Genomic DNA, 56,234 nt, shown 5'->3' with positions numbered 1-56,234 from the left:
CTCCAAAGGCTTTTTTCCTTCTGTCAATGTATCAGCCCTGCATAATCCCAGGGGGTTGGGGGTAAACCCCCGCAACGAATCCGCTCCTCAGGGCAAGGACATCTTACGGTCGGTTTGCTCAACGGAGGACACCTCCGCACGCAACTGACCTCCCGCACGACACTGGCTCCCCAATTTGGGGGACTTCCGAGCCAGTTCTACTTCAAAGTCCCCCACAGGTGGGGATGCAAGGGGGCGAAAAAGCTTGGAGCGACCCCAGTCTAGACTTGTGTGTACACCATGGCTCAATTTTGGGAGAAACTAAGAAGAGGCTAGAGTCGATCAGATTAATTACTTGACAGTAACTTTAGCACCTGCTTCTTCAAGCTGCTTCTTCGCGTCTTCAGCCGCATCTTTGGCAATAGCTTCTTTCACTGGCTTGGGTGTAGATTCTACCAAGTCTTTGGCTTCTTTTAGACCTAAACCAGTTAATGTACGTACGACTTTAAGAACTGCAATCTTCTTATCCGCAGGTACTTCATCCAGAATGACGTCAAACTCGGTCTGTTCTTCGACTTCCTCCGCAGGTGCAGCCGCAGCAGCACCAGGCGCAGCCATCATCATCATTCCACCAGCAGGCGCAGCAGCGCTGACACCAAAAGCTTCTTCAATTTGCTTGACTAACTCAGCAGCTTCTAGCAGAGTTAAAGATTTGAGTTGTTCTAAAATTTGATCGGTTGCAGCAGACATTGATTAACTCCTGTAATGTTTAGTTGTTTCCACAAAACGCAATAAGCTCTAGCTATGCAGCATCGCTTTGCGCACCATCATTTTGGTCTTTTTCTGAGACTGCTTGGATACTGCGACCCAGCGCAGCAGGAACTTCGTTGATTCCCACAGCAATCTTGGTTGCTAGCGCATTAATTGCTCCAGCAATTTGAGCAATAAGCTGTTCTTTTGATGGCAGGTCTGCAAGTGCTTTGATATCAGGCTCTTTCAGTACCCGACCTTCCATAACACCGCCACGCAGTTGCGTTTTTTTGCTGGCTTTTTGGAAGTCTTGATACGCCTTAATTGCACCACTAACGTCTTCTTTGACTAGTAAAAAAGCAGAAGCACCTTGGAGCAATTCTGACATCGGTTGCCAGTTTTCCTGACCATCGATCGCAATACCCATGAAGGTATTCTTGGTCACTTTGCACGTTGTGCCTGTAGGACGCAACCGCCGCCGCAGATCGGTAATCTCAGCAACCGTAAGTCCTTGGTAATCTATAACAAGCGCTAACTGTGACTGACTCAAACTTTCCTTAAGTTCAGCAACAATTTCTTGCTTGTTTTCTAGCGTTCTACCCATCTTTGTCTCACCTCCTTAACTTGTGCGTGCCGATACTCAAAGCAAAAACCCCAGCTTTATCAGCCAGGGTTCAGCAGGTTATACCTCTGCTGCCATGCCACTTTGTTGTTCACATAAGTGACATTCGAGCAATTGAGTTACAAACCTCGGCAGGGTATTAAGCTTTGAAAGCTCCTGCTGTCTCTGGCTTTGTCTATTTAATTTGAAGGGGTCAGGGATTTATGCTAACTCTTACATGAACATTCTCTGACCTCTAACCTCGGATCTCTCATCAAGCAGCTTCAGATTTCATATCGCGCAGGGCATTGATATCCACTTGGATTGATGGTCCCATTGTTGCCGATACGAACATTGTCCGCCAGTAACGACCTTTGGCACCTGAAGGACGATTGCGGTCAATAGTCTCTTGCAAAGCCTTAAGATTCACCAATAAATCTTCTGGTGAGAAGGACGCCTTACCAAACATAACATGAACGATTCCTGTGCGATCGGCACGAAACTCTAATTTACCTGCTTTGAAATCGGCGATCGCTTGTGTCACGTCAAAAGTCACAGTCCCACCTTTAGGGGAAGGCATCAAGCCACGCGGACCTAGAAGTCTTCCAAGTCTTGCTACCTGCGGCATCACATCAGGTGTCGCAATTAACCGATCAAAGTCCATGCGACCTTGTTGAATCTCATCAATCAGTTCTTCCGAACCAACGACATCCGCACCCGCATTGGTTGCTTCAGTAACTTTTTCGCCTCGTGCAATTACCGCTACCCGTACAACTTGCCCCGTACCTTTAGGCAGCGCTACTGTCGTCCGTAGTTGCTGGTCAGTATATTTAGGGTCAATTCCTAGGCGGATATGAGCTTCTGCGGCTTCGGTAAACTTCGCTGTCGCAGTTTCTTTTAATAAGCTCAGCGCCTCTAAAGGTTGATAAGGTCTATCTTCAACTTTTTTTCGCAGTTCTTGCATCCGGCGAGATTCTTTTTTCGCCATTTTTTCTCCCTTGGGGTCAACTAACGAAGTTTTGCTTCTCCCCCGCTATACGTGTACATTAAAAGTTTTAGTTGTAATGCTAGAAAATTAATTCTAGCAATTAATCTACTACGGTCACACCCATATTGCGGGCAGTTCCGGCAACGATTTTCATTGCCGCCTCAATATCATTTGCGTTGAGGTCTGGCATTTTTGTTTGGGCAATTTCTTGCAATTGTGCGCGGCTGATCTTACCAACTTTCTTTTTGTTTGGTTCGTTTGAGCCTCGCTCGATACCAGCAGCTTTGCTAATCAATACTGAAGCTGGTGGCGTCTTGAGTACAAATGTGAAACTACGGTCTTCATAAACCGAAATTTCAACTGGGATGACCATTCCGGCTTGATCTGCGGTTCTGGCATTGTATTCTTTGCAGAACATCATGATATTGACGCCATGCTGACCAAGCGCTGGACCCACCGGAGGTGCTGGGTTTGCTTTTCCTGCGGTCAGAGCCAGCTTAATGACCGCAACAACTTTTTTTGCCATTCTCTCGTTAGCCTTGTTTCTGAACCTGATTAAACTCCAATTCAACTGGCGTGTCTCGTCCAAAGATTGAAAGTAGCGCTTTTAGCTTACTCCGTTCTGGACTGACTTCAACCACTTCACCCTCAAAGTCTTTAAATGGACCTGAAAGCACGATAATTTTATCGCCAGCTGCCATATCGATTTTAACGACTGGCTCTTGCTCAGTTGTCTGTTTAAATATCCGTTCGACTTCGGTATGACTCAGCGCTACTGGTTTAACGTGACCGCGTCCTCTACCCGTACCTTTTCTTTGCTCCGCGCCGACAAAGTTGATGACGTGAGGTGTATTCTTGACAACCTGCCAAGTGTCATCGTCCATTGCCATCTTGACGAGTACGTAGCCAGGAAACACTTTTTCTTCGGTATGCTGTCTGCTACCGTCTTTGCGGATTTTGACTGCGGGGGTTTGCGGAATTTCGACGCGAGCAATCCGCTCGGCAACGTCAAAAGTTTGCGCTCGTCGCTCAATATCTGCTTTGACTCTTTTTTCACATCCCGAAGCAACTTGAACTGCATACCAACGCGTCGGGATATTAGGCGAATTTTCTGTCGCTTCTGTATCCTGAACTTGATTGGAATTACCTCGTTCGTCTTCTAATGTCATCGAAACACCTGTCCTGCTGCCCAAGCAAAGAAGCCATTAACCAGATAAATAAAAGTCGCGGATAAGACTACCATCGACAATACAGCGGCTGATTCGCTGACAAGTTGCTGTCTGCTAGGCCATACAACTTTGTCGAATTCTTCTTTGGTTCCACGAAAGAAGCTGCCAAGATTGCCTTTATTTTTGGATTCTTGGACTTCGACTTCGTTTTTCTTGTTCACGAGCAATCGTCTCCCTCATCACAATGCAGCTATGACACGAATTCCTGCAATTACAAACACTACAATTGTCTGCTTCGCGAGACGCTCTTAGTCATACTTACTAAAATAATTTTACCCGAAAGTTATGCTTCTTGGCGCTAGAATAGCACTGAATACTGCTTTCGGGTTCTGCATAAGGATAAATGTGCTACACCTAGCAGGGGTAGATCCTGCGTAGCGCGCCCTGGAGGACTTGAACCCCCGACATCAGGTTTTGGAGACCTGCGTTCTACCAACTGAACTAAGAGCGCACAATTTACTGTAGCTATAGCCACTAAGCTTATAGTGTAACGCAATTTGAGTCCGAATGCACAAAATTGTGACTTGAATTCAAACTTGCTGCTATCTACAAAGCACGGTCGAACCGTTGTTTGACGCGAGTCGCTTTACCAACGCGATCGCGTAAGTAGTATAACTTGGCGCGACGTACTTTACCACGACGTAGCACCTTGATGCTTGCAACACGCGGTGAATGTAAAAGAAACACTCGCTCTACACCTACTCCTTGAAAGATTCGCCGGACAGTTATTGTCTCGTTAATTCCGCCATTGCGTTTAGCAATGACTATCCCTTCGTAAGGTTGGGTACGTTCCTTGCCACCCTCTTGAATCACGACTCCCACCCTAACCGTATCGCCGACATAGATATCGGGTACATCCGACTTCAATTGCTCCGCTTCGATCGAGCGGATGATTTCTTGCGCGTTCATAGCCTTATGAAAAACTCACAATCATCCATATTAGCTCGAAATTTATGTTTGAGTCTAGTGATCGAGCGATAGTTCGTGTCAGATGATTAAATTCGGCTATTACAGAAGGGCATTGCCTAATCGATGGATGAATCGTTAAGTAGCTGCACTCTTAGTAAGCCCCCTAAATCCCTCACACTTGGGGGACTTTAAAAGAATTTGGTTTCCCCCAATTCTGGGGGGCGAGGGGGCAAATCATACTTCTGTTCCGCATAGCAGAAGGTTTTGACACCATAGTAGAAAATAACTCTTCTCACTGCTTTCAATGTTTGCAGTGTCTGAATTCGAGCAACAAGATAATCTGCATCTCCCGACACATTATGCCAAAAATATGGTGCTGCGTTACAAAGCATTGCCTTCTTAAAAACTTCGCTTTATCTTGCTTGATTTTGTAAAAAAATGACACAGTTCTTCTTTTTGTCGCTATATTATTAGGTAGAATTTACAGTATTAAAAATAGTAACAAGGTATTGCAATTAATCGTTTGATACCCTCTGTTGCTTTAACTTTCCATGAGGCTTGCTGATAGTGACATCACCGCGACAACTGACCCCAAACACAGAAGCTTCGCTACTAGCTGCGGAATTTTTCAGACGCTCTGCTGGGAAATGGCGCTCAGAAAGGCGATACTATACTTTGCCCGACGGCGAAACTAAAGAAATGGTCAGTATGATTACCATTTGCTTTTTAGCGCCAGGGTGTCCTGAACTCGAACAACTTGCTCAACTACACCAACTCGATGACGCTGCCATTTTAACTTGTGGAGCAGAAGTGAGTTGGGAGAGTACGAATTCAGTATCAGGAAAAAAAGAGTCTAAGGGCGCGACCCTTTTTGGTGTAGGGGGGACAACGTTGTATCGCGATCGCGGTTTTGCCACAACAAAGCCAGTAACGGCTGAGTATTATTTCTCCAATCCACAAACGATGTGTCTGCGTACAAAATACAAAGGTTCTGTTTTTGAAGAAGAATTGAAGCTGATTGGTAACAATTACCGCACTCGGCAAACCATCATCTCTCGTGCAGGCGAACAGCAGATGATTGGTCAGTATTTAGAAAAGAGACAGTAGGAAGGGGTGAGTTCTGCTTCCTCTGGTTCTGTTTGCCTCTAGTAATGGTTTCCTGACTTACGATGGTGAACCGCAGTAACTCCATCAGGAGCGAGAACTTTACCGTTATCAACACTTGCATAAACTATCCAATGATCGCCTGCTTCCATGCGATTTTGGATTGAGCACTCTAGATACGCCAACGCGTCGGAGAGAATAGGACAGCCATTATCTGCACTCTGAGTTGCTACACCACTGAAGCGGTCTTCTCCAGGCGCAAAAGGCTTCATGAAGTGCTTGCGTAGTTGCTTACCTTCAGCGAGTATGTTTAGTACAAATTTGTTACCAGTGTGCATAAGTGATTCAATCGCACGGTCTTTCGCAACAGCTACAGTCAATCCTGGTGGGTTAAAAGTCGCTTGAGAGACCCATGACGCCAGCATTGCACTCGAAACATCTCCCTGTTTAGTTGTGACTACACTTAGCGAACCAACCACTCGCCCAACGGCTTGTTCAACACTGGTAGCTGGTTGTCGCGGGGCGCGGACTTTTTTGGCTTTTTTCAAGCTTTGAGCAAAGTCAGTCCCTGCTTCTTCGCACAGTTGGAGAGTGACATCAGTAGGTTTAAACTTGACGCGCATCGTGTCAAATCCAAACCGATAACCAGCATCTTTGAGTTTACTCTCGATTAAATCAATCGCTTCACCACTCCAGCCGTAAGAACCAAACACGCCAGCTAATTTATTGTTAGTAGCAGTCGAGAGGACGATGCCTAAAGCGGTTTGAATAGGAGTCGGTGCATGACCGCCAAGCGTAGGTGAACCAATGATAAATCCGGCAGATTTTTCTACCGCAGTGCGAATCTCTTCAGGAGTGGCAAATTCACAGTTAATCGATTCGACCGCAACACCTGCTTTGGTGATACCACGCGCGATCGCCTGTGCTAATGTTGCCGTATTTCCATAAGCTGAAGCATAAATCAAAGCGACAATTGTCTCTTGAGACGTCTGCTGCTGACTCCGCTGTCGGTAAGCTTCGGTGAGTTGTAACAGTCCATAACGCACTAATGGACCGTGTGCTGTCGCGTACATTCTTACGGGAAAATCGGCAAGCTTATCGAGTGCGGTTTCTACTTGACGCGCGTGCGGTGCCATTAAGCAATCAAAGTAGTAGTGCCGATCTTCTTGGAAACTTTCCCAGCCTTCATCAAATACTTGGTCACCGCAAATATGCGCGCCGAATAACTTATCTGTGTAAAGAATTTCTGTGAGAGGATCGTAGGTACAAAGATGATCAGGATAGCGCGGGTTAGGAGTAGGAATAAATTGCAGATGATGACCTTTGCCTAAATCTAGCGTTTCCTCGCCGCGCATCACCATAATTTGTAGATCAGGGTGTTCTAGTGCGCTACGGAGATTGATTGCACCAGGGTTAGAGCAGACAAAGGTAATGTGTGGGGCAATTTTTAGTAGCGCTTTTAACGTTGCAGCACGGTTAGGGTTAACGTGTCCGAGAATGACGTAATCAAGCTTTTGTAAATCAATGCGCTGCTGTAAAGCTGCTAAATAAATTTGGGTAAAAGTTTCTCCAGGAGGATCGATAATTGCTAGCCGATCGCTTTGAATGATGTAACAGTTAGCAGTCGTACCGCGCGCCAAGGCATATTCAATTTCAAATCGTAACCGCGTCCAACTGCGCGATCGCAGCACGGTGGTATCGATACCAACGGGAAAAAACTGTACGTCGCGTGGCTTTGATTCCATAAGTCAGATGAGGGGTTGGAGGGCGCTGGCGCAGACCTACGGTTCGGAGGTCAAGGTTTTTAGAGCAGAGGGTGCAGAGGAGATCTGAGGTGCAGGGGAGAAATACTACTATAGAACTTCTCTTTTACTATCACTAGCCCCTCACTCCTCGCCCCTTAGTAGTGGTTTCCGACTTTGCGATGGTGAACGGCGGTGAGGGCTTCGGGATTGCTGACTCTACCGGTTTCGATGGTGGCATAAACGATGTGGTGATCGCTTAGTTCCATCCGGCTTGTGACTTCGCACTCCATGTAAGCTAGCGCTTCGGTAAGAATTGGCGCGCCATTTTGGGAAGGTTGGGTTTTAACGCCCTCGAAACGATCGGCACCAGGCGAGAAACGCTTGAGGAAGTGTTTCATTAAGTGCAGGTGATTGCCTTCTTCTAAGACATTGAGCACAAAGCGATCACCGACTTGCATTAACGATTCAATCGCGCGGTCTTTCGCAACTGCAATTGTCACTCCCAGGGGCTTGAAACTTGCTTGTGTTACCCACGACGCCAACATTGCGCTTGATGCGTCGCCTTTTTTAGCAGTGATGATGTAAAGTCCACCGCTGATTCTACCTAAAGCTTTGTCGAGATCGGCATCTAAAGATTTCATAACTTTGATGCTGCGATCACGCGTTAGCCATTGTCCTAAGTCAGTTCCTGCTTCTTCACACCGCTTGTAGGTTGCTTCGGTGGGTGCTTCTCTAATTTGAATTGCGGGAAAAGCAATTGAAAGTCCTAAATCGCGGAATTTGTTTAGTAACGGGTAAACTGGTTCATCATCAGCACCACCCGATTCAAAAATACCGACTGCTTGCTTCGCTTTGGCGGCTGCTAGAACTGTACTTAGCACTGTCTGGGTAGATTTTGCCGCATCTCCTGATGCGGGTGGCATTCCGATGACGATTCCTGATACCCGGTTGATGAGTTCTTGAACTTCTTGCAGATCTGCGGATCGGAGATCTACAGTTTCGACAGCAACGCCTGTCTTTGTAATTCCTTGGGCAATGGCTTGCGCCAGGCGATCGCTGTATCCATAATCGGAAGTATAACAAACTGCAACGGTTGTTTCTGCTTTGGCTTGCGATTGACTCCAGACACGGTAACGGCGCGTCAGTTCTTCGACATTGTGATACAGTAGTGGACCGTGACCTGTTGCGATCGTGGTCACTTTGCCTAGTTCGCCCATCCGTTTGAGTGCAGATAACACTGAACGTGCATTTGGAGCCATTAAGCAGTCGTAATAAAAACGGAAATCAGCTTCGATCGCGCCGAGGTCTTCATCAAAGGTATAATCGTCGCAATAGTGCAACCCAAAGGCATCACATGTGTAGAGAACTTGCGTTTTGCGATCATAAGTGAACATCGTATCAGGCCAGTGCAAATTCGGGGCACTGATGAACTCTAAGTCATGCCCGTTCCCTAAATCTAAGCGATCGCCATTTTTCACAATTTGCCGCTTAAACGGCTGATGCACCATGTCTTCGAGAAACTGAAGCGCGACTTTTGAGCCTACGACTGTTGCTTTGGGAACAAGCTGTAATACGTCTTTGACTAAGCCGCTATGATCCGGTTCTGTGTGGCTAATAATGATATAGTCAATTTCTGCTGGGTCAATGACATGACGCAGCGTGTCTAAATAAAGTTGGCGAAATTTCTCATGAGAGGTATCGACTAAAGCCGTCTGCTCACCTCGAATGATAAATGAGTTGTATGTTGTGCCATTTTGCAAGCCAAACTCAATATCAAAGCGATCACGATCCCAGTCGAGCGAGCGAATTGCGGTTGTATTGGGAGCAATGTCGGCAGTTTGCATTGTAAGCCGATTCTGAGCTTTATCGGTGAGCACTACCATTCGTCAGCCTCCTGCGCAACTTATAACTTTTTTTTATCTAGTTTTATTGTCTCATGCTTTTTTTGTAAAGGTTTATTAATAAATTTATATTTCAGTTTAAAAAACTAAAAGTGTTTCAAGGGGTAAAGCAATGCCTTATCCGTACAATGTAGCTGCTAGCAAAAGATTTAAGAATCGCGATTGATGTATGAGTAAATCGCACTGGCTAGCATTAGTTATTGGTAATTCGCGATTGCACTGGGCATGGTTTAATGCAGAAAGGCTGCAAGCAGCTTGGGATACTGCGTATTTACCTGCATCAATTGTGCAAAAACTCGCAAGCTGTCATGATATTACCGATTTTTCTCAAGAAATTTTAGCTCCTAGAGCGATTAATATCACCTCACCACCTATTTACATAGCTTCAGTTGTTCCCAGCCAAACGGCAATTTGGCGAACATATCCCAATCTTCACGAAATAACATTAGCGCAAGTTCCACTACAAGGAGTTTATCCGACATTGGGAATTGATCGTGCCTTAGCTTTATGGGGCGCAGGCGCAACATGGGGTTTCCCTGCGCTCGTTATTGATGCTGGAACTGCGTTAACTTTCACGGGTGCAAACGGCGATCGCACGCTCGTTGGTGGTGCGATTCTTCCTGGTGTTCGCTTACAATTTCAAGCCCTAGGCGAACGAACTGCTGGATTACCGCTTGTCGATCCTCAAGAATTACTTTCACCGCGCTGGGGTTTAAGTACGCCTACATCAATTCAAAGCGGGGTCATGTATACACTGATAGCTGGAATCAAAGACTTTGTTAATGCGTGGTGGCAAGAATTTCCCGCGAGTTGTGTTGCGATAACAGGAGGCGATCGCACTTTAATTCTCAATTGTTTTCAATTGCAACACCCAGACATCGCCGCAAAGATCACTTCCGCCCCACATTTAATTTTTCAAGGAATATGCTGTTACTGGGCAAGCCTAGAAGAATAAGCATCGAGGGTGTAAAGTGGCATAGGAAGCAGAGGAAGAATAGTGTTTTACATAACTCACCACTCATCACTAGCCACTCACTCTTCATCCCTTCTTAGGCTACAGTAGTCAACCCAGCAAAATAATCTTGTAGTTGCTGCGTGTGGTCGTGTGAAAGTTCACCAGGCGGTAACGATGTCGGTGGAAAAGCTTTGATGTCGATCACTTCTAAAGAATCGCGAATTTTCATTTCGCCTTTCACTTCGGCTTCTACCAACACGCAAATAGAATGTACGCGCGGATCGCGATCGGGTGCAGAATACACTCCAACCAAGCGGCGAATTTTAACAAGTTCAAGTCCTGTTTCCTCGGCTAATTCTCGACGCACGGCTGTCGGAATATCTTCTCCCCAGTCCACCATACCTCCTGGTAGAGACCATTTGCCATTATCACGGCGGCGAACCAAAACGATCTGACCATCAGGCAGAATTGGAATAATGCTAGTCCCAGGAATTGGATGCCGAAAGATAATTCCTAAGATGGTTTGACCAATTTGCCACAAACGGCTCATATAGCGAAAAGCTGGAACGCGAGAAAGACTAATATTATTCAACCTTACAATTTTTGTAATAAACTGCCGTCAGTAATATCATCAGATAGCGTTTTTAGGGTATCGGCGCTCTACTTTAGTACTTTTTTAGTACTTTAGAAATTGTTCAAAAATTAACTAGCATCCTGAGCATTGAGCTAGTGTTCATGGTAGCACCTAATACTAAAAGCGATAGCGCTAAGCACAGCCGCTTGCCCAAGAGAAATGTAACTTAGCTTATAATGAACCCTAAAGTGGCATAATAGTCGTTTGACTTAGTAATTGGCTTATTGTCTAATCTTAATGCTCAGTTTATGACAGCATAGCCTAGCAATAAGGTAACTCAATTCTACTGTCAGAAACTTGTGTATCACACAGGCTGATGTGTGGCTGCCAGTAACCAGCATACTTTCCGAGTCGAGGCGTGCGACTATCAAGTTAAATTCGCTAGGCTGGAGGTGTACCGTTTATTATTGGTAGCTTATATTGCCTCTCTAAAAATTTTAGAGGCTCAAATTGTTGTTTATTCATCGAGGTGAACATGGCTAAGCGCCGTAACCCAAAAAAAGAAAAGGCGCTACGGAATCAGGCGTACGCCCGAAAGTTTCGTAAGAGAACAACTACAGGGCGTTTCCAGAGAAGATATCAGCAAAATCCGCAGCAGCAACGAGAGGAAGAAGATACAGCAGCAGCAGCCGACACATAAGCGTTTAACCTCACTTGTTAAGGCTTTATCCGGCAGTAACCATTCAAATAACTCGGCGCTAATTTGACGAAGTAGCAGTGGTTGGGGAGGTATGCTCCGCAATCAATAGCTGACGAGCAGCAGTAACTGCTTGGCTTACTTGTTCAAAGCCGGTTCCACCGTAGCTGTTACGCGCGGCAACGACCTGTTGAGGAGCGATTGCTTGATAAATATCTTGCTCAAAGGCAGGATGTAAAGCTTTCCACTCCTCTAAGCTCAAATCTTTGAGGAGTTTTCCCGCCGCAATGCAAGTTTTGACAACTTTTCCAACCAGGTTGTAGGCTTCGCGGAAAGGAACTCCGCGTGCTGCTAAATAATCTGCAACATCAGTTGCGTTAGAAAAATCTTCGGCGACTGCTGCGGATAGGCGCGGGGTAGAAAATTCTAATCCCTCCCGTAGCAGAATTGTCATCGCTTCTAGACAAGCCTTGACCGTATGGACGCTATCAAAAATGGCTTCCTTGTCTTCTTGCAAGTCTTTGTTATAAGCCAAGGGTAAACCTTTCATTAAAACAAGTAGTGCTTGGAGATGACCGCATACTCTCCCCGTTTTGCCCCGTACCAGTTCTGGCACATCGGGGTTTTTCTTTTGTGGCATAATGCTCGAACCTGTGGCGCAGCTATCTTTAAGCTTGACAAAGCTAAATTCTTGCGATGACCACAGAATCACTTCTTCTGAAAGGCGGCTGAGGTGAACCATGATGATACTTGCGCTAGCCAGAAATTCGATGGCAAAGTCGCGATCGCTCACTGCGTCCATGCTGTTAGCATAAATCTTTTCAAATTGCAAGATTTTGGCAGTGTAATGTCGATCAATCGGGAAAGTGGTACCAGCTAAAGCGCCACTTCCCAAAGGCGAGATATTGACGCGCTGATAAACGTCTCCTAAGCGTTCCCAGTCGCGTTGTGCCATTTGAAAGTATGCCATGAGGTGATGCGCTAAACTCACAGGTTGGGCGCGTTGTAGGTGCGTGTAGCCAGGGATCAGCGTTTGAATATTTGTTTCGGCTAAATCGAGAAGAACGCCTTGAAATTCGCGGATAGCTTGGCGGATTTGGTAAATTTGGTCGCGCAGATAAAGCCGAATATCAGTCCCGACTTGATCGTTACGTGATCGCGCGGTGTGAAGTTTTTTACCGACATCGCCAACAATTTCGGTTAAGCGCCGTTCGACGGCAAAATGAACGTCTTCCGCATCGATTCCTGGTGTAAATTTTCCTTGTCGATATTCTTGACGAATTTGTTCTAAACCTGTAGCCAGTTGCACGGCTTCTTCGGGTGTGACGATCCCTGTATGTCCGAGCATTTTTGCGTGGGCGATCGAACCAGTGATGTCGTATTCGATTAATTCAATATCAAAGTTGATACTCGCATTGAAGCGAGCGATCGCAGGGTGTAGCGCTGATTCAAATCGCTGACTCCATGTTTGTTGTTGATTCACAGCTAATTTACGTTCCTTCACTCAAAGTCAATTCCCATCAAAGCAAGATTTTGACGGCAAATTAAATGATATGAGTAATTAATTTTAAATCGCTGTTACCAAATCTGCTGTTTGCGCACAATTTAGGAGAGGTCGGAGGTCAGGGATCGGAGATCAGCGAGAAAAAAGCCGTACGACTTCCTTCAGCGCTACCCAAACAAAGTTGACGACGCACACTAAAGGATTCAAGTTTTGAGCGTAGTCCACGCACGATCTAGATTCTGCTTGTTTAGCTACGAATTTATTCGCTAAGCTTAAAACACCAACAGTTGTAACCCCAATTGTAAAATCCTGACCTCTTAATTTGCCTGCAAGACAACAAGTGTCATGTCATCTTTATTTTGGTTTGCAGAGCCAGTAAAGCGATACACTTGCTCAAACAGATATTCAAGGATGGCTTGCGGTTCTTGACAGTGCTGACAAGCCCAGTAGAAGTGACGAATGAGGTTTTCTTCATCGAAGCGATCGCCGCTTTGATTCGCTGCATCAGTAAAACCATCAGTGTAGTAAATAATCGTATCTCCTGGATGCAGTTGAATATGGGCGTCTTCATACTGACTTTGTGCATCTAACCCAATCAGCATTCCCCACGTATCCAAGCGTTTGACATTTCCTGTTGCGGCTTGCCAAAGCAATGGTGGGTTGTGAGCAGCATTACTGTAATACAGCGTTTGAGTTTGGGGATCGTAGGCAGAGCAAAATAAAGTGATAAAACGGTGCGAATTTTCTAAATGCGCATAGATGACCTGATTTAATTTTTGGAGAATCTGGGCTGGTGAATTACCGTTAGGAACTTCTGCACGTAATATTCCCTGTGTCATCGTCATCAATAAACCTGCGGGAACACCTTTTCCCATCACATCTCCAATCACAATTCCCCAACGACACGGAGTATCGCCACTCAGCTTTGCTTCACTAGTAGGATGACAGTTGGTAGGAATAAAATCATAATAATCTCCTCCGATATGACTTGCTGGTTGACAGCGCGCGGCTAAAGCGATTCCCGCAATTTTTGGACACTGGCGGGGTAGCAGTCGTAGTTGAATTTCTGCACCGATTTCCAATTCTCGATTCATGCGTTCTTTTTTGCGCAGTTCCGCTGTCAATTCATCGTTTTCAATGGCGACTGCGGTTTGATCAGCAACTAAGCGGACTAACTTTTGTCGATTTTCTGTCCAGGTGTATTCGGGTTTGCTGCTAAAGACATAAAGTCGCCCGCGTTCGGATTGTTTGACAAAAATTGTCGTGCCAAATAGTTGAATGTCTGATCCCAGGTAGCGGCTAACTTGATCGTCTAAAGCCGCCGTCGCAGCTGCGGGAACAATTTTCGGCGCGGTCATTAAAGAAGCAGTGACCGCGTTGATCGCCATTTCTAGCGCCTTGCGGATGTTTTGACTTTGACGACTATCTTGACAATGAAGTCGTTCTAAGCGAACTTGACCGTTAGGCTTAAATAAAACTAATGCCCCGCCATCAGCATCTGTTACGCGTGTTGCCATCAGGGGAATGAGTTCCAAAAACTGATTGAGATTATTAAAGCTTCGCAGGGCGAACCCAAGAGAACTCAATAGATCGTGGATCTTGTGCTGTTCTTTGTGCAGACGCGCTACAAGTTGTTTAAGCGCCAAAATAGGAGTGCTATCAGTGTTGGCGTTGCTATTGCGGTCAGCAGTAGGTTGCGAGGAAGATTGAGACACAGACACAATTGTTATTCTCTTATCTGAGGATTTGATCCATCAAGTGGCAGCAAAAATCATTTTGTTTTGTGATGAGAAGGTATCGCCAGCTACATAAGCTAGAAAGTATAAAGCCTTGTGTGTAGCCTGGTGATAGCAACGGTAAAATAGGGTTTTTTATTTTAGTTTTTTGTTTGGATTCTAGCAAAGAAGTGCTATTTGCCCTTGGCACTATGCCTCTTGCCGCCTGCTGCACTTATAGCATCTAAGCGTAAATTTAGCAGTAGGGGATAACGCTGAGAGCAAATTTTATTTTCTTCCTTAGATAAAGATTATTTAATTGGAAATGTTGAAGTATTTTAGCTGAAAAAATGTATTTTCAGCTGAACTCGTTTGATATTTTGTGTCTAAATTAACTACTAAGCAGTGCTTCCACAAATTCGTAGCTAGAAAACGGGCGTAAGTCTTCAATTCCCTCACCTGCACCGATAAAGCGAATCGGGAGATTGAGTTGCCGTACGACCGCTAGTGCAACTCCTCCTTTCGCCGTACCATCGAGTTTTGTTAAGACAACACCACTCAGTTGAGCCGCTTGGGCAAAAACTTCCGCTTGACGTAAACCGTTTTGCCCCAAAGTTGCATCGAGAACAAGTAGCGATTCAATTTTAGCGTTGGGAGCTTTTTTATCAACAATACGACGAATTTTACTGAGTTCGTCCATGAGATTTTTCTTATTTTGGAGTCGTCCCGCAGTATCAACTAAAAGTAATTCAATGTTGCGTGATTGTGCAGCTGTAATTGCATCAAATACGACCGCCGCAGGATCAGTATTTTGTCCTGGATTGGCAATCACATCAACGCCACTACGCGAACCCCAAATTTTAACTTGCTCGACCGCCGCCGCGCGGAAAGTATCCGCCGCAGCAATTAGACATTTGTAGCCGGACTTTTGGGCAATATGCGCAATTTTACCAATCGTTGTTGTTTTACCCGCACCATTGACTCCGGTCATCAACCAAATATTGAGCGTGTCTTTTTCGGGAGCAAATGTAGCCTTATGCACTTTTAAGGGTTGATCGAGCATATCTCGTAGAATTTCTTTGAGATAGGCGATCGCAACTTCTGGGGGTAATGCCTCTTGCTTAATTCGCTCTTGTAGGGCGTTAATTACATAGTCTGTAGCTTCAACACCAACGTCTGCTTGCAATAGTAGCGCTTCAATTTCTAGTACTGCTGCTTGGTTGAGTGGTCCTTGCCCAACAATCGCCTTGAGTTGATTGACAATATTACGGCGAGTCTTATCTAAACCTTGGCGTAGCTTTTTGAGCCAGGTAATTTCTTCAATCGAAATATCTTCTGGTTTACGCCCTTGCGCGGCTAAAATTTCAGCTGACCACAAGAAACCCTCATCAAATGCCAAACCAGGAATTGATAGTGCTTCGTCTGTGACTTGTGGAGTTTCTGCTGCTGTAGCAGAAACTGATTCGGGTTCCTCAATTGCTGTTGCTTTGAGTCTTTCTAGTCGCGCTTGGCGTTCAGCTTCTGCCCTCGCCCAAAACGGTAGAGATTCGGTTGTCGCGTCAGTTACTGTTATTTCGTCACTGATTAAGAGCTCATTTTCTGTCGTGACGGGTTCACTTGGCAGGCTTTCTGGCACTACAGAAGGTTGTGGCTCATCTTCTGTCGTAATGGGTTCACTCGGCAAAGTTTCTGCTTCCGAGTAAGTCGTTTCTGATTCTACTACTTCGATTGAAGTTTCTTCATTGGTCGTAGCTGCGTCTTGTGCTGGCTCAACAACAGATTGGGTTTGCGCTTGTCTTTGTTGAATATTTTTGTAAGCTGCTTTAGCAAAACTTAAGTAGTCAGCTGAATCTTGTAATGGTTCGCGCTGTTCTTCTTCAGGTGTCGGTTCTGGTACAGGTGGTGTAGCTGTAGACTGTTCCTCGGTTGCGGGAGCAGCTTGCTCATTACTACTAAATTGACGACGGAACCAATTAAAAACCATTGCACTACTGTAAATTGCCAGCTAAGACTTAATCTATTAAATAGCAGAGATGTTTAATTTACCAACTCTCGTTTAATGCAGCCGAGATCCCTGCTGCTAAGATTTTGGGTAAGCAGCTTGTGTTTGTTCGCTGATGCGGCGGAGAACACCATTAATAAATCGGTGTCCGTCATCTCCACTGTAACGCTTAGCAAGTTCTACCGCTTCGTTGATGGCTACGCGATCTGGAACGCCTAAGTATAATATCTCTGCAACTGCGATGCGGAGTAAGTCGCGGTCGATGCGTGCAAGACGCGATACTTGCCAATCGACTAATGCAGCATTTAGCTGTTCGTCAATTTCTGGGCGATGAATATTCACGGCGCGGACAACTTGTAGCGCGTAGGTACGAACGTCAAATTCAGGTTGGTTTGCTAGTTGAATGAGTTCGGGTAGTTCTAGCGCTGTACCAATTCGGTTAATTGCGCTTTGAGTGAGTTGAATTGACTCATCTACCATTGACCTAGAGGTGCGTAAGTCGCTGGCGCGTGTCTCGCTACTTAATAAGCGATCGCTCGCGCGTTGTAGTTCGGCTGCGGCGGTCGTCAATGTATCTTGAACTTCGGTTGTCAAAGTCCTGACGGCTGCCAACACCATATTTGACAGTTGCTGTGTTTCTAGTTTTTCGGGTGAACTTGGTAGTTGGCTCAAGCTAAGTAGAGCCAGTTCGCGGGCAATTCTACGAGGTTGCATAATGAGAGGTTAGGGGTCAGGGATCGGGGGTCAGAGGAAGTAGAAGACGGGGAGTTATGAGTGCTGAGTTATAAATTTTTTTAATAAATACTTTCGGTACGCTACGCTCACAATTCAAAACTCACCACGTGGTGATTCGAGTGTACGCTCTTTAGGAACAACTAAAGGTTGTATGGGAGGACTAGCAACGATACCTCCAGAGATAACTACCTTAAAGGCATCTTCGATCGACATTTTTAAGGTAATAACTTCATCTTCGGGGACAATTGCGTACCAACCAGTCGTTGGATTTGGAGTTGTCGGAATAAAAATACTCAATACAGGGCGAGCTAATTGCGACTGGATGTCACTGCTGATGCTGCCTGTCACAAATGCGATCGCCCACATTCCTTTGCGGGGATACTCTACTAAGATAACGCGGCGAAACTTACCGTTGCTATCTCTTAGCAAAGTTTCTAGCAACTGTTTAAGCGTTTTGTAGACTGAGCCTGCTAAGGGAATCGCTTGCAAAAGTTGCTCTCCCACATCGAGCAACCACCGTCCCGCAATATTGCGCGCCATCAAACCGATGAGCAAAATGCTAAATAACGGTACGGTTAACCCTACTGCTAGACTTAACAGATCCACTAAAAGTGGATGCATACCATCAAAGGGATTCAGTTGCTTAGGAATTTGTGTGAGAAAGTCGATAACCCATGTCGCGATCGTAACGGTTAGCCAAATTGTAGTAGCCAGTGGAATGACTACTAATAGCCCTGCGATCAAGTCGTTTTTTAAGTCTTGTTTAAGGCGTTCAAACACAAATCGCCCACTCTCCTTGTAACTGGCACTTGACTTTTGAGTTGTTTGCGGTGAGTCAGTAAATTAGGATACGACACACTGAGGAAAACTGTTATCTTATAATACTGACACATAACTTTATTATCCTCGCACCCTCTCCCTGCCTTAGCTACCGTGTACACACAAATAGTTGGTATCTAGCCAAGTCCCTGGCGAACCGCCCCCCAACTCCCCACAGGTGGGGATGCAAGGGGGCGAAAAAGCTTGGAGCAACGCCAGTCTAGACTTGTGCGTAAATCGTAGCCCTGCCTTAGTTAAGGTCATTTGCAATTGGTTGCATATTCTATTGTATTCTTTAAAAGCTGTGAAGATTTGTTTCAATTATTGTAGCACTACTCATGAAGTTGTGGAGTGCAGCGCATCACCTCATTAATAGTCAGTGTAATTCGGGCGATCTGGTGGTAGCGAGTTCATGTTTCTTAATCCTGTCCAGCCAATTAAAATGTAACCAATCGACAGCAGCAAACTACGAATACCACTGCCAATTCCCGATTGAACTTGTTCTTGCGCGCGTTGTTCGACTTCTTGTCTGCGCTGCTGAATCTGTTCTAAAGCTTGATTGCGGACATTATCCGCATTCAGTTGTTGGTCGATGATTTGATCGAGGGCTTGCGGGTTTTCTCTAGCTTGTTGCAGTATGTTTCTAATTTGCTCTGGGATTTGTGGGCTTTGGAGTGCGGCATTTACTTGCTGTTCGTCTTGCAAGATAGCGGAAATTTGAGTACGGATTTGAGTTCGCTGCGCGGCGATTTGGCTTTGGACTTGAGTTTCGGCTTGCGATACTTCTTGATTGATTCGGGCGATCGCTTCTGACCTTGCTTGTAAAATATTATTAACGTGTAGCGGCGCAAGTAGTAGAAAAAGTAGCCCTAACAAACTTGCCAAAACCAATACAAGAAATCTTAAGTTAAGTCCTGCTTGGTGACTCCAAGTAGCGTCTGTGCCAATGCTTTCGATCCAATAACCAGCTAAAAGTAAGGCTGTCCCTACCATAGGAATTGTCCCACGGTCAATAATTTGAGTGGCGAAGTTAATTTGCCATGCTTGAGTTTGCGCTCGAAACGGAAATAACAATAAAACAAAATCAAGTAGAAAAGCCAAGATGAGGATGATTCCTACGATTTTCAAGGTTCGGGATGCCAGTGAAGAAAATAATATGTTGTTATTAAGTGCTTTCATTGTTTTGATCTTTTCAGTGCCAGGTGCAAGGAGCGAGCATTAGAAGAGTATTTTATCTTCATTTGGTTCGTAATGAATTATTTTTCCAACTGTCGAGTTTTATATAAGGTAGTTGATATTAGTGAAAGTTGCAAAAAGTACATATATTCTTATTTAAGAAGACAGCTATGTATTTCTGTCAATAAATATTTTACAATCGCGAAGGCAAGAAAAAAATCTTATTTTTTAGAAAATACACTCTAATCTCTGCTTTCTTTGGTCAAAACAGGATACTTAACTTATTATTTTGATAGTGACATTGAGCATTTTTTAAGGTGTAACGCTACTCAAGTAAACGACAATTGCTAGTTGATTAATTATCGTTTTTCGCCAAACTCCTAAGCGCAACAAACGACGTGCTGAGGCGAGCGCAGATGCTGAGATAGTCGTAATACGTCCTTATAACCGCTACATCATTCAAAATCTTCCATAATCAGTAACTGAGGAAAGCCACCAATCTGCTAAAAAGCCGCTGACTTCAATAAAAATAAGCTCGATTGGCATAAAGCATTTGTAGCTAGCGCGATCGCCAATATGCTGCGCACTCAACAATCCTTAAACTCAGTAGCGCTACATCGATGTGTAGCGAAAAGCACAAAAACTAGTTGTTTGTCTTGCTTAGGCGTGTTTAAGATTTGATGAACCAAGATATCAAATCTTTTTGAGAGGCGGGTATCAGTGTGCAAAAACCATAAAACATTATCTGTTGGTGACAAAGTAACCAAATTTATTTAAACCTCACGATTCGCCACAAGTGCAGACAAAACTTTCGCACTAAATGGTTGCGCGATTTCTACTGTGCGATCGCGACTACTACTACCATCGACAACAATAATTTATAGCATGCGATCAAACTGAATACTTGCTAGTGTTTGTGGCAAGTTCGCGGCTTCAATAACTACAGAAATTGAGTCTTTTGTAATAATTATATCTTGATAAACATAAGCAAACCTTTACGACCAATTGAAAATTTAAAAATCTACTTCCGACTAAAGCAATTCAGCAGTATGTGTATTTTATAGGTTAGTAGATTAACAAAACGATCGCAGGAAGCCATAATCAATGTTTTTTGAATTACTTACAGAAAAGCGCATGACCGTAATAATTTAGTTCATTTTTATACACGTAGCTATTCAATATAGGAGCTAAAAATCCATGCTTGCGCACGACAAAGCGACTCACTTGCAAAGCATCCTGTAAAGATATGTACAAATTTAAAGAGTTGGGCTTTAAATTGAGAGTACAGTCTAAAGTTAGCATTAAAATTATCAGGTCTTGTGCCGGAATAGCGTTACACAAATGTGCCAGTTTTTTACACTGCATCAACCTGTTATGTGGTAGCTATCACTCGTTGCGAAGCAGTAGAGAACTGAGACAGCTTTTTTTGTACGTAGCCAAACGTGAAAAGAATTTCTGGCAAATAGTTTTCAATTCACCTGATGAAGTAATTGATTTTAGACAAAACTGAAGTTAAATTTATTCCAAGTTTATTCTCTGTTAAATTTTGTAGGTGACAGCGGAAACTTCAATCTCTCAATCTCCGTCCGCATTTTTAATAAATTTGCTGAACTAAAATTCTCAACCGCGGGGGATTTCGCCACCAAAGTTGAGAATCTAGGTTACTTTTCGTAGAAGTAACCTTTGAGCAGCAAAGGATGCATCTCAAACCTTTGGCTCAATCAAGACGAAATCTCAGTGTTACAGTCGCGGTTGTACGAGTGATTGACTTGAAGCCAGCGACTGTTGATTGTGATTGACGACTTAGTGTATGCTTTCGCCTTTAAGTCAAGATTGAGTTTTTAAGCTCACTGCTCTTAAATCGTGAAGTGGGTTTTATCGCTGCCATACGCGTTATGTCCTGATCCTCAGGTATACTCAAGGGCGGCATATCAGATATATCAGTGTGTGATGGAGTGAATAAGAGCAGATCAAGGAGACGTAGACTGCGCGAAATGAATGCGATGAATTAGGAGAAAGCATTGTGAGATTTCACTGGCTACTACCCAGTACTTTAAGCATTTTTCTGTTATCGTCTCCCGCAGAGGCGGCGAAACTTCGAGCGTGGAATTTTGATGCTAATCGCAATCGATTGGATTTCAAGACGGAGGGTGCTGTTCAACCGAAAGCACAACTGATCTTTAATCCGATGCGATTAGTGATCGATTTACCAGGAACCAAACTAGATCGTCCTACAGTAAAACAAGATCTGGGCGGGACAATTCGCAGTATCCGAGTTGGTCAATTTGACGAACAAACGGCTCGTGTAGTAATTGAATTAAGTCCTGGTTACAAGCTCGATCCGGAGAAGGTGAAATTTGAAGGAGCAACACCGAGTCAGTGGAGCGTACAGCTACCCCAGCCAGAACGAATCGCGCTTAGCCCACCAGCGCCATCGTCCCCAACGGCACAAACAATGACTAATGCTTCGCCTTCGCAGCCATTATTATCAGCGATTGTGCCAGGGCGTAGTACGACAAACAGCACACCCCCAGCCCTAGAAAAGCTAACAACGGCTGCAACTGTACAAGTCGAAAATGTTCAGGTGACAGGAGACGGACTTTTTGTCCGCACCCGTGGTGGTGGAACTCCTCAGATTAGAGTGAATCGCAGTAGCGATCGCGGTACAATTGATGTCGATTTAGTCGGTGCTTCATTATCACCACAGCTAACGAAAAAGCCGACAGTAACAATCAATCGTTACGGAGTTGGTCGAATTCAATTCAATCAAGTTCAAAATTCACCGCCCGTAACGCGGATGACGATGCGGGTAGACCGAAATGGACCTGATTGGCAAGCAACGGTTAGCCGTTTTGGTGGTTTAGTCGTCCTTCCACAGGGAAGAAGTAATACTAATACCGTTGTCAATACTCTGACACAAAACACAAATACACCTTCGTCAGGATTGGCAACAATTCAAGCCGCCGAATTGACGATTGATGGCGCGCAATTATTGATTCGAGCGAGTGAAAAGATTAACTATACAGGCGGTTGGGATCGCTCGACAGGACTGTATCGCATTACAATTCCGAATGCGCAGCTAGCAAGTAATGTCCGAGGACCCGCGCTGACTTCTAATAGTCCGGTACTCCGCGTGCGTTTGCAGCAGGCTGACTCGCGTACCGTCACAATTTGGGTACAACCAGCAACAGGAGTTCGGATCGGCGAACTTAATCAGCCAGGGCAAGATATCCTCGCTTTACAACTTTCCCGCGCTAATTCGATCTTACTACCGCCTGCGAATGCGCAAACACCGCCACCTGAGCCGCAGCCTGTCCCCGTACCTGTACCGCAACCAGCTACACCACCAAAGCCTGCCACATCGCCTCCTGCGAAGCCTAATCCTCCTAAACAGAGTGCTGTCGTCGTTATCGATCCAGGACACGGAGGGAAAGATCCTGGCGCAATTGGCATCGGGGGATTACAAGAAAAGCAGGTGATTTTGCCGATATCTAAACAAATTGCCGCCATTTTGGAGAAAGAAGGTATAAAAGTCGTAATGACCCGCGATTCGGATTACTTTGTTGACCTCGCGCCGCGCGTAGCGATCGCCGAACGCGCTAATGCGGACGTTTTTGTGAGTATCCATGCGAATTCGATGGGGATGAGTCGTCCTGATGTCAATGGGTTGGAAACCTACTATTTTTCTAGCGGTCAACGTTTAGCACAGGTGATTCATCGCAATATTTTGCGGCGCGTGACTGTGCGCGATCGCGGCGTGAGACGCGCCCGATTTTATGTCTTGCGGAAATCTTCGATGCCCTCGGTTCTCGTTGAACTTGGTTATGTCACGGGTCGTGAAGATAATCCTCGACTGCGAAGTGCTGCTTACCAAACGCAAATGGCAGAAGCGATCGCGCAGGGTATTTTAGAGTACCTTGGGCGCTAGTTATCTGATTTTTTGGCGATTTTGGTGTTTTATGCCAAAATTCATACTCAGCATCTGTGCTTCGTTCAATTTAGCTAATAACCTGTGGCTGATACTTCTGTCTCTTCGCATTTACATCAAGTACAAAACGCTCCGATCGGCATTTTTGATAGCGGCTTAGGCGGTCTGACGGTACTACATCAGCTTTACCGCCAACTGCCTCAAGAGTCTATTATTTATTTTGGAGATACAGCGCGAGTTCCTTATGGCACTCGTTCGCCAGGTGAAATTGTTCAATTCATGCGCGAAATTCTCACCTGGATGCTTCAGCAGCAAGTCAAAATGGTAGTTACGGCTTGCAATACAAGTTCAGCGCTGGCACTCGACACCGTACAAAAAGAATTTCCTATTCCAATTATCGATTTGATTCTGCCAGGAGCAAAAGCAGCAGTACAGCAAGGTAAACGAATCGGCGTAATCGCGACTCCAGCAACTGCGGCGAGTAATGCTTATAAACGTGCAATATTAGAAATCGATCCGAGTGTCCGAGTGTGGCAAGTAGGGTGTCCTGAATTTGTGCCACTTATCGAGCAAAATCGCATTCATGACCTCTATACAAAGGAAGTTGCACGCGATTATTTAACTTTCTTATTACAACAGCGCATCGATACGTTGGTGTATGGCTGTACGCATTATCCTCATCTTGCGCCAGTACTGCGATCGCTTTTACCACGCTCTGTTAAACTTATTGATCCGGCTGAGTATGTCGTTGCAGCGACGGCGCAAGAACTAGAATTATTAGGATTAAAAAATACTCATCCCCCTTCACCAACACGCTTTTGTGTCACTGGTTGTCCTCAACGGTTTGCCCAGTCTTCCTTACCTTGGTTAGGTTATACTCCTGACATTGAAGCGGTTTGCCTAGCACCAGCCCAGTCAAGATTAGTTTAGAGCACAAGGAGAGAAAGCAAATAGACGAGACGTAAAGCAAAAAGAATGTATACAAACTGACTCTCAAGGCTAACCATTCACCCCTCACTCCTAGTTGACGATGCAATACAATTTCTACGGATTTCCTCATAAAACTTCCCCCACGCCAAGGCTTAGCTTAAAATGAGTACAGATTATGTAAATTTTCTTAACTAAAGCTTGAGTCGGCTTATACATGACCTCAGCCACCTTCCTTTTTTCCCCCGTCGAAGCAGACCTACAGATACTGTCAGAAAACTTAATTCAGTTAGTAGGTACACGCCATCCCAAACTCTTCGCAGCGGCAAAGCACTTATTCGGAGCCGGAGGAAAACGGCTGCGCCCAGCAATTGTGCTACTTGTATCGCGAGCAACAATGTTGGATGAAGACATTACGCTGCGTCATCGTCGCTTAGCTGAAATTACAGAAATGATTCATACCGCAAGTCTGATTCATGATGATGTGGTGGATGAATCCGCAATGCGGCGAGGTGTTCCGACGATTCATAGCCTATTTGGTAATGGTGTAGCAGTACTGGCAGGAGATTTCTTTTTTGCTCAATCCTCCTGGTATTTGGCTAACTTAGACAATTTAGAAGTCGTTAAGCTCTTATCAGAAGTGATTATGGATTTTGCGGCTGGAGAAATTCAGCAAGGCGACACTTTATTCAATACAAGTTTATCTATTGAAGCTTATTTGAAAAAGAGCTACTATAAAACCGCGACTTTGTTTGCGAATAGCTGTAAAGCCGCAGGTGTACTCAGCGGCGTATCAAACGAAGTTGCAGAGCATTTGTATTGTTATGGGCGTGATATTGGTTTAGCGTTTCAGATTGTCGATGACATTTTTGACTTCACTGGTTCAGCCGACGTCTTAGGTAAGCCCGCTGGTTCGGATCTTAAAAGTGGTAATTTAACCGCACCAGTGCTATTTGCTTTGGCAGAAAAACCGTATTTAGAAGTCTTAATCGAACGCGAATTTGCACAAAAAGGTGATTTAGAACAAGCGATCGCGCTTATTCAAGATAGTAAAGGTCTCGAACAAGCACGCGAATTAGCTAAACAACACGCAACTCAAGCCGTTGAACATCTCAATGTTTTACCACCTTCTGAATCGCGCCAAGCTTTGATTAATATGGCTGATTACGTTTTGACTCGATTATATTAGTAGTTAGTGGCTAGTAGCTAGTTACCAGTGGTTAGGAGTAGTCAAGAAGTTCTCTATAGTATTTCTCCTCTACACCCCTGCTTCCTCTGTTCTCTATTAGGCGATATTTGGAGGAATGTGGTTAGAAGGTGTATTTGACAAAGGAGATTGCTGCAACTGAACTTGAACTAATCGCTGCATATCTTCACGACAAATTTCAATGCCGTTGGTTGTATCACCTGGCATTTCAAAGAAGATGATACTGTCAACAGTTTCTAAACCAATTAGCTGAAAGAGGATAAGAGTTATCGGAATTGGGACAGCAATTAACTCTGGATCAATATCAGTTGCATCAGAAGCTGTAGCAACATCTTCTAATGTGGGAAAAGCATAAATAACACGTTTCTCCTGATCGGGTTCATCACGACTGCGTAAAGTTGTCACTACCCATTCTTGTTCTAAGCTTTGTACAATGTAGTACTGTAAGTGATGTAACTTCTCAGCGAGCAGTTTTAATCCAGGTGCGATCGCTGCAACAACTTTGGGTGTAATGCCATCCTGAGGGGCATCATCAATCAATAATTGAATTTGCGTGTCTAAATTCATAATCGAGCGCGAAAAAGCTCTTGCTACCCTTTGAGTTTAGCCCAAAGCGGATAGTTGCCTGGTGCGACCATTCGTTAGTATGAAACCGTAGTTCTACTGAATCTTTTATCAAGACTTTTTTCTAATCACAGTTTCAGTACATTTACGTAATTGTTTTACCAAAATTATTTAAATATCAGCAAGTTGATTCAGTGGGATTGCGCTAGTTTACTTATCTTGCTATTCGTTAACTTATAAGTAAGTAGGCATAATTAAATATCACACTTAAAATTGTCAGGTAATGGGTAATAGGGAATAGAGACTCTTTCCAATGACTCATTACCAGTCCTTAAGTTATGTTTATTTTTACCCACTTACTTTTTTACTTTATTAACAATACTCGCTTATAAAAGCCTCACTCTCTATAAATTTTGTAGTTCGTTAAAAATATTACATAAATTTAATTAACTTACTATCAAAAACAGTATGACTAAATCATCCAGAATGCAACAGCGAAATCGAATTAAAGCATCGCTTGCGCTATCTGGTTGGAATCAGTGGCGACAGCCTAGGGCAACAGAAATCACTGAGATCGAAGAATCGCGACTTTTGCGATCGCTTGTCCAAGCATTAGTCACTGTTGGAATTATTGCAACTGATGTTGCAGCAGAAACGCAGTTTAGCTTATGGGCAGTACCCTTGAGTATTGTTGGGGCAATTTGGAGTTGGTATCGCCGTCACGATCGCAATATTCCGACCAAGTTTTGCATTGCGATTGCGATGTTAGCAGCACTCGCCGCATTTTTTGGGCGCTTGTTGGGAGAATTAAATGATACCAGGGTTCTTCTCGCTGAACTTTTAATTCAACTTCACGTCTGTCATAGCTTTGATTTACCTCGTCGCAAAGATTTAGGCTATTCCATCGTCATCGGGTTAATTTTACTTGCAGTTGCAGGCACACTGAGTCAGACTTTAGCGTTTGCACCACTGTTACTGCTTTTTTTGGCGATCGCTTTACCTGTATTAGTTTTAGATTATCGTTCGCGATTGGGTATTGAGGAGCGAGGGGTAAGGAATGAGGGGCAAGGGGAGAAGTTTTCCTTCGTTACGCTCAAAAGCACAGGAATACTATTTTTAGTTACTGTGGGGCTAGGCTTAACTGTTTTTGCGGTTTTACCTCGGTTTCCAGGTTATCAGCTACGAACATTTCCTGTAAGTGCGCCGATTGATATTCAAGAATTTGATGGGCGCAGTATTGTTAATCCAGGTTACGTGCGCGAGGGAAGCGGTGGAGGAACAAGTGGCGGTAGTGGTAGCGACGCCCAAGGGAGAACAGATGTAGACGAAACTTTTTACTACGGGTTTAATAGCGAGATTAATCAAAATTTACGCGGCGAGATGAAACCCAAAGTTGTCATGCGGGTGCGATCGCAAGCGGAAGGATTTTGGCGCGTCTTGGGATTCGATCACTATACGGGTAAAGGCTGGGAAATTTCGCGTAATGAACAAGTCGTCAACCTCAAACGTCCAACTTGGTCGTATCAAATATTTTTATCACCACCTGCGATCGCTGGAGCGACGCGAGAAGTTGTCCAAACGTATACCATCGTTTCTAGCTTACCAAATTTAATTCCAGCGTTAGCTTATCCTACGCAAATATTCTTTCCCGCACCCGAAATTGCGGTCGATCCAGAAGGCGGTTTGCGATCGCCTGTGGGATTATCGAAAGATCTCACTTATACTGTAATTTCGCAAGTTCCTTACCGCGATCGCACTTTATTAGGACAAGCGTCAACAAATTACCCAAAAAATATCAGTAATTATTATCTACAAGTTCCACCAGAAATTGCCACGCGGGTACAACAACGCACTCAAGAAATCTTAGCGAACTATAATCAACAACGTGTAGGACAATCAGAAAAAGCACTCACATCGCCTTACGAGCAAGCTTTATACCTCGCGCAGTATCTCAAGCAGAATTACGCTATTCCAGAAAATCCTTTAGTTCCGTATCTTGCAGAAAATGAAGATTTAGTCGAAGCTTTTCTCTTTAAACACAAAGGTGGTTATCCCGATCACTTTTCTACTGCATTAACAATTATGCTGCGTTCTATTGGGATTCCGGCGCGGTTAACGGTGGGCTTTACTTCTGGAGAATTCAATCCGTTTACAGGTTTATATATTGTACGTAACACAGATGCGTATGCATTGACTGAAGTATATTTTCCTGAATATGGCTGGTTTACTTTCGATCCAATTCCAGGACACCCGTTGATTCCGCCTTCAGTCGAAGAGGCGCAAACGTTTAGTGTTTTGCAAAAATTCTGGCAATGGATTGCTGGGTGGTTACCAAGCCCTGTATCGGGTTTTCTCAATACGCTATTCGCGGCAGTGTCGGATAGAATAACTGCGGCGATCGCATGGTTTATTGCGCTGTTTTCTCAAGGTTGGCTGGGTGTTTTAACGGCATTAATTGTTGCTACTGGAATCAGTTTCTTAAGTTGGTTAGGTTTACAACAATGGCGAATTTGGCGCAGAAACCAGACTTTAGCCAAATTACATCCAATCGAGAGATTGTACCAACAAATGCTTGATTGGACAGCAACGCAAGGCTTACACAAACACGCTGCTCAAACACCACTAGAATATGCACAAATATTGCATCAGCATTATCCTACAAGCGTTGCTAAAGTCATTGAGGAAATTTGCCAAGCTTACCTAAGTTGGCGCTATGGTGGACAATTACCTGATGTCGAAGAATTAACAATGCAGTGGCAAACTTTGAAAAAATATCAGCTATCCAATAGAAAAATCTCCCAAAGAGGTTATAAAGCAACAATGTAACTTCTCAGGAAGGCAAGTTGCTATAAACGTCTTAATAAGCTCTTAATAAGCTATCGTAATAGTCAATATGTAGTCAGGACATGATAGAAGCTCACAGTGATTTCGTTGAGGGGAGTTTAACCCTAACCCCTGCTATAGTCTTTAGCTATTAACGTAGATACTACTAGATGTTAACTCAGGAGCACCGACTAAAATTGCTAACTGGACTTGCGAACCAGTACCTAATACACCATCAACATCAAAATACAACGCGCCAGAAGATGTATCGTAAATAAAGCGATCGTCAGCTTCGGTTGCTGAAGTCCCAAATTTTAACTGCCCTGGTAACAATTCTCCTTCTACAAGTCCACCACCAAAACCACTGGCAGAAACATAAATTTTGTGACCTTTATCTGCTGCGAAGTTCGTAATTGTATCAATTCCATCAGTTGGTCTACTGAAGATAAAGCCACTATCCCAATCACCTGCGATCAGAGTATCATTTCCCTGACCACCTTCCATTTCAGCAATTCCACTTAAAACATCATCACCATCGCCACCATAAAGGCTACTGTAACTGCCTGTTATGGTGTCATTACCTTTGCCACCGTAAATTGTACTTTCATCACCATTGAGTAAATCGTCACCGTCGCCACCGTCGATGTAAACCGAAGTACCGCCCGTGATAGTGTCGTTACCTCTACGACCATACATTTCAGCATCATGACTAGCATAGAGATAATCATTGCCGTCACCGCCATCCATATATATTGTGTCGTCTGGGTTATCAAAAAATCCGACGTGGTCTCCGATTAAGCGATCGTTTCCAGCGCCTCCATAAAGTTTATCTTTGCTACCACCCTTAAGCGAGTCGTTACCAACTCCGCCATAAAGTGTATCGCTGCGCTTGTCATTACTACCATTAAGCTGATCGTTACCAGCAAAACCTCTTAAAACATTTCTACCGCTATTACCAGTGATGATATTGTCTAGTTCGTTGCCTGTACCATTAATATTCCTGCTTCCAGTTAGTACCAAATCATTTACATAAGCCCCCAGAGTGTAGCTTACAGAAGATTTCACCGTATCGTGAGCGCCGCCACCAGAATATTCAATAATGACATCCGTAGTTGTGTCTACAATGTAAACATCGCTACCTGTACCACCAATTAAAGTATCGATTCCTGCACCACCATTTAAAGTATCCTCACCTTCATAACCGTAGAGCTTATCGTTGTTTAAGCCACCTTTTAAGTTATCGTTACCAGCAGTTCCTTTAATTATTGCCATATTATATCAAACTCCAGTATATATTTATCAAACTTCTGTTTTTCAGGTTTGTTGGCTTATGTTTTAGCTATCATCTACTTTGTTTTCTTTTATTCATAGTTTTTATTTGTTGTTATAAAGGTTTGCGAATATACTAAAGAAAGACCTCCAACAAACACTAGTTTTTTTAGAAAAAAGTAGTTATTTATTTCTTCAAAAGTCTGTATAACTGTTGGCAATTAAGTTGCAGAAATCCAGAAGCGCTTTATACAAAATAGTTATGCAATCTAAACGCGGTATTTTTTTATTTCATTAACTAAATATTCTTAAGTTAAGAAACAAAGCTAAGAATTTTAGATAAAACTATCTTGTACTAGCACTCCTATTCAGTTCAGTCTGATATTTTTAACATTCTCTTTTGATTACAAGATAATTAAGTTGATTGTAAGTAATTTAAATGATGGTAGATTGATTAATTGGTTGTAGTAATTGTCACGCGTTCAAAGCGAACGACTCCTGGCGCTTCTCTAGTGCGCTCCGTTCTTTGCATTGCATTCATCTCTCCACCAGGTGGAACGAAAGTTACTGAGATAGAATCTCCTGTTATGAGATTAAGTCGCTGTAGCTCGCTTACCGCTTCAGTAATATCAAGACTAAAGGTAGCTTTTTGAGGATGCGCAAATAGTGCTAATCTGCCTACATAGTAAGGACTGTTGCGGTCTGGAGGAACTCCTTGTGGGAGGTTAATGTAAACCTCGTAGGGAATTGAATTTCTGGGATTATATTCAACCTTCTCAACGTTGAGTGTGACAGAACCTGCTGTTATGGTTCTAGAACTACTAAATGGTCTTACTCCTTGTGACTGTGGGAATCGTAAATTTAGAGTCACTGGAGCTTCTCTGAGTTCTACCAACATTTGCTGATTGTTTATAGGTGTTGTCGCTAACAGTTGAGGAGTTGTAGTTGTTTGCTGTGTAGAGCGGTTAGCATCACTCATTCCATTTACCAGCACTTGGTTTCCTAGCGGGGCGTCGTCATATCTATAGTTTAGTTGCTGCACTGTATTAAGGATATCTCTACCACGCATTGTCACTTGTCTGGCATTTTCATCAAAGAAGGTAAAGCGATCGCTCATCCAATCACTATCATTGGTAGGATTTGCTCTTCCATTACCTAACAAAAGCCACCGTTCCCACAAGCGATCAATATTCGCATGATGTAGCCAAAAAATTGGATCGCGAGCCGCCATTTCTACTTGGCGCATCCAACCACTGCTACCACCAACAACAACATGAACTTGGTTGTGTGGTCGTCCCTCCAAAAGTCCTCCCCCAGAACCTCGGTGCATTGCACTTGTAGCTCTTCGACCACCAAAGCTTTGCTGTCCAGAACTGGTATGAAAGAAGTTTGTACGTTGAAAAGCTCCCTCGTAACTGACTTCAGCTGATGCTAACGCTGTCGTACCTTGGTTAATCCCAGGGGCGCGCTGTTCTACATAGAGCGAATTGGTAGAGCCATCAGGTAGTAGTCGATTCCGAAATGCTTCAGGTAAAGTCCGCTGATCGGGAAAATCTGAATAATTCCAGTATGGCAGCGCTAAAGTCGAATCGCCAGACGCCTGACGCAGAATTCGCTCAAAGTAGTATAGATACATTCGGTGCCAAGGAAAAAAGAAGAAGCTGCCATGATTGCAAGTACCCCATGCGGTCAATCTGCGGGACTCGTTGCTGGGAATACCATGCATATTAGCCTGGTAGATCCAGCTTGTCGGGTTAGAACTAGACCGCGACTGCATCACCTGAATTCCTCTTCTTAAAGCTGCAATTTTCGTAGGCGACTGCATGAACGTGGCTATACTTTCACGAACATAAACAGAACTTGTTTGTGCCGTGGCTTTACTTGCAAAAAGTTCGCCAATTAGTGGCACACTTGCTACACCAGCAGCCCCAGCAGATAAGAAGCTGAGTAGCCTTAAAACTTCACGTCGCGAAAGACTAGAAGACATAATTCTCCCCCAAAAATTGTAATTTTTTGGTAAATACCGCTGCATTTAAGCAGTATGTATTATTGCTGTTTTAATTTCGCAGCAATACTGTTTAGCAAGATGCTTATATTTGTCGAACTAATAGCTAGTCAAAACAAAATAAAGCAAAAGCATTCGTACCTCTGTATTGCCAGTTAACAATTGCATCATGAGGTCATGTATTACTATTTTTGTTTTATTAATCGACAAGTAAGTACAACAAATGAGTACGTTTGATAGCTGTTTTTTTACCTATAGTTATCAGATAAGGTATTAAAAAAGCTACTTATTAACGTTACTTCTAGCTAAAGAGAGCTAATCCTTTTAATTTATCAATCCTTGCTACTGCTACTTTAGCAGCACCAATCAGCCGAATAAAAAGTACAGGAATATTACTCATAGCGGCTGCAGTGCAAAATATACTTACCGTCTTCAAGATTTGCTGACAGGAAAAGCCTGTAAACATCACACTCCTCCCTTGTAGGAAGAAACTTAGTTACGTAGACGTACAAAGATAACAATATATAAACTCGTGTTACGAATTAACTAATGTTTTTTTTAGTTCCTTTATTTATGTGAGATGCCCCGAGGGGAATTATTGAAACATTTGAATTTATAGTTTCAACTTGCTTAAATCTAAGATAAAGAAAATGCAAAAAATAAAATAGATATTTTATCCATTTTCACTATAACTTTATTTCACTAGTCTATTTGCTAGAAATTGTTAAAGTTTTAATGAAGAAATACACAAGTTTGCATAAGTTCAATTTGAAGTGATGAGCACAGTATTTAGCTTTTTAAAAACTTAATGAAGTATCATTAATTAATTCTTTTGTAGTGTGTTCTTACTATTTTTTATAGTTTGCTTTCGCCACTGTGATGTTGACATTAACGAGCTTGCGTTTTGTTCTTGCTGACGTCGTTGCAAAATAACAGTAGCTGAATCGCTTAATTGTGGATCGCGGTAAGGAATCGCCGCACGCGTGAGGAGATGCTCTTGTTCTTCTGGTGATAATGTAGGGAGATTAATGGCTTCCCAAGCCGCTACTGTTCCTGGCGATCGCCTTCCGACGGGTGGTGTCGAACCAATCTTTAACCCAGCTTGAATCAACGCAGTGCGTACCGCTGCCGCACACGAATACGTCGCTAACCGCCCATTAGGAGCTAAACACAAAGCAACGTACTGGAGAAATTCTACCGTCCAAAGTTGTGGGCAATGTGGTGGTGAGAAGGGATCGAGAAAAATAGCATCAGCTTGAAAGTTGAGTTGATGTAGTGTTTGAATTGTCTTTCGGGCATCACCGATGAGTAGCGTCGCTTTATAATGACTTGTTTGGACTAGATGTTTATTTGCTAGTTGAGTTAAAAGTTGGGGTATGGGTTCATCCCAAGATTGCAGCAGGTTATGCGCGATCGCTGATTTTGGGACATCTGGATTCGATTCTAAACCAATAACCTCAACGTAGCAGCAAGGATTCACGTGCCAAATCGTTGCTAAAGCCGCTGCCGTGTTGTAACCCAAACCATAGCAAATATCTAATAGCCTTATTCGAGGTTGCTGAGCTTTTTGTTGCAGTTGTGTTGGTTCGACAAACTTTCTTTCAGCTTCTTGACGCGCTCCGTACTGGCTGTGAAACGCTTCATTAAATTCTGCGGAAAAAAACGTAAATGAGCCATCGGCGGTAGGCTGAGGAACAAATTCTTCACTAGGCATAATTACTATTAGACATAGAATATCTTTAGAGTTGGTAATCGGTAACTGGTAATTGGTCGTAAATAGCGATGACTCAGTGTCCCATTACCTCAATTCAAAAATTGTGACTTATGACCGACTTGCAATCAGTAGTTTCTGCAAAATGGCTGTTTGAACACTTGAAAGATCCACAAGTGGCGATCGCCGATTGTCGTTTTTCGCTGGTCGATCCACAACTTGGTTATCAACAATATCAAGAAAGTCATATTCCAGGAGCTTTCTATTTAGATTTAAACCAAGATCTTTCTGACCCTGTAGCGCCACACGGCGGACGTCATCCGTTACCTGATCCGCATAAATTCGCGCACAAATTATCACAACTAGGTATCACTTCAAAAACATTTGTCGTTGCTTACGATGACTCGCGCTTTGCTTTTGCTGCACGGTTGTGGTGGCTATTACGTTACTTAGGACACACTCAAGTCGCTGTTTTGGACGGTGGTTTCACTGGCTGGCTAAATAGTGGCTATCCTGTAACTGATGTCCTTCCTGAATCCCAACACGGTGAGTTTGTACCGCGAGTTCAAGTCGATCGCGTTGTTGATATAACAACAGTTAAAGCTCGTAAAGATGATCCTGGGGTGGTTCTTGTCGATTCACGCGAAAGCGATCGCTATTCTGGAAAACGCGAACCTATCGATCCAATTGCAGGTCATATTCCTGGTGCAGTAAATTATCCTTGGCAAGAAGTTTCTGATGCGCAAGGTTACTTGCGATCGCCTACCGCACAACGCGATCGTTGGGAAAACCTCAAATCTGCGGAAGAAATTATCGTTTATTGCGGCTCTGGCGTGACAGCGTGCGTTAATTTACTTTCTCTTGAGTTGGCTAAAATTGATACCGGAAAGCTTTATGCTGGTAGCTGGAGTGACTGGTGTTCTTATCTCCTCGCTGAACCACCAACCGAGGAAACTCAAAATAAAAGCGATCGCCCTAGTTCTTAACTATTATTTCCTCGTATTAAAAACGCCCTAACTCAACTGTGTAAGTCACACTCAAAAATAAGTTATCAAAATTAACATTTGGGTCAGAAGAACCACCCAGTGTTACTCCTGCTTGGAGATTAAATTGGCTATTGCGCGAAGCGGCGTAAGTTAAGCGTCCGAGTAAGCGGTGAAATTGATCTTCGCGATCGCGTTGGGTAAAGTCTGATAAAGCAAACTGGTAATCTAGACCGACCAAGAAATTGCTTTGCAAGTTGTAGCTTAAGGATACTAATAATGAATTGATGATGCGACTGCGCGTTTCCGGTTCGGCATCGCTCAGACGTAACTCATACAAGCTATCAAGCCGTAACCTGTCGGTCAAGCGATCGCGTCGTCGCAGCACAAAACGCAGTGCATTTTCATCCAAAAAGCGATTCCCTGACTCTGAACGAAAAAGTTGTTGATTAATCCAACCAACCTCACCAAACATTTGTGGTGACAATCTTTGACGAATTCCCGCCCTGAAGCGCACTTGGTTGTAATTCGATTCAGATTGCTCGATATAGCGAATCAAACTTCCATCAATCGCGGCGATCAGATCTGTATTCTCTCCCAACTTCGGCGTTGTAATTAGCGTGATACCTGACGATAGCAAACCGCCTTGTGTTGGATCTACGCCTGAAAATATGTTGTTCGATTGGAAGTAACCAATTTGCGCCAACAGCGAACCGAGTTGAGGTGATGGTGGTGGAGGGACAACAATATCGGACGTGGGCTGTCTTTCTGATTCGCGTAGTTGCATAATCCCTAATTCTGGATCTGTCTGCGATCGCCTTTTGATTTCGCGTATGCGTAATCTTCCTAGTTCTGCATCGATATCCGATTGCGATCGTCCTTCCAATTCGCGCAAGCGCAATTCGCCTAATTCACCATCGGTTGGTACAGATAATCGCTGCTGTGCATCCTGTGCAATTTGTATAGGGTGAGATGTAGAAGAAAGTAGATCAAGCTTGGCACGCTGCTCATCTGATTGCCGTACTGCACAAGAAGTCGCGATATATGAATCAAGAGGAAGGAACTCTAAAGTTTGCTTAGATGTCAGAGCATCCGCAGGACTTGAATTAAATGCGGTTGGGTGCTCTAATGTTGTTTTTACTGGAGTATTCAAGTTCTCTATTAATGCTATATTGTCCTGTCTTCCAGCAAGTTCATTTCGAAAATGAATCGGTACAGCCAATTCTGGCAATTTTACTTTGTGATTATCAGAGATTGGACACTCGGAGGAAATGAAAGTCTTTTCTGGATTCTCTAACGAATCTGTTGTAGAAACACATGAAGAGTTATTTACCTTTTCTCGGTTTGTTGAGGATATTCCTGTAGTTTTCGAGTAATTTATTTGACAATCATTTTGAGGGGCTGCAACAACTATACTAGAATTGAGCAACAACAGGCTAATGGTACTAGCAGTGAAGAGTGACAAGACTGATGGATTATCACAACCGACTCGCAGTAATTTTTGCCAGCATAAGATATAAGGTAAACCAGACAGTTTTTCAGGCTGCCACACTGTAATAGTAGCTCTATAAATCAGTTTATTCACAGTATATAATTATACATATATTTCACTAGCGGTCAAATAATTACAAAAATTTACATATTAGAGTTCTATTTTCCAACCCCAAAAATATTGCGAGCGAGGCGTAACATTAGCTGCTTCAAGACGTACTCAGTTAGAAAAAATGTTCCTGATTCTTACTAGGAGAGTGAAGTGTAATAGATCGCTGATTAAAATGAGTAGATGCCAATTTAATGCTTGAGAATTTGCTATTTGTTGACAGCTTCTGTAACTATGTAATTTGACATGATGAAACTTGGAAATCAGAAACTGCGTCTGATTGCTTTGGCACTTGTTCACCCTTTTTAGGCACTAAAAGCCATGTCTCGCAAGTTCGTCCTCATCCTTACCTTTGTTTTTTGGAGCATGACGCTGCCAATAGCTAAGAAGGCTAATGCTGAAACTGCTCTGACACGAGCCGTAGTGCAAAACATACGTAATCTAGTGCGTCTACTTCCACAAAATCGCACACCACGTCCAGCCCGATTGTCAGATGCCATGCAGCCTGGAGATGCTTTGTCTACAGGTCGTTCTTCCTTAGCAGAACTACGTTTTAATGACGGTTCCCTGGCAAGGATAGGAGAACAAGCCATATTCCGCTTCATTGCACAGACACGTAGATTCAGGTTATCAAACGGAACAGTACTATTACTCATTCCTCCTGGCAGAGGAGTCACAGACATCCGAACGCCAAATGCAGCTGCTGCAATTAGAGGGTCAGCATTATTTGTACGTTATATACCCGAAACAGACACAACAATTGTTGGGGCTTTAACAGATAGTAATATTGAAGTTTTTAATCAAAGCGCTTCTCAAAGCGAAGTTCTCGAAGCTGGGCAAATGGCGGTTGTTGTCAATGACACAATTGAGCAGTTATACGAGTTTGACCTCAATACTTTTTACCAAACGAGCGATTTGGTACAGCAGCTTAATCTGAATCGACCAAATCCTAATCCTTCAGCTGATCCGGCACTCTCTAGTGTACAAGCAGAAACTGCGGCTGCTGCTGCTACAAAGCCACCAGTTAGAGGCGAAGGAGTAGTTGAAAATCCACCTTTTGTTCGGTCTCCTGGTAATTCAGTACAAGAATCTCAACAAAACCAAGGCAACAATACTTCAACAACACCAACTCAACAAAATCAAGGTAACAATACTTCAACAACACCATCGCCCACTGGGAATCCAAGTGGGAACAACTCAACTAATACAGAGAATCCTCCAAGTGGAGCAAACAGCGGTAATCAGCAACTTCCTGGCAATGGGTCTAGAGAGGAAATTGATGAGTCCGTTGGTGGTATGGTGTCAGCCGGATCTGTTGGTGGCGTGGTGTCCGTTGGTGGTATGGTGTCAGCCGGATCTGTTGGTGGCGTGGTGTCCGTTGGTGGTATGGTGTCAGCCGGATCTGTTGGTGGCGTGGTGGTATTACTAGGCGGTGTGATTGGCGTGTTATTTTCTAACGGTGGGGTTACTGGTGCAGTATCACCACCACGCCACCAACAGATCCGGTTGACACCATACCACCAACGGACAATACGCCGCCAACAGATCCGGTTGACACCACGCCACCAACAGATCCGGCTGACACCATACCGCCAACGGACAATACGCCGCCAACAGATCCGGTTGACACCACGCCACCAACAGATCCGGTTGACACCATACCGCCAACGGACAATACGCCACCAACAGATCCGGCTGACACCACGCCACCAACGGACACCACGTCGCCAACAGATCCGGTTGACACCACACCGCCAACGGACACCACGCCACCGACAGATCCGGTTGACACCATACCACCAACGGACACTGAGACGACTCCGCCATTATTAGATGACGTTAGTCCTTTACCTATCAATGAACCGAACCCTGTAGAACCTGTAGGAAATGATGTGAATTTACCAACAGATTTACGACCGGAGTCAGAACTGCGATCATCGGCTATTTCGTATCGCTGGCAAAGATTCTTCCTGCGCTAGCAAAATAAATGCTACCGACAGTAGAGCAAATAAACTACTCCAAACTACTGCGGTGGCAAAACAATAGTAGAACTTGGATCGGAGATTTCTGTTGATGCCATACTCCAGGGAGTTGTGGGAGTATCAGAATTTTCGACAGGTGAGTTATCTTTTATTTCTAAAGTGCTAGTGTGCCAACTTACTAATTGCTCAAGCGCAGACAAAGCCTCTAAAGCAGATTGATAGCGTTGAGTAAAATCATGGCGCACCATTTTACACAAAACTGTGGCAAACTCGTGACTTACTTGGGTTTTGTGCATCCACAGTATTTCTCCGGTATCTGCATCGAACTGTAATTCATGAGGAGATAATCCTGTTAAAGCTCTAATTGCTGTCATTCCCAACGCATAGATGTCACTGCTAAATTTCACACGTCCAGCACATTGTTCAATGGGGGCATAGCCTTGGGTACCGATTCCAATTGTCAAGCTACTTTGTCCCTCTTGGTCTAATACTTGGTTGCTTACTTCTTTTACCGCACCAAAGTCAATCAAAAAAAGCTTACCGTCAGAGTGTCGGCGAATGATATTACTAGGTTTAATGTCGCGATGAATTACGCCATGACGATGAACAAATTCTAAAGTTTGTAGAAGTTCGTGTAAAATTTGAATAACTGTAGCTTCTTGTAGTTGTCTACCTGGAGGAAGTTCCTGGCTGAGGGGATGACCAACAACTAATTCTTGCACAAGGTAGAATTCTTCACCTTCATCAAAGTAAGCCAATAGTTGAGGAATTTGGTCATGGGTTCCTAGCTTTTCTAAAGTTTCTGCTTCTAATTGAAATAATCGTTTAGCAAGTTGCAAGTGTTTGGGATTATTGCTGGCTAATTTAAGCTGTTTGACAACGCATAGTGGACTCCCTGGACGTTGTTTGTCTTCGGCTACATAGGTTTCACTAAAGCCTCCAGCACCTAATACTTTGACAATTTTATAGCGTCCGCCAATGAGCTTTCCCATTGTTGCTAGCTCGCGCTGCTCTAGTAAGTACTGTAAGTCATCTTGCTGGCTAATAATCTCCTGCACAATAGGCGAAGATGCATAGCGTTCTAAGCTACGATGCAAACTCATTTTTCTTAATCTTTCACTCGCTGCACCTGTACCTAAATAAGAAAAACTCGCCAGGGCGATCGCAACTAAGGGAACTGCAACCGGAAAGTAAACACCGCCATAGATGAAACTGAAATAACTGATACTTACCCAACCAACAACAATTCCTGCTGTTGATGCGCATTGAAAAATGGTGCGCTTGGATTTCCTAATTAAAAACGCACTACTACCAACCAAAAGTAGGATAAACAAGCTGCGGGTGTTAGTATTCGGAATTCCTTCGGCGATCGCGCGATTATTTAATAAAGTTGCGATCGCGTTTGCTTGAATTTCTACTCCTGACATTCGTTGCGGATATAACCAACTTTTAGCAAATGGTGCGCCATGAAAGTCTTGGAGTGAAGCTGCTGTCGCCCCAATCAGGACAATTTTATCTTTGAAATATTTTCCTTGCTGTAAATAGGTGTTCCAGTTTTCCGGATCTAATACGTGCCAAAAAGAAATCTGTTCAAATGTTCCTGCTGGACCATAAAAATTAATATACTCGGCTTGCGGTCTAACAAAATTAGGATTTACGGCTTTGACAACAGCTTCTTCAAATGAAGGGAAATCTTGAAGTTTTGCTAGTGTTTCTTTTGGATATTGCGCTTGTTGTGCTAATAGCTTGGGAAAAGTACTGGCAAACCGATGAATTTTACCGTCTGCTTCTAGCGGAAAATTGATTGTACCAATTGCTGACGGATTTGTCCGAAACAGGCGTTCAGGCTGTACTAATTGAATTAAGCTTCCTTGATGAATTTCAGCTTCTGCATATTCGGCAGCTAATGCTACTTTACCAGAATAGCGGCGCAGTACTTGCGCTAATTGCTGATCGTCATCGGTTCCATAGCTACTTGGATTTGTCAACAAAATATCCAAAGCAACAACTTTTGCACCTGCTGACATTAACCGATCAACGACTTGCGCATACGCACTACGTCGCCACGCCCAAGCTTTCAGGGGTTCTAAGTAGGCATATTTTTGGGAATCTTCCTGCAACAATTGCTTCGGCATTGATAATGATGGTTCATCAATTGCCAAAATGACAATATCCTCTGGTGGTGCTACTGGTCCGCGCAGTTCAAAAAACATCGTTTGCACGTGCGATTCCCACATCTGAACAAGTCGCCAATTTCCAACCGTCGCGATCGCAGCAGCAATTGCCCAAGCTACAGTAAGAATATGTCCGATCCAGGCAAGGCGCAATGATTGACGTGCTGTTAATAGTGCTGTGATTTTCGTCGTTGCGTTATGCACTTTAAGCGATCGCTTATCAGTTGAGTCTTTTTTCTGGAGCTTGGATGCTGTATTGTGTTGTGTCATATCTTGCCTGGAAGCTTACTCTACCTACAACGACCTGATTTTGTCTTTTCTAAGTTAATCTCTCAAGATTTCAACATCAACCGAATTTGGCTATGATATGCATAGATTAAGCACAATAGCATTTATACTTAGGCTCTAAAAATATCTGGTACTATGTACCTTATCAATAATTTTATTCAATGATGGAAAATCTCGAAAATTAGAGAATTCTCATATGCTATCAACTTTTTTATATAAATCTACTCGCGGTGATTAGCACAAGCAGCGACTTAAATAGCGTTAGCATTAATATATAGAGCATAGATTCTGGCAGAATTTTCTCTAGGGCATAGAGACTGTTATAATTCAGCCGATGAGACTAAAGCAATATCTTAGATTTGTATTGGTGACTAAACTTATTATGTCTTATTATCAGTTTATACACTGCCCAGGAGGTGTTCCTGAGCTACGTTGTTAAAGCGCATATTTGTAATATTAGTAGCTATATAGACCATTGAAGACAGCCACAGCGCGCCCTTCGGTAAATAACCGTAGTAACAAGTAAGCTAAGGTCGAGCGAAAAATCCTATGTAAAAGCATTGAATTGTGGCAAGCAATGCTTACAAGTTAAGTATTCATAGGGTATTCATTAGCGAAAGATAAAAAGACAATTGTATATTATCTGAAACAGCAAAGGAATTACTAAAAAATGCGGCATATTTTGCGGCTTCGAGAAAATATATTTTATTCAAATATTTCAAATAATATCAGCAACAACAAAATTCGATAAGGAAAATAACTATCTCTAAGATCTTAGGTTTAACTTTTATGGCATGCTTAATAAACCGCACGTCTATTTTTGTAGACGGCAATAATATGTTTTATGCACAACAAAAAAATGGTTGGTTTTTCGATCCAAGAAGAGTATTGGAATATTTTAAAACCGAGCAGCCAGAGACAATCTTAATTAATGCTTTTTGGTATACAGGTCTAAAAGATCCGCAAGATCAACGCGGTTTTAGAGATGCTTTAATTAGCTTAGGATATACAGTACGGCATAAAATTCTTAAGGAATACTACGATGACACCTCTGGTCGCTATTCGCAAAAAGCGAATCTAGACATCGAAATTGTAGTCGATATGTTTAACACAGTCGAGCAGTACAATCATGTCATTTTATTTAGTGGTGATGGAGATTTTGAAAGAGCAATCGAGCTACTACGCTCAAAAGACACTCACATTACAGTAGTATCCACAGAGGGAATGATTGCCCGAGAATTGCGTAATGCTACTGATAGATATATTGATTTAAATGATATTCGCGAGTATATAGAAAAAGTAGATTATTAATCAAGATTTATTTGCAATTTTAGCGTTTATTTAAGTTTACACAAATAAAAATACAACGAGGAGTACTATGCACAGCAAACAAGACCGCATCATTATCTTTGATACGACATTGCGCGACGGCGAACAATGCCCTGGTGCTACGCTTAACGTCGAAGAGAAAGTTATGATTGCCCGCCAGTTGTCACGCTTAGGCGTAGATATCATTGAAGCTGGATTTGCATTTGCTAGCCCTGGAGACTTTAACGCAGTACAACAAATCGCCGAAACCGTTGGGACTGAAAATGGTCCAGTGATTTGTAGTTTAGCAAGAGCAATTAAAGACGATATTAAAGCAGCCGCAGAGGCATTAAAACCAGCAGCTAAAGCCAGAATTCATACATTTATTTCGACATCGGATATTCACCTTGAGTACCAGCTTAAAAAATCGCGATCCGAAGTGCTAGCGATCGCCGAAGAAATGGTCGCTTATGCTAAATCGTTCATGGACGATGTGGAATTTTCACCGATGGATGCTGTGCGCAGCGATCCAGAATATTTGTACCAAGTCCTAGAACGCGCGATCGCCGCTGGGGCAAAAACAATCAATATTCCTGACACCGTAGGTTACACGACTCCTAGCGAATTTGGCGCATTGATTCGCGGTATCAAAGAAAACGTCCCAAATATTGACCAAGCAATTATTTCAGTTCACGGTCACAATGATTTGGGCTTGGCTGTTGCTAACTTCTTAGAAGCCGTTAAAAATGGAGCGCGACAACTCGAATGCACAATCAACGGTATTGGAGAACGTGCGGGAAATGCGGCGCTAGAAGAATTGGTTATGGCGCTACACGTTAGACGACAATATTACAATCCTTTCTTAGGTCGCCCAGCTGATTCAGAAGAACCTCTAACAAATATTGATACGCACCAAATTTACAAAACTTCGCGCCTTGTTTCTAACTTGACAGGAATGCTGGTACAACCAAATAAGGCAATTGTCGGGGCGAATGCTTTTGCGCACGAGTCTGGAATTCACCAAGATGGCGTGTTGAAAAACAAGCTGACGTATGAAATTATGGATGCTCAGTCGATTGGATTGACTGATAATCAAATCGTCTTGGGTAAGCATTCGGGACGTAACGCTTTCCGCACGCGTTTGAAAGAATTGGGGTTTGAACTGTCGGAAACCGATTTAAACAAAGCCTTTTTACGGTTTAAAGATTTAGCGGACAAGAAAAAAGAAATTTCTGATTGGGATTTAGAAGCGATCGTCAACGATGAAATTCAGCAAACACCAGAACTATTTCGTTTAGAGTTTGTACAAGTTTCCTGCGGCGATCACGCGTGTCCTACTGCAACAGTTTCGATTCGGACTCCCGAAGGCGAAGAATTGACCGATGCGGCAATTGGTACAGGACCCGTCGATGCGGTGTATAAAGCAATTAACCGCGTGGTGAACGTCCCCAATCAACTGATCGAGTTTTCTGTCCAGTCAGTAACTGCGGGGATTGATGCGATCGGCGAAGTGACGATTCGCCTGCGTTATGAAGACCGCGTGTATTCTGGTCATGCAGCGAATACAGATATTATTGTTGCTTCAGCACAAGCGTACGTTAACGCTCTCAATCGTTTGTACGCTGCAATTCAAAATAAGCAGCAACAAGTAGCTGTGTAAACTCAAGGTCGGTAATTGGTGATTGGTCATTGGTAATCGGTAATTGTTTCCTTCCACACCCCCACATTACCCATTACCTGACCTTACAAAAGTGTAATTTCTAATGATGCTCACCATGCGCGATGATATCTTTGCCAAAGAACAACGATTCCATGATGAATGGGCTTCTACAATAGATGTCGAAGGAATTCAAGTCAGAGACTATTTTGAAGCTTGTACCGCCCCAGAAAATCGCTTTATTCTCAATCATCTAGGAGATATTAGAGGCAAGTTATTATTAGATTTGGGTTGTGGCGCGGGTGAAAACAGTGTCTACTTTGCGAAAAAAGGTGCAAAATGCATTGCAGCAGACTATTCACCAGGAATGGTAGAAGTCGCATTGAAGCTAGCCGAGATGAATGAGGTAAAAATTCAAGGACGCACGATGAATGCGATCGCGCTTGACTGTCCTGATAATACCTTTGATATTATTTATGCTTCAAACCTCCTGCATCATATCCCCAACCCCCGCGCCGCAATTCGCGAAATGCATCGCGTTCTCAAACCAGGCGGAAAAGCTTGTTTTTGGGACCCTTTACGACACAATCCTGTAATTAATGTTTATCGACGCATCGCCACAAAAGTGCGCACCGAAGACGAAACGCCACTAGATATCAATATTGTTGATTTTGTGCGATCGCACTTTTCAAAAACAACTTACGATACCTTTTGGCTAGCTACTTTATGGATTTTCTTGCGCTTTTATCTCATTGAGAAAATAGATCCCAACAAAGAAAGATACTGGAAGAAAATCATCATCGAACATCAGCGCCTCGCACCCGAATATCAACGCCTGGAAAAGTTTGATGTCCTTCTCAAAAAACTACCTCTCACCAAGCGCTTCGCCTGGAACATTGCCGTTGTCGCCACAAAGTAATTTGTCCCGAGGGCAAGGAGATTAGCTGTCCGAGGATATACTTGTATTTTAATCATTCTTCTTCGTTCCTCGCTCCTCGCCCCTCGCTCCTAGTTCCTACCTACGGTTGTCGATTTGCCGCCCGATCTAACTCAGGAACGGCTTCTGTTGTCTCAACCTCCAATCCAGAATCAGGAAAGACAAACCGCAACAAAGGTGGTGCTAAAAAGGTCGTCAAAATGACCATCATAATAATCGCAGCTTCTAGCGGTTTAGAGAGCGCGCCACTTGCTGAACCAACTCCAGCAAAGACAAGTCCAACTTCACCTCTAGGAATCATTCCCACACCGATCGCCAAGCGATTGATTCCAGGTTGACCGAAGACTGCTAAACCTGTAACAACTTTACCAATAATTGCGATCGCAATTAAGAAACTCGCAATCACTAACCCTTCGCGATTGGTGGGATTCGCTGGGTTTAATACTCCCAAATCAGTTTTTGCCCCTACAGTCACAAAGAAAATTGGCACTAGAATATCAGCAATGGGAATAACCTGCCGTTGCAATTCTTTACGCTTATCTGTCTCATCCAATACTAAGCCTGCGGCAAAAGCCCCTAAAATTGCCTCTAAGTGAATCACCGCTGCGAAATATGCCATAGCGTAGGCAAAAATTATGGCTGGTATAATAATGCCGCCGCGAGTCTTGAATAGATCGACTACCGAGACAAACGTTTTATTGAATACTTTACCTAGAACAATAGCACCGAGTAAGAAACCACTCGCACTTAGGATCAAGTAAATAACGTTGCTGACATCAATCTCACCAGTTTTCGCCAAGCTAGCAACGACGGCTAAGACAATAATGCCTAATACGTCATCAATAACCGCAGCACCTAATATAATCTGACCTTCTTTAGAATTGAGTCGCCCCAATTCAGATAAAACCTTCGACGTAATCCCAATACTCGTTGCGGTTAAAGCAGCACCAGCAAAAATTGCCGGTATCGCCGGAACACCAAACAAGATCATTAATCCTGCAGTACCAACCGCAAAAGGTACAGCGACTCCGACTATAGCGACGAGCGTTGCTTGAATTCCAACTTCAAGTAATTCCTTTAAATTCGACTCCAAACCAATTTCAAACAGTAGAATCACAACACCAATTTCTGCCAAAACACTGATAACATCGTTTTGGTCGCGAAACACCGCTGTTGCAAGATCAGGAGTCAAACCCGCAGTCGATTCTAAGAAGCGAATAATTAAAGAACTCGAAGGTTCTACCCCAGCTTCTGGAAACGCCAAAAGGTGTAAAGCCGAAACTCCGACTAAGACCCCACCAACTAATTCTCCTAAAACAGGTGGCAAACCAACACGGTTTGAAAATTCTCCGCCTATTTTACTTGCTAAATAAATAACGACTAAATTCAGCAGTACTGCTGTTAGCAACAAGGTTCCGTATTCTCCTTCTGACGAAGCTTCTGTCGCAGCTTCTGTCGCGCTTGCCAGCAAAGACGTACTGTTTTCCCACCCTGGGAGTTGCATCAACCAGGTTAAATTAGGCAATTGCATTTACCTTCCATGTCTGTACAAAAATCATTCTTTTTACTGTACAAGTTTGCTAACTAAATTAGGAGTGGGTAACGATGATGATGTAAATAGGTTTTCTTTATACCTACTATTAAAATAAAATTGCTCAGTTCCTGATTTTTAACTAATTTTAAGTTACAAAAACTGTAACAATTGCAACATTGTTTTTGTTTAATGCCAGATTAGATAGCACGTCATGCATGACGTCAAAATTCAATTAGCCTCTAAGTGTGAGGACAGCAAAATCAATGAATGTCTCTTCTGTAGCTGAAAGTCGCCAACATAAATATTTCTCCAATTTGATGAATCCGTTACGCGGAATATTTGTAACTACTAGTGTATTATGTTTAGCATTCACCCCTCCTGTTATGTCACAACAACCGCAAGTTTCAATTGCTATGCGTACTATTACTGTAAGCGGTCGTGGGATGGAATCAATTCCTACTACGTTGTCGCAAGTGCGCTTAGGTGTTGAAGTACAGGGGAAAACTGCGGCTGAAGTTCAACAAGAAGCCGCCCGACGCTCATCAGATGTTGTTGCTTTGCTCAAGTCACGTAATGTAGAAAAACTCGAAACTACTGGTATTACTCTTAACCCAATTTATAGCTACACTGATAATACACAGCGATTAACAGGATATTCAGCAACAAATATTGTCAGTTTTCGGATGGCGACGGAAAGAACGGGAAATTTATTAGATGAAGCGGTAAAAGCAGGCGCAACCCGCATTGATAGTGTGAGTTTTATTGCGACAGATAGCGCGATCGCCCAAGCTCAACAGCAAGCTTTACGCGAAGCGACACAAGATGCGCAACAACAAGCGAATACCGTATTAAGCGTCTTGAATCTCTCCCCTAGTGAAGTCGTCAGCATTCAAATTAATAATGCTGGTACGACCCCGCCACCGCCTATTCCTTTAGCGCGTCAAGCTGCTATGGCTGATAGTGTTGCAGCTACTCCTATCGTCGGTGGCGAACAGCAAGTTGAAGCAACGGTAACGTTGCAAATTCGGTACTGAAAGGAGGGGCGAGGAGCGAGGAGCGAGTGATAAGTAGTTAGTGATTAGTCTTAGTCGCAATTTCTCTTTCAACTCTATTCTGACCCCTAAAAGTTGTCGTCACCGCTAGAAAAATTAGCGTTGCTATCTTGTTTAGAACCTAAAAGGTCTAGTTTGTCCACAAGAATAATCGGTGATGTACGCGTTGCGCCTGTGTTGCGATCACTCCAGGTGTCAAACTTTAAAGCGCCTTTAACGCCAATTAAACTGCCTTTGTGGACATAATTACCCGCGACCTCTGCGGTTTTCCCCCATAATTCCAGCGTAAACCAATCAGGTTCATCGCTATTACGTGACTGCCGTTTTACCGCCAACGTTAACCGACACTTGACGCTTCCAGATTCAAAATACTTAATATCTGGTTCGCTACCAACACGACCTACTAAGGTTACAACATTCAGACTCATGGCTTTTTCCAGTACAAATGTACTCTTTTATAGTGTAATGACAAAATTGAACAAAAAATCGTGAAGAACAATCGCGTTCAACTTTTTTAGCACATGAATAGTGAGATAGGCATTTTACCTGCCTTAAATAGCCATCTGTCAAAAGTTTTTTATTAAATTTGATTCGCAAGCTGCTATTTTTGACGTCACACATTAGCATAGAAGTGTGACTGACTTGTACAAACCTTTATGCTCCTTGAATAAAGGTCACTGGTTTAAGTTGATCTGCGGAGCTAGCTTTCAACATCTACCTGCGGTTAGAAATTTAACATTAGCTTACACGTTAGCTGGCGTTGACTGTATTGACGTGGCAGCCGATCCTGCCGTCATTGCAGCAGCGCAAGAAGCACTAGCAGTTGCGGACTCGCTAGCTAGTGATGCTCAGCAGCGAGGTTTTGCTTACCAAAGTCGCCCGTGGTTAATGGTGAGCTTAAATGATGGAGAAGACCCACATTTTCGTAAAGCAGAATTTAATCCAGAGGTGTGTCCAGTAGCGTGTCCTCGACCGTGTGAGAAAATTTGCCCCGCGCAAGCCATTGTGTTTGACCGCGATCGCAACACCTTTTCTGGCGTGGTACAGGATCTGTGTTATGGCTGCGGTCGTTGTTTGCCTATATGTCCTAGCGATCTAATTTACACGCGCGCCTATGTTTCTACACCAGGTGCGATCGCCCCGTTAGCTTTATCCAGAGTTGATGCACTTGAAATTCACACGCAAATAGGACGAATCACTGAATTTAAACGACTATGGCAAGCAATCAAACCGTGGCTTAACAGGTTAAAGTTAATAGCAATTAGCTGTCCTGACGGAGACGGCATGATTGAATATTTGTGGAACTTGTACAACATCATTGCACCGCTACCTTGTCCGTTGATTTGGCAAACCGACGGACGACCAATGAGCGGTGATATCGGTGATGGCACCACATTGGCTGCAATCAAGTTAGGGCAAAAGGTACTCGCAGCCGGATTACCAGGATACGTACAGTTAGCTGGAGGAACGAATGATTACACCGTTGCGAAGTTGAAAGAGATCGGACTTATCAAAGGGTCAGGAGTCAGAGGTCAGAGGTCAGGGAAGGACAACAACAATATTTCCCTAAAACCTAACTACCATTCACTAGCCACTAACCATTTGCATATTTCTGGTATTGCTTACGGTAGTTACGCTCGCGTTTTACTTTCACCTATTTTAGAGCAACTAGAACAAAAGCCTATGAATCAATCTACTGTGGTGCCATCGCTTCGTTTAGAAGATAACCGAGAATTACTTTGGCAGGCTGTTAAGCTAGCAAATTCTTTGGTTTCTCAGCTAAAGTCAGTGTAAAAATGCTGAAATCATACGCTCGCGCTCTTGCTCTCTTGTTGATAACGCCACCTTACGAAGAATGCCCAATACAGACGATCTGCAAAAATTGTTAGATATTTTGCCGTTAGAGATTCGACAAGCTTTAGAGTATCACCCTTTAAGGGATAGTTTGGTGGAAGTGGTGATGGATTTGGGACGTCTTCCCGAAGCCCGCTTTCCAAACCAAGCTGAGTACCTTTCCGATACCCCGATTTCGCAGGAACAACTTAACGAGTGTATCCAGCGTGTCGGAGAATTCGGAGGAGACAACCGCGCCGGAATTGAAAAAACATTACACCGCATTAGTGCTATCCGTAACCGCACAGGAAAAATTATCGGCTTAACCTGTCGTGTTGGTCGCGCGGTCTACGGCACAATCGGCATGATCCGCGACTTGGTAGAAACGGGCAGATCAATTTTGATGCTCGGTCGTCCAGGAGTTGGTAAAACCACAGCTTTACGCGAAATTGCGCGGGTTCTAGCGGATGAACTTAATAAACGAGTTGTGATTATTGACACCTCGAATGAAATTGCTGGCGATGGAGACGTTGCCCATCCAGCTATAGGTCGCGCCCGTCGGATGCAAGTCGCACGTCCTGAACTGCAACATCAAGTGATGATCGAGGCGGTGGAAAACCATATGCCCGAAGTTATTGTCATTGATGAAATTGGCACCGAACTCGAAGCAATGGCAGCGCGGACGATCGCCGAACGCGGCGTACAGTTAGTGGGAACAGCGCACGGTAATCAAATTGAAAACTTGATCAAAAACCCGACGCTATCCGACCTAGTAGGAGGAATTCAAGCTGTTACATTAGGTGATGACGAAGCCCGACGGCGACGCAGCCAAAAAACTGTTCTAGAACGTAAAGCGCCACCGACTTTTGAAATCGCGGTAGAAATGCTCGAACGCCAACGCTGGGTTGTTCACGAAAGCGTAGCTGATACCGTAGACAGTCTTCTACGCGGACATCAACCAAGCCCCCAAGTGCGCACTGTAGACGACGCGGGTAAAGTCACGGTAACTCGTCAGCAACCGGTAACAATTCGAGGAATTACCGACGAGAAGCAAGACATCAGAACTGCTTCGTTGAATACCTCACAACCACCGACAATGCAGTCAAATGGCTGGCGGGCATCAGGACAAATGTTACCACTGCCGCGTCACGCTAAAGAGCAAGACATATCAGGAGTGAGTGAATTTGAGCAGCTACTTGACCAATCGCTCGCTCCGCCTGATCGCTTCGGCTATGGTGCGCAAACTGCTGGACCAAATGGGGAAGATTTACCCTTACACATCTATCCCTATGGCGTCAGTCGTCACCAGCTAGAACAAGTGATTCAGGTATTAAACTTACCTGTCGTCTTGACAAAAGACATCGATAGTGCTGACGCTATCTTGGCGCTGCGATCGCACGTCAAAAATCACTCAAAGCTGCGTCACATCGCAAAAGTGCGTCAAGTTCCCATCCACATGATTAAAGCCAGCACCATTCCCCAAATTACGCGGACGCTGCGCCGGATGTTGGATATGGACGAACCACTGACAACTGATGAACGCGAACTGAGTTTATTTACTCAAGGCGGAAGCGAAGATGAAATCGATGCCTTAGAAGAAGCGCGGCTTGCGGTCGAGCAAATCGTCATTCCGAAAGGACAACCTGTCGAGTTATTACCGCGATCGCCCAAAGTCCGCAAGATGCAACACGAACTTGTCGAACACTATCGCTTAAAATCCAATAGCTTTGGTGAAGAACCCAATCGTCGCTTGCGGATTTATCCAGCTTGACTGACGAAGGGGTCGGAGGGTAAGCGGGTAGGCAGGTAGACTAAGAGAGTTATGAATGTTGAGTGTTGAGTTAAGAAAACTCAAAGTTCAAATTTCTTTTAATAAATGCCTCCGGCACCTTTCTTCGCTTTCCAAAACACAGAACTCTATTACCTACACTCCCACACTCCTACTAGTCACTCACTCCTCGCCCCTCACCCCTTTGAAAAAGACTTGACACTTTTCCAGGATTTGCTGCTAATATAGTTAAGGTTGAGTCATTGGGGCGTAGCCAAGCGGTAAGGCAGCGGGTTTTGGTCCCGCCATTCCTAGGTTCGAATCCTAGCGCCCCAGTTTGATGAAAATAGTAAATAACTTTAAAGCTTCTACAGTGTGGTAAGTGGAAATTGAACGTTTCGTTATAACTGACGTTTACTAATTAAACAAATCAACTTGAAAAATGCCGCTAAAGCAATCTTAATGGTGTAGTAAACCGTATTGAACGAAAAGATTGCATGAAAGGCACGATCGCAAATCAACCAACGATTCTTGCACTTGACTTTGATGGCGTTATTTGCAATGGGTTAAAAGAATATTTTGAGACAGCTTGGCAGACTTACCGTGATATTTGGTCACAAGCAGACAAAGCACCACCACAAGATTTAGCCGAAAAGTTTTATCGGTTGCGCCCAGTCATTGAAACTGGCTGGGAAATGCCATTACTCATCGCCGCTTTGTTATCAGGAGTTACGGAAGACAAGATTTTGCAAGAGTGGCATGCGATCGCACACGTTATCTTACAAGAAACTCGTCTTCAATCTGCCACAATTGCTCACAAACTCGATTCGTTTCGCGATCAATGGATTCGCGATGATTTAGCAAGTTGGTTGAATTTGCATAGCTTTTATCCTGGTGTTATCGAAAAACTCAACTCCTTGATAAATAGCCCAACTCAAGTTTTTATCGTGACAACTAAAGAAGGGCGATTTGTGCAGCAACTACTTGCGCAGCAAGGAATTCAACTACCAGAAAAATCGGTATTCGGGAAAGAAAACAAGCGCCCTAAGCATGAAATTCTACACGAGTTAATTGCGGCAGCAAAAACCTTACCTGCTAGCTTGTGGTTTGTCGAAGATCGGATTAAAACGCTAGAACTTGTTGCCCAGCAAGCAAATCTAGACACGGTAAAACTATATTTAGCTGATTGGGGCTATAACACCAAAGATGAACGACAAGCTGCCCAAAATCACGATCGCATTCAGCTATTGTCACTTGCCCAGTTTGCTGATGATTTTTCAACTTGGGGTTAAACCGTCAAGATAGCACCTCTGTTGCCGATTCGTATCAACCACAAGTAAAACGATATAAGCTGGAGCTAATAGCTAAAAGCCAATAGCTAACTATGCTCGATTTAACAAAACTTGCAAAAGCGATGCAAGGCATTAGCCAGCATCTCTCTCTAGAGGCGGCTGCTAGTCGTCAGCGCGTAGAATTAGCTCAAGAGTTATTTGCGGATGCGTGTACGCAACAAGCTGAATTAGTAAACAAACAACAAAAATGGCGCGATCGCATTCTGTTCAGCATCGCCACACCCGTTGAACCTCTTGATACTGCCGTCGATATTCCCATTCCCCCAGCAGTTCACACTGTGATTGCGACGGATGGCTCGCAAATTGCCCCAAATCAGCACGAAATTGCTTACTGCTACCTCCTCAACATTGGGCGTGTTGTCTTGCACTATGGGCAAAATCGCCAACCATTGCTAGATAGCTTACCCGAAGTGTTTTATCGCGCTGAAGACTTATACATCTCGCGTCAGTGGGGAATTCGTACCGAAGAATGGATGGGATATTGCCGCACTGCTTCAGAAGCAACAATTTTGGCAGAACTAGCACTTACAGGGATGAGGGATAGAGAATTATCATCTTCAGTGCCACTCTTAGCAATGGTGGATGGTTCACTGATTTATTGGTTTTTAGAGCAATTACCCTTAGAAGCACGCGAGCGCATTTTGCCACCGATTCTAGATGCTTGGGATCAGCTAAAAGAGGCAGGTATTCCGATCATGGGCTACTTGAGTGCATCGCGTAGCGGAGAAGCAATTAACTTCTTGCGCTTACAAGCGTGTCCGCACGAAAATCCTGATTGCGTAACCTACTGCCCGAATTTGGTTGTCGAAAAAGCGCCGTGTCAGATGCTCGATCCTTTACGCGATATTGCACTGTGGACATTTTCCCTCAAGCCAGGACAACGCAGTACTTTATGGCGTAGTTCGCACCGCATTCTTGATTTATACGGTTGCCATACCGTTTATTTTTGCTACGTTCATGTGGGGACAGAAATTGCCAGAGTTGAAGTCCCCGCTTGGGTAGCAGAAAACCCAGCACTACTCGCTCAATCGCTCAGCTTAATGTTGGCACAGGTACAAAAAGGTTACGGCTATCCCGTTGCGCTTGCAGAAGCACATAATCAAGCTGTCGTTCGTGGCGGCGATCGCGCGCGTTTCTTTGCCTTACTCGAACAACAAATGATTAAAGCTGGTTTGCGTAATGTCGGAATTTCCTACAAGGAAGCCCGCAAACGTGGCAGCATTGCTTAAGGAGAGGCGAGGGAAGAGTGGCTAGTGACTAGTACGCGATGTTTTGAATGCATTCGCTCCTCTGCCCACGCCAGTTTGCTCAACGCAGGACACCTCCGCACGCAACTGGCACCTCTGCTTTTCTACACGGGTTCATCAATTAACGTTTCGATTAATAAATCGACTTGCTGCTGTCGCTGTTGGAGAAAAGTTTCGCATTGACGTAAATATTCAAAGGCTGCCGTAAATTGCTCGAATACTTCTTCTAATTCCAACTCGCCACCTTCAATTTGAGCAATAATTCTTTCGACTTCAGCAACCTTAGCTTCATAATTCCAATCGGGTTTGAGTGTTGCATCTACTGGTTCGGAATTAGCACCCTTACGACGTCTAGCCATAAAATTAATCGATGATTTCTTTTACTTCGACTTTAACTTGTCCTTCACTTAACTGAATGGATAGTTTCTGCCCTACTGCTAAGTCGCGAGCCTTACGCGCGATCACGTCTTGCTCGTGTCTCACTACGGCATATCCCCGCTTTAGTACTGCCCTAGGATCAAGCGTAGCTAACTTCTGCTCTAAAAATTGGCAGCAAAGAGTTGCTTGCTGTAATTGCTGCTTTGTTCGAGCAATAAGCTGTTGACGCTTCGATGTGAGTAACTGCATTTGTTGGAGAATTTTTTGATCCAAGCGCAAACGCTGTAAACGAATTTTAAATTCCTGTAGCTGATTTTCTAGAGTTGCTAGTTCCTGAAACATAGCGGAACGTAAAGCCACAACTCTTTGCTGATGTTCTAGATAAAGCTTTCGCAATTCAGGGATAACGCGTTCAGCGGCTGCGGTGGGAGTATGAACGGAAACATCCGCAACTAAGTCAGCTAAAGATTCGTCACGTTGATGACCAATACCTGTAATGACTGGAATCGAACATTGGGCGATCGCTCTGACGACGCGTTCATCATTAAAGCAAGCTAATTCCTCAACCGCACCACCACCCCGCGCCAAAATTAAGACTTCTGCTCTACCATCTGCTTCTACCCGTGCGATCGCCCTCGCGATTGATTCTGGTGCTTGTTCGCCTTGCACTAAAGCTGGGGAAAACAAGACGCGCAACCCTGGATAACGACTGCGAAGTGTTTTTTGAATATCACCCCACGCAGCACCCGCACTAGAGGTGACAACCGCAATTGTCTGCGGATGAGTTGGAAGCGATCGCTTGCGTTCAACGGCAAATAGCCCTTCGGCTTCTAAACGGTTGCGTAGCTGGCGATAACGCAATGCTTGTAGACCATCGCCTGCGGGTAAGGCTTGCCACACCGTTAACTGATACTGTCCTCGTTGCGGATACAGCCGCAAACTTCCCAAAACAATTAGCTGTTCTCCGCGTTGCGGTATCTGTGCGAGTTTATCGATTTGACTGTGCCACACTACACAGTTAATCGCGGCTTTGCCTTCAATATCTTGCAGCGTAAAAAATAGCCCTTTCGGGTGGTCATTAGCACTGGAAACTTCGCCAATAACCCAAACCTGGCGTAACTGGGGATCTTCTTCTAACAGCGCCTGAATATACGCGGTTAATCCAGCTACAGAAATCGCAGTGTCTGTCACTAAATCAGCTTGATAAAAAGTCATTACAAAACTAAAAGAACAATTCGTAGTTAGTGGTAAGCTTGAAACTATTATCTACTGTGTATAATCCAGGTTTTTGTTGTTCAAAATTTTACTGAATTACCACGCAAAATAAACGTAGAATCACACTTGGACGATTTATTATACGTGACTTGTTTTACCATCAAAACTCTGCTTTGAGTTTCATGCAAAAGTCGAGAAAATCCGGCTAGAATAGTATATCTGCACTAGTCATAACTCCCAGAATAATTTTTCAACCTCCATACTTAGAGGCAATAATGGCTATTGATACAACTGATACATCCGGAAAGCAAAAAGCCCTGAACTTGGTGCTAAACCAAATCGAACGCAACTTTGGCAAAGGGGCAATTATGCGCCTTGGGGATGCCACTCGGATGCGGGTGGAAACAATTCCTACGGGTGCGTTAACCCTAGATTTAGCGTTGGGCGGCGGTTTACCCAAAGGGCGAGTTATCGAAATTTATGGTCCAGAAAGTTCTGGTAAAACGACAGTAGCGCTGCACGCGGTTGCCGAAGTGCAAAAGAATGGTGGTGTCGCGGCATTTGTAGATGCTGAACACGCTCTCGATCCTACCTACGCTGCTGCCTTGGGAGTTGATATTGCCAACTTACTCGTTTCTCAACCCGACACAGGGGAAGCAGCTTTAGAAATTGTCGATCAGTTAGTCCGTTCGGCAGCTGTAGACATTGTCGTTATAGACTCAGTAGCGGCACTTGTCCCCCGTGCAGAAATTGAAGGTGAAATGGGTGATGCGCACGTTGGTCTGCAAGCTCGTTTAATGAGCCAGGCGTTAAGAAAAATTACAGGTAACATTGGTAAATCTGGCTGTACAGTCATTTTCCTCAACCAATTGCGCCAGAAAATTGGTGTGACATACGGTAATCCAGAAACTACGACAGGTGGTAACGCGCTGAAGTTCTATGCTTCAGTGCGACTCGACATTCGCCGCATTCAAACCTTGAAAAAAGGCACCGAAGAGTTTGGTAATCGTGTCAAAGTGAAAGTTGCCAAGAATAAGGTTGCTCCACCCTTTAGAGTGGCAGAATTTGACATTGTGTTTGGTAAAGGTGTTTCAACTTTAGGTTGTGTG

At 43.9% G+C, this 56,234-nt stretch carries 47 protein-coding genes, 2 tRNA genes and 1 other annotated feature (1 of these 50 only partly in view); of the genes, 19 read left to right on the top strand and 30 right to left on the bottom strand.

The window, feature by feature from the left end; genetic code table 11:
* Nucleotides 1-330: 330 nt before the first annotated feature.
* The 9 genes from rplL to NIES1031_RS23985 all read right to left on the bottom strand — a co-directional run bounded on the left by rplL (nt 331) and on the right by NIES1031_RS23985 (nt 4,848).
* Nucleotides 331-729, bottom strand: a complete 399-nt coding sequence (gene rplL, locus NIES1031_RS19415; RefSeq protein WP_015187280.1) for a 50S ribosomal protein L7/L12 — start codon at nt 727-729, stop codon at nt 331-333.
* 52 nt (nt 730-781) lie between these two features.
* Nucleotides 782-1,333, bottom strand: coding sequence for a 50S ribosomal protein L10 (gene rplJ, locus NIES1031_RS19410; RefSeq protein WP_073551119.1), 552 nt, complete (start codon nt 1,331-1,333; stop codon nt 782-784).
* 33 nt (nt 1,334-1,366) lie between these two features.
* Nucleotides 1,367-1,538, bottom strand: a sequence feature (ribosomal protein L10 leader region).
* A gap of 66 nt (nt 1,539-1,604) precedes the next feature.
* Complete coding sequence (gene rplA, locus NIES1031_RS19405; RefSeq protein WP_073551118.1) at nt 1,605-2,318, bottom strand: 50S ribosomal protein L1; 714 nt, start codon at nt 2,316-2,318, stop codon at nt 1,605-1,607.
* A gap of 100 nt (nt 2,319-2,418) precedes the next feature.
* The gene (rplK, locus tag NIES1031_RS19400) at nt 2,419-2,844 is read right to left on the bottom strand and encodes a 50S ribosomal protein L11 (RefSeq protein WP_015187283.1); all 426 of its coding nucleotides are present in this window, start codon (nt 2,842-2,844) and stop codon (nt 2,419-2,421) included.
* A gap of 7 nt (nt 2,845-2,851) precedes the next feature.
* Nucleotides 2,852-3,487, bottom strand: a complete 636-nt coding sequence (gene nusG, locus NIES1031_RS19395) for a transcription termination/antitermination protein NusG (RefSeq protein ID WP_073551117.1) — start codon at nt 3,485-3,487, stop codon at nt 2,852-2,854.
* Complete coding sequence (gene secE, locus NIES1031_RS19390) at nt 3,484-3,708, bottom strand: preprotein translocase subunit SecE (protein ID WP_073551116.1); 225 nt, start codon at nt 3,706-3,708, stop codon at nt 3,484-3,486. Before secE ends, nusG begins: the two co-directional genes overlap by 4 nt.
* 217 nt (nt 3,709-3,925) lie before the next feature.
* Nucleotides 3,926-3,998 (bottom strand) — tRNA-Trp (locus NIES1031_RS19385).
* 95 nt (nt 3,999-4,093) lie between these two features.
* The gene (gene rplS / locus NIES1031_RS19380) at nt 4,094-4,456 is read right to left on the bottom strand and encodes a 50S ribosomal protein L19 (RefSeq protein ID WP_015187286.1); all 363 of its coding nucleotides are present in this window, start codon (nt 4,454-4,456) and stop codon (nt 4,094-4,096) included.
* Between the two features lie 188 nt (nt 4,457-4,644).
* Complete coding sequence (locus tag NIES1031_RS23985) at nt 4,645-4,848, bottom strand: hypothetical protein (protein ID WP_143167826.1); 204 nt, start codon at nt 4,846-4,848, stop codon at nt 4,645-4,647.
* Nucleotides 4,849-5,023: 175 nt separating this feature from the next.
* Between NIES1031_RS23985 and NIES1031_RS19375 the strand changes: the two genes are divergently transcribed.
* Nucleotides 5,024-5,563, top strand: coding sequence for a phycobiliprotein lyase (locus NIES1031_RS19375; RefSeq protein WP_073551115.1), 540 nt, complete (start codon nt 5,024-5,026; stop codon nt 5,561-5,563).
* 38 nt (nt 5,564-5,601) lie between these two features.
* Here NIES1031_RS19375 and NIES1031_RS19370 read toward each other — a convergent pair whose 3' ends face one another.
* On the bottom strand, nt 5,602-7,305 hold the full coding sequence (locus NIES1031_RS19370; protein ID WP_073551114.1) for a diflavin flavoprotein: 1,704 nt from the start codon (nt 7,303-7,305) through the stop codon (nt 5,602-5,604).
* Nucleotides 7,306-7,460: 155 nt separating this feature from the next.
* Complete coding sequence (locus NIES1031_RS19365; RefSeq protein WP_073551113.1) at nt 7,461-9,188, bottom strand: diflavin flavoprotein; 1,728 nt, start codon at nt 9,186-9,188, stop codon at nt 7,461-7,463.
* 187 nt (nt 9,189-9,375) lie between these two features.
* Here NIES1031_RS19365 and NIES1031_RS19360 point away from each other — a divergent pair, with 187 nt between their 5' ends.
* Nucleotides 9,376-10,161: a pantothenate kinase gene (locus NIES1031_RS19360; protein ID WP_073551112.1), complete on the top strand. Its 786-nt coding sequence runs from the start codon at nt 9,376-9,378 to the stop codon at nt 10,159-10,161.
* Nucleotides 10,162-10,255: 94 nt separating this feature from the next.
* Here the strand turns inward: NIES1031_RS19360 and NIES1031_RS19355 are convergent, their stop codons facing one another.
* Nucleotides 10,256-10,711: an NUDIX hydrolase gene (locus NIES1031_RS19355; protein ID WP_073551111.1), complete on the bottom strand. Its 456-nt coding sequence runs from the start codon at nt 10,709-10,711 to the stop codon at nt 10,256-10,258.
* Nucleotides 10,712-11,270: 559 nt separating this feature from the next.
* Between NIES1031_RS19355 and NIES1031_RS24515 the strand changes: the two genes are divergently transcribed.
* Nucleotides 11,271-11,435: a hypothetical protein gene (locus NIES1031_RS24515; RefSeq protein ID WP_015187293.1), complete on the top strand. Its 165-nt coding sequence runs from the start codon at nt 11,271-11,273 to the stop codon at nt 11,433-11,435.
* A 58-nt stretch (nt 11,436-11,493) separates the two neighbouring features.
* On the opposite strand, the gene argH is transcribed toward NIES1031_RS24515, so the two are convergent.
* From argH to NIES1031_RS26130, 7 genes are all read right to left on the bottom strand, one after another.
* Nucleotides 11,494-12,915 carry an argininosuccinate lyase gene (argH, locus tag NIES1031_RS19350; RefSeq protein ID WP_073551125.1) on the bottom strand — a complete coding sequence of 474 codons (1,422 nt, stop codon included), beginning with the start codon at nt 12,913-12,915 and terminating at the stop codon, nt 11,494-11,496.
* A 338-nt stretch (nt 12,916-13,253) separates the two neighbouring features.
* Nucleotides 13,254-14,657: a PP2C family protein-serine/threonine phosphatase gene (locus NIES1031_RS19345; RefSeq protein WP_084544404.1), complete on the bottom strand. Its 1,404-nt coding sequence runs from the start codon at nt 14,655-14,657 to the stop codon at nt 13,254-13,256.
* Nucleotides 14,658-15,042: 385 nt separating this feature from the next.
* On the bottom strand, nt 15,043-16,635 hold the full coding sequence (gene ftsY / locus NIES1031_RS19340; RefSeq protein WP_073551109.1) for a signal recognition particle-docking protein FtsY: 1,593 nt from the start codon (nt 16,633-16,635) through the stop codon (nt 15,043-15,045).
* Between the two features lie 96 nt (nt 16,636-16,731).
* Nucleotides 16,732-17,367, bottom strand: a complete 636-nt coding sequence (gene nusB, locus NIES1031_RS19335; protein ID WP_073551108.1) for a transcription antitermination factor NusB — start codon at nt 17,365-17,367, stop codon at nt 16,732-16,734.
* 114 nt (nt 17,368-17,481) lie between these two features.
* On the bottom strand, nt 17,482-18,168 hold the full coding sequence (locus tag NIES1031_RS19330) for a DUF502 domain-containing protein (protein ID WP_073551107.1): 687 nt from the start codon (nt 18,166-18,168) through the stop codon (nt 17,482-17,484).
* 408 nt (nt 18,169-18,576) lie between these two features.
* A complete protein-coding gene (gene hpsJ-B, locus NIES1031_RS19325) occupies nt 18,577-19,386 on the bottom strand; it encodes a hormogonium polysaccharide biosynthesis protein HpsJ (protein ID WP_073551106.1) in 810 nt (269 codons plus the stop codon).
* Between the two features lie 456 nt (nt 19,387-19,842).
* Complete coding sequence (locus tag NIES1031_RS26130) at nt 19,843-19,974, bottom strand: hypothetical protein (RefSeq protein WP_269086033.1); 132 nt, start codon at nt 19,972-19,974, stop codon at nt 19,843-19,845.
* 1,432 nt (nt 19,975-21,406) lie between these two features.
* On the opposite strand from NIES1031_RS26130, the gene NIES1031_RS19320 reads away from it, so the two are divergent.
* The 3 genes from NIES1031_RS19320 (at nt 21,407) to sds (ending at nt 25,427) form a co-directional block, all read left to right on the top strand.
* Entirely contained in the window at nt 21,407-23,311 is a 1,905-nt protein-coding gene (locus NIES1031_RS19320) for an N-acetylmuramoyl-L-alanine amidase (protein ID WP_073551105.1), read from the top strand.
* A gap of 84 nt (nt 23,312-23,395) precedes the next feature.
* The gene (murI, locus tag NIES1031_RS19315; RefSeq protein WP_073551104.1) at nt 23,396-24,241 is read left to right on the top strand and encodes a glutamate racemase; all 846 of its coding nucleotides are present in this window, start codon (nt 23,396-23,398) and stop codon (nt 24,239-24,241) included.
* A 214-nt stretch (nt 24,242-24,455) separates the two neighbouring features.
* Nucleotides 24,456-25,427, top strand: a complete 972-nt coding sequence (sds, locus tag NIES1031_RS19310) for a solanesyl diphosphate synthase (RefSeq protein ID WP_073551103.1) — start codon at nt 24,456-24,458, stop codon at nt 25,425-25,427.
* Between the two features lie 96 nt (nt 25,428-25,523).
* On the opposite strand, the gene NIES1031_RS19305 is transcribed toward sds, so the two are convergent.
* Nucleotides 25,524-26,012, bottom strand: a complete 489-nt coding sequence (locus NIES1031_RS19305; RefSeq protein WP_073551102.1) for a hypothetical protein — start codon at nt 26,010-26,012, stop codon at nt 25,524-25,526.
* 483 nt (nt 26,013-26,495) lie between these two features.
* Between NIES1031_RS19305 and NIES1031_RS19300 the strand changes: the two genes are divergently transcribed.
* Nucleotides 26,496-28,835, top strand: coding sequence for a transglutaminase TgpA family protein (locus NIES1031_RS19300; RefSeq protein WP_073551101.1), 2,340 nt, complete (start codon nt 26,496-26,498; stop codon nt 28,833-28,835).
* Nucleotides 28,836-28,976: 141 nt separating this feature from the next.
* Here NIES1031_RS19300 and NIES1031_RS19295 read toward each other — a convergent pair whose 3' ends face one another.
* The 4 genes from NIES1031_RS19295 to NIES1031_RS19285 form a co-directional block, all read right to left on the bottom strand.
* On the bottom strand, nt 28,977-30,104 hold the full coding sequence (locus tag NIES1031_RS19295; RefSeq protein ID WP_073551100.1) for a calcium-binding protein: 1,128 nt from the start codon (nt 30,102-30,104) through the stop codon (nt 28,977-28,979).
* A gap of 451 nt (nt 30,105-30,555) precedes the next feature.
* Nucleotides 30,556-32,088, bottom strand: coding sequence for a tyrosinase family protein (locus NIES1031_RS19290; protein WP_073551124.1), 1,533 nt, complete (start codon nt 32,086-32,088; stop codon nt 30,556-30,558).
* Between the two features lie 319 nt (nt 32,089-32,407).
* Complete coding sequence (locus tag NIES1031_RS24510) at nt 32,408-32,572, bottom strand: hypothetical protein (RefSeq protein ID WP_178378189.1); 165 nt, start codon at nt 32,570-32,572, stop codon at nt 32,408-32,410.
* Nucleotides 32,573-32,929: 357 nt separating this feature from the next.
* A complete protein-coding gene (locus tag NIES1031_RS19285; RefSeq protein ID WP_073551099.1) occupies nt 32,930-33,820 on the bottom strand; it encodes a tRNA (5-methylaminomethyl-2-thiouridine)(34)-methyltransferase MnmD in 891 nt (296 codons plus the stop codon).
* Between the two features lie 110 nt (nt 33,821-33,930).
* Here NIES1031_RS19285 and NIES1031_RS19280 point away from each other — a divergent pair, with 110 nt between their 5' ends.
* Nucleotides 33,931-34,803 carry a sulfurtransferase gene (locus tag NIES1031_RS19280; RefSeq protein WP_073551098.1) on the top strand — a complete coding sequence of 291 codons (873 nt, stop codon included), beginning with the start codon at nt 33,931-33,933 and terminating at the stop codon, nt 34,801-34,803.
* Between the two features lie 16 nt (nt 34,804-34,819).
* Here the strand turns inward: NIES1031_RS19280 and NIES1031_RS19275 are convergent, their stop codons facing one another.
* Nucleotides 34,820-36,385, bottom strand: coding sequence for an outer membrane beta-barrel protein (locus tag NIES1031_RS19275; RefSeq protein ID WP_218596869.1), 1,566 nt, complete (start codon nt 36,383-36,385; stop codon nt 34,820-34,822).
* A 381-nt stretch (nt 36,386-36,766) separates the two neighbouring features.
* Between NIES1031_RS19275 and NIES1031_RS24505 the strand changes: the two genes are divergently transcribed.
* Nucleotides 36,767-38,233 carry a FecR domain-containing protein gene (locus tag NIES1031_RS24505; RefSeq protein WP_073551096.1) on the top strand — a complete coding sequence of 489 codons (1,467 nt, stop codon included), beginning with the start codon at nt 36,767-36,769 and terminating at the stop codon, nt 38,231-38,233.
* A 190-nt stretch (nt 38,234-38,423) separates the two neighbouring features.
* Here the strand turns inward: NIES1031_RS24505 and NIES1031_RS19265 are convergent, their stop codons facing one another.
* Nucleotides 38,424-40,826, bottom strand: a complete 2,403-nt coding sequence (locus NIES1031_RS19265) for a serine/threonine-protein kinase (protein ID WP_073551095.1) — start codon at nt 40,824-40,826, stop codon at nt 38,424-38,426.
* An 807-nt stretch (nt 40,827-41,633) separates the two neighbouring features.
* Between NIES1031_RS19265 and labA the strand changes: the two genes are divergently transcribed.
* From labA to NIES1031_RS19250, 3 genes are all read left to right on the top strand, one after another.
* Complete coding sequence (labA, locus tag NIES1031_RS19260) at nt 41,634-42,155, top strand: low amplitude/bright protein LabA (protein WP_015187313.1); 522 nt, start codon at nt 41,634-41,636, stop codon at nt 42,153-42,155.
* Between the two features lie 67 nt (nt 42,156-42,222).
* Nucleotides 42,223-43,812: a 2-isopropylmalate synthase gene (locus NIES1031_RS19255; RefSeq protein ID WP_073551094.1), complete on the top strand. Its 1,590-nt coding sequence runs from the start codon at nt 42,223-42,225 to the stop codon at nt 43,810-43,812.
* Nucleotides 43,813-43,915: 103 nt separating this feature from the next.
* Nucleotides 43,916-44,728, top strand: a complete 813-nt coding sequence (locus NIES1031_RS19250; protein WP_236738915.1) for a class I SAM-dependent methyltransferase — start codon at nt 43,916-43,918, stop codon at nt 44,726-44,728.
* 100 nt (nt 44,729-44,828) lie between these two features.
* Here the strand turns inward: NIES1031_RS19250 and NIES1031_RS19245 are convergent, their stop codons facing one another.
* The gene (locus NIES1031_RS19245) at nt 44,829-46,277 is read right to left on the bottom strand and encodes a cation:proton antiporter (RefSeq protein ID WP_143167823.1); all 1,449 of its coding nucleotides are present in this window, start codon (nt 46,275-46,277) and stop codon (nt 44,829-44,831) included.
* A gap of 266 nt (nt 46,278-46,543) precedes the next feature.
* Between NIES1031_RS19245 and NIES1031_RS19240 the strand changes: the two genes are divergently transcribed.
* The gene (locus NIES1031_RS19240) at nt 46,544-47,314 is read left to right on the top strand and encodes an SIMPL domain-containing protein (protein WP_073551092.1); all 771 of its coding nucleotides are present in this window, start codon (nt 46,544-46,546) and stop codon (nt 47,312-47,314) included.
* Between the two features lie 86 nt (nt 47,315-47,400).
* Here the strand turns inward: NIES1031_RS19240 and NIES1031_RS19235 are convergent, their stop codons facing one another.
* A complete protein-coding gene (locus tag NIES1031_RS19235; RefSeq protein ID WP_073551091.1) occupies nt 47,401-47,760 on the bottom strand; it encodes a single-stranded DNA-binding protein in 360 nt (119 codons plus the stop codon).
* 205 nt (nt 47,761-47,965) lie between these two features.
* Here NIES1031_RS19235 and ldpA point away from each other — a divergent pair, with 205 nt between their 5' ends.
* The 5 genes from ldpA (at nt 47,966) to NIES1031_RS19210 (ending at nt 53,514) form a co-directional block, all read left to right on the top strand.
* Nucleotides 47,966-49,126 carry a circadian clock protein LdpA gene (ldpA, locus tag NIES1031_RS19230; RefSeq protein ID WP_073551090.1) on the top strand — a complete coding sequence of 387 codons (1,161 nt, stop codon included), beginning with the start codon at nt 47,966-47,968 and terminating at the stop codon, nt 49,124-49,126.
* Nucleotides 49,127-49,187: 61 nt separating this feature from the next.
* On the top strand, nt 49,188-50,936 hold the full coding sequence (locus NIES1031_RS19225) for a R3H domain-containing nucleic acid-binding protein (RefSeq protein WP_073551089.1): 1,749 nt from the start codon (nt 49,188-49,190) through the stop codon (nt 50,934-50,936).
* Between the two features lie 261 nt (nt 50,937-51,197).
* Nucleotides 51,198-51,269 (top strand) — tRNA-Gln (locus NIES1031_RS19220).
* Between the two features lie 161 nt (nt 51,270-51,430).
* Nucleotides 51,431-52,225: an HAD family hydrolase gene (locus NIES1031_RS19215; RefSeq protein WP_073551088.1), complete on the top strand. Its 795-nt coding sequence runs from the start codon at nt 51,431-51,433 to the stop codon at nt 52,223-52,225.
* A 92-nt stretch (nt 52,226-52,317) separates the two neighbouring features.
* Nucleotides 52,318-53,514, top strand: a complete 1,197-nt coding sequence (locus NIES1031_RS19210) for a DNA double-strand break repair nuclease NurA (protein WP_073551087.1) — start codon at nt 52,318-52,320, stop codon at nt 53,512-53,514.
* A 122-nt stretch (nt 53,515-53,636) separates the two neighbouring features.
* Here the strand turns inward: NIES1031_RS19210 and xseB are convergent, their stop codons facing one another.
* Both xseB and xseA read right to left on the bottom strand, forming a co-directional pair.
* Complete coding sequence (xseB, locus tag NIES1031_RS19205) at nt 53,637-53,891, bottom strand: exodeoxyribonuclease VII small subunit (protein WP_073551086.1); 255 nt, start codon at nt 53,889-53,891, stop codon at nt 53,637-53,639.
* A gap of 4 nt (nt 53,892-53,895) precedes the next feature.
* On the bottom strand, nt 53,896-55,125 hold the full coding sequence (xseA, locus tag NIES1031_RS19200) for an exodeoxyribonuclease VII large subunit (protein ID WP_073551085.1): 1,230 nt from the start codon (nt 55,123-55,125) through the stop codon (nt 53,896-53,898).
* Between the two features lie 275 nt (nt 55,126-55,400).
* Between xseA and recA the strand changes: the two genes are divergently transcribed.
* A protein-coding gene (gene recA / locus NIES1031_RS19195; protein WP_015187325.1) for a recombinase RecA crosses the window boundary here: on the top strand, nt 55,401-56,234 show its 5' portion. Its footprint extends 234 nt past the window's final position; 834 of the gene's 1,068 nt are visible here — the first part of the coding sequence; the start codon lies at nt 55,401-55,403; the stop codon falls past the right edge of the window.

Origin of the sequence: Chroogloeocystis siderophila 5.2 s.c.1 (assembly GCF_001904655.1) — a bacterium.
GTDB classification, from domain to species: domain Bacteria; phylum Cyanobacteriota; class Cyanobacteriia; order Cyanobacteriales; family Chroococcidiopsidaceae; genus Chroogloeocystis; species Chroogloeocystis siderophila.
The sequence above is the reverse complement of the archived record's forward strand: the minus strand, read 5'-3'. Positions and strand labels throughout refer to the sequence as shown.

Excerpts from the sequence above, each read along its gene's own strand:
- sds (WP_073551103.1), top strand. The coding sequence starts at position 24,456 with ATGACCTCAGCCACCTTCCTTTTTTCCCCCGTCGAAGCAGACCTACAG.
- NIES1031_RS23985 (WP_143167826.1), bottom strand. The coding sequence starts at position 4,848 with ATGCTTTGTAACGCAGCACCATATTTTTGGCATAATGTGTCGGGAGAT.
- rplA (WP_073551118.1), bottom strand. The coding sequence starts at position 2,318 with ATGGCGAAAAAAGAATCTCGCCGGATGCAAGAACTGCGAAAAAAAGTT.
- NIES1031_RS19265 (WP_073551095.1), bottom strand. The coding sequence starts at position 40,826 with ATGACACAACACAATACAGCATCCAAGCTCCAGAAAAAAGACTCAACT.
- NIES1031_RS24510 (WP_178378189.1), bottom strand. The coding sequence starts at position 32,572 with ATGTTTACAGGCTTTTCCTGTCAGCAAATCTTGAAGACGGTAAGTATA.
- NIES1031_RS19290 (WP_073551124.1), bottom strand. The coding sequence starts at position 32,088 with ATGTCTTCTAGTCTTTCGCGACGTGAAGTTTTAAGGCTACTCAGCTTC.
- ftsY (WP_073551109.1), bottom strand. The coding sequence starts at position 16,635 with ATGGTTTTTAATTGGTTCCGTCGTCAATTTAGTAGTAATGAGCAAGCT.
- NIES1031_RS19365 (WP_073551113.1), bottom strand. The coding sequence starts at position 9,188 with ATGGTAGTGCTCACCGATAAAGCTCAGAATCGGCTTACAATGCAAACT.
- NIES1031_RS24505 (WP_073551096.1), top strand. The coding sequence starts at position 36,767 with ATGACGCTGCCAATAGCTAAGAAGGCTAATGCTGAAACTGCTCTGACA.
- rplK (WP_015187283.1), bottom strand. The coding sequence starts at position 2,844 with ATGGCAAAAAAAGTTGTTGCGGTCATTAAGCTGGCTCTGACCGCAGGA.
- NIES1031_RS19210 (WP_073551087.1), top strand. The coding sequence starts at position 52,318 with ATGCTCGATTTAACAAAACTTGCAAAAGCGATGCAAGGCATTAGCCAG.
- NIES1031_RS19370 (WP_073551114.1), bottom strand. The coding sequence starts at position 7,305 with ATGGAATCAAAGCCACGCGACGTACAGTTTTTTCCCGTTGGTATCGAT.
- labA (WP_015187313.1), top strand. The coding sequence starts at position 41,634 with ATGGCATGCTTAATAAACCGCACGTCTATTTTTGTAGACGGCAATAAT.
- nusB (WP_073551108.1), bottom strand. The coding sequence starts at position 17,367 with ATGCAACCTCGTAGAATTGCCCGCGAACTGGCTCTACTTAGCTTGAGC.
- NIES1031_RS19225 (WP_073551089.1), top strand. The coding sequence starts at position 49,188 with ATGCCCAATACAGACGATCTGCAAAAATTGTTAGATATTTTGCCGTTA.
- NIES1031_RS19215 (WP_073551088.1), top strand. The coding sequence starts at position 51,431 with ATGAAAGGCACGATCGCAAATCAACCAACGATTCTTGCACTTGACTTT.
- NIES1031_RS19250 (WP_236738915.1), top strand. The coding sequence starts at position 43,916 with ATGATGCTCACCATGCGCGATGATATCTTTGCCAAAGAACAACGATTC.
- NIES1031_RS19285 (WP_073551099.1), bottom strand. The coding sequence starts at position 33,820 with ATGCCTAGTGAAGAATTTGTTCCTCAGCCTACCGCCGATGGCTCATTT.
- NIES1031_RS19235 (WP_073551091.1), bottom strand. The coding sequence starts at position 47,760 with ATGAGTCTGAATGTTGTAACCTTAGTAGGTCGTGTTGGTAGCGAACCA.
- NIES1031_RS24515 (WP_015187293.1), top strand. The coding sequence starts at position 11,271 with ATGGCTAAGCGCCGTAACCCAAAAAAAGAAAAGGCGCTACGGAATCAG.
- rplJ (WP_073551119.1), bottom strand. The coding sequence starts at position 1,333 with ATGGGTAGAACGCTAGAAAACAAGCAAGAAATTGTTGCTGAACTTAAG.
- NIES1031_RS19305 (WP_073551102.1), bottom strand. The coding sequence starts at position 26,012 with ATGAATTTAGACACGCAAATTCAATTATTGATTGATGATGCCCCTCAG.
- NIES1031_RS19295 (WP_073551100.1), bottom strand. The coding sequence starts at position 30,104 with ATGGCAATAATTAAAGGAACTGCTGGTAACGATAACTTAAAAGGTGGC.
- NIES1031_RS19300 (WP_073551101.1), top strand. The coding sequence starts at position 26,496 with ATGCAACAGCGAAATCGAATTAAAGCATCGCTTGCGCTATCTGGTTGG.
- xseB (WP_073551086.1), bottom strand. The coding sequence starts at position 53,891 with ATGGCTAGACGTCGTAAGGGTGCTAATTCCGAACCAGTAGATGCAACA.
- rplL (WP_015187280.1), bottom strand. The coding sequence starts at position 729 with ATGTCTGCTGCAACCGATCAAATTTTAGAACAACTCAAATCTTTAACT.
- NIES1031_RS19240 (WP_073551092.1), top strand. The coding sequence starts at position 46,544 with ATGAATGTCTCTTCTGTAGCTGAAAGTCGCCAACATAAATATTTCTCC.
- NIES1031_RS19360 (WP_073551112.1), top strand. The coding sequence starts at position 9,376 with ATGAGTAAATCGCACTGGCTAGCATTAGTTATTGGTAATTCGCGATTG.
- nusG (WP_073551117.1), bottom strand. The coding sequence starts at position 3,487 with ATGACATTAGAAGACGAACGAGGTAATTCCAATCAAGTTCAGGATACA.
- NIES1031_RS19245 (WP_143167823.1), bottom strand. The coding sequence starts at position 46,277 with ATGCAATTGCCTAATTTAACCTGGTTGATGCAACTCCCAGGGTGGGAA.
- rplS (WP_015187286.1), bottom strand. The coding sequence starts at position 4,456 with ATGAACGCGCAAGAAATCATCCGCTCGATCGAAGCGGAGCAATTGAAG.
- NIES1031_RS19280 (WP_073551098.1), top strand. The coding sequence starts at position 33,931 with ATGACCGACTTGCAATCAGTAGTTTCTGCAAAATGGCTGTTTGAACAC.
- xseA (WP_073551085.1), bottom strand. The coding sequence starts at position 55,125 with ATGACTTTTTATCAAGCTGATTTAGTGACAGACACTGCGATTTCTGTA.
- hpsJ-B (WP_073551106.1), bottom strand. The coding sequence starts at position 19,386 with ATGAAAGCACTTAATAACAACATATTATTTTCTTCACTGGCATCCCGA.
- NIES1031_RS19255 (WP_073551094.1), top strand. The coding sequence starts at position 42,223 with ATGCACAGCAAACAAGACCGCATCATTATCTTTGATACGACATTGCGC.
- NIES1031_RS19355 (WP_073551111.1), bottom strand. The coding sequence starts at position 10,711 with ATGAGCCGTTTGTGGCAAATTGGTCAAACCATCTTAGGAATTATCTTT.